The following is a 54,960-nucleotide window of genomic DNA, read 5'->3' on the forward strand; positions in this document are numbered from 1 at the left end:
AAGGCCCGATGCGCGACTACACGGCGAGCGAAGACGAGTACGTCCTCTTCCCCCCGTCATGGATCAACAGCTTCACCCGGCTGCGCGATCTCAAGCGCGAGATTGCCCGCGCCGAGGTGACCATCCAGCCTTCGTGATCACTGGAGGGTCGAGCGATGACTGCGACTGATGCCGCCCTTTTGGCCCCCTCGCGTGAGGCAGTGCTCGCCAGCTTTCCGCTCTCGCGGGTGACCGAAGCCTTCTTCCACGAAATGCTCGGCGTCCTGCCGCCAGCCCACATCACCGGAGTGCCGGGCTTTTTCGTCACTGAGGCGGTGAGCGAAGACATCCACGCCCAGTTCGCCCACGCGGGCGGCCGTTTCTACGGCGGCTACGTCGGGCTGAGGGATCGCGCGGGCCTCATTACCCATGCGCGCATCGCGGCCTTCGATGCCGCCCATCCGGACGCGGTGGAACTCGCCTGGTATCCGGATGGCCCAGAGGAGGCGCGCGATGAGCCGGCACCGCATCCTCGAACTCGGGCTGGTCCGGCCGATGAGCCTGCGCGCAGCTTGGGCAATGCGCGGACTTTGCCGAGGCCAACACGCTCGAACTGCTCGCCTACAAGGCTGCGATCATCGCCCTCAACGGCGAGCCGCCCTGCCGCTCGGCTTCGCCCTTGTCGCCAATGCCCATGATTTCGGGACATACCGGACCTTGTGGCTGGTATCGGCGGACCTGCCCTTGCCCGAAGACGCACTGGCCTGGCTCGACAACCTTGTGGAGCCCGCCACCTGGATCGCGGCGGATTTCCGCAGCCGGTGACCTACGAGGGCTGGCGTGCGGTGATGCGCCCATTCCGCGACGTGGTCGCCGCCGCGCTCCAGATCACCCGGGCGAACGCCGACGGCAGCTTCTTCCCCGCTGAGAACGCGGTGCTCCACCGCAACCTGCTCGCCGCCTACGGTCCTGCCACGGTCGCTGCCGTCGATACCGGGTAAGGGAGGGGCTGGAGCTGGGCGTTCCTTTGAGGAGTTCAAGCCCATGCCTCGCTTCTATGCCGGGATCGGCGCCGCGCGCGACGCCGCCCGAAGTCCTCAGCCTGATGACCGCGCGGCCTTCGCGCTCACCAAGCGCGGTTATGTCCTGCGCTCGGGCGCGATCGGCGCCGACAGTGCGTTCGAACGCGGGGCGGCCGCGATGCGCAGATCTTCCTGCCGGCGGCGGGCTGGCGCGGATCGGCAAGCGAGTTCCATCCCGATACGCTCGGCGACGAGCTGTGGGGCAGGGCGCGTACCATCGCCGCCGCGCATCATCCCACATTTCCCAGGCTCTCGGCTTTCGTCCAGGCGCTCCACATCAGAAACGTGTTCCAGGTGCTGGGCTGCTCGCTCGATAGCCCTGCGGAATTCGTGCTGTGCTGGACCGCCGACGGCGAGGCCTCAGCGGCACCGGCCAGGCGCTGCGCATTGCCGCCAGCCACGGCGTCCCCGTCTTCAACCTCCAGAGGCCGCGCGAGCGCTCGCACGTCGAGCGCCACCTCGTCCTCTGACCCGTTCAATTCCGCGCCTGTCCGCCGTTCTAGCCCTTGCCTTGGCATCGGGACGCGTCGGGCGCGGCAACACGAAAGTCCCAGCCATGTCCTCGATCACGCTCACCCTCGAACTTGCCTGCACCCGCGAGGAAGCCGCGCGCTTTGCCGCGTGGAGCTGTTCCTCGCCGAGACGTCCGACGATGCTGAGGCCGAGCCCCCGGCCGAACTCGACGCGGTCTTCGGCGCTCGCCCACGCGAGACGATCCTCGGCCTTGCCGGGCACCCGCAGCCGCTCGGGATCACCTGCCGTTACGACCGCGAGCGTGGCGTGATGACGCTCGCTGCGTCAGGCGGCAAACCGAACCTCGCCGCGCTGCCGGTGCTGCTGCTCTGGCTCTACCCCGACAAGCTGCCCATCGCCTACTCGGTCCACGTGACCGATCGGCCCGAACTCGCGGTCTGGACCATCGTCGGCCTCAATCGCATCGAGATCACCCAGCACGAGGGCGAGGTCGCGACGCGGCTCGAGGCCTTGCGGGCAGTCGGTGACACGCCCCGGCGTCTCGACCTGCTGCCGACCAAACCGCTGCCCCGATCGGACGGCTGAGCCCGCTCAGGCGGCCTGCGCGCGTCCCAGCTGCGCCGCGGTGGCCGGCTGACGCGGGCCGGGAGCGGCTCGCCTTCCTTCCACAGCAGGTGCGCGACGCCTTGCCCGGCGAGCAGTGCTTCCAGAGGCTCCGCCACCTCGTTGTCGCGGTCGTGGATGTGGATGGCGCTGGCTTCCTCGCCGGTGTCCTCAGCACCAGGCTGGCGATCGGCCGTGTCGGTGTCGAGATTGACGCGCAGGCCCTTCACGAACCGCCGCTTCTCCGCGACCGCCTTGCCGACAAGGTAGCGCTCGTCGCTGGTCTCATAAGGCAGCCATTCTCCCGTTACCGGCATCAGCGCGACCTCGATGAGTCGAATGTGCCTTCGCGGCGCCGCGCGAACGAGCCGGCGAGAACCAGATGGCCGCTTTTGCCTCTCGGCCATCCTGCGCCTGCCATAGCGCGAGTTCGCCGCGAACCGCTTGTGGAACCGCCGCGCCATGTCCTGATCCATCACGAAGGGCATGTCGCCGACATGGCGCAGGACAATTCTTTCCGCGCCGTGCGCGGAATGATCTCCTTGATCTCGCCCACCACGACCATCATTTCATCGCGCGAGGCATAGACCCGGGCAAGCGCCGCGCGGGCGGCGCGCCCGGATCTCCTCTTTTTCCTCGATCTTGAAGCTCTCGGGCACGAACAGCACGTGGGGCAGGGCTTCCTGCTTGGCCCGGCAACTTGCCGCCGCCTCGAGCAGCGCGCGGCGCACCACGAACCATGTCCGCTTGCCGCCATCTTTGGGTGCCAGTGGGTAGCTCCGCCCGGTCCCACAGGACATGCAGCAGCCGCGCATCGAGAGCTTCTGACCCGACGATTTCACCGTCGGCTTGTCGTTCGTCAGCGCCGCAGGCGCGAGCCGGGCGGCGCCGCGCGAGAGCGGGAAACCGAGCTTGAGGCTGGGTCTCACCGCTTGCCTCATCGTCGAGTACGGCGCTCCCGCGGACCTGACCCATGCCGGTGAGGTAATCGGGCGCCTCGTAGTGATCGCAGGCCGTCGCATGGCGCGCGCCGAGCATGGCCAGCGCGCGAGCACGTAGCCATTCTGGCGGTGCGAGATGTAGAGGGGGAGTTTCGGTTCCCTTGCGGCATTCGCCACAGGACCTGGGTCTTTTGCGCGTAGGCTTTGGCAAGCAGCTGCTGAAGTTCATCGCCTTCGGCCACGCTGCGGCCGAGCACACGGTATCGCTGGACCATTGGGATATCTCCATTTCTCGCGATCGACGCTGCCCGTTCGACCTCTCGCGCATCTCCTTCGTCTGACGCGGCCCGGATGGCGCGCTGGACTCAGTCTATGCTGGCCTCGCCGGTGCGGCAAGCCCGCCGAGCGACGAATTGAGCCTGTCGCCGTGCAACCGTGGAGGCCGCCCGCGGTTTACTGGCGTGGCGGCATATGCCGCGCTACCGGTCCTGTGATGGATGACCTCTTCGCTTCGCAGCCCATCGCAGGCGCCACGCTGGTGCGCAGCGACATCGAGCGCCTGATCGGCAAGGTGCCCGCACACTCGTCGACTGCGACCTCGAGGAGGCCGACCTCTCCGGGCTCGACCTCCACCCGCTGGCGCTTCGAACGCTGCAACCTGCGGCGCAGCGATCTTGCAGGAGCAAAGCTGGAAGGTACGGTCTGGCAAGGCTGCCGTGGACCATTTGCCAATTTTTCGGGCGCGAACCTCAGCGAGGCCGAGTTCATCGGCGGCGACTGGAACAATTGCGCGATGCGCCGCGCGAGCCTGACCTCGACCCGGTTCACCGGCTCCAAGCTCACCGGCGCCGATTTCACCGAGGCGCGCGCCATGCACATCCACTTCGAGGAAGTGCTGCTGGTCTCGGCAAAGCTGCCTGGCTTTTCGTTTCGCAAGGAAAGCCTGCGCCGGGTCGATCTATCCGGTGCCGATCTGCGCAAGGGCGATTTCCGCATGACCGTGTTCGAGGACTGCTCGCTGCGCGAGGCGATGGTAGCGGGATCGCGCTTCGAGGGCTCTGACCTGCGCGGCGCTGACCTCGGCGGGCTGCGCCTCGTCGATGCCGGGCTGTTCGCGGGGCGACGATTTCGCGCGAGCAGGCCGGGCAATTGCTCGGCGAACTTGGGCTCAACGTCCGATAGCCGCACGGCGGGACCGTTTGCCTCAGTCCGCGGCGCGCTCGTCCTGGTCCAGGAGTTCGCTTACGCCTTCGGCAAGGCCGAGGCACAGCGCGGCTTCCTCGCGCGTGAGCACGATCTCTTCAGCATCGAACACGGCAAGCTTCGTGCGCAGCACCTGCGCCACCGCGTGCGCCACCTGCAGGGCGCTTGGCATCATCTGGGGGTCAGTCATGGGCCGGGAACCTTTCCCTTCGGCGGCTCTGCCTACGGCAGCGGGGCCGGACAGGTCGCGTTGGAGCGCATTCATACCGGTTTTGCCGGGATGTGGCGAGGTGGAGAGGGGAAAGAGGCACCCCGGCGCCCGCGCCCCGCGCGGGCTGGGGGCAACCCGCTCTACTCGCTAGGGCGCGCGTCGGTGCTGTCGCACCGCCGCCCACCCAAGCTCGCCGGCATGGATGCCGGCCCTTCGGGTCACGATCGGGGCCAGTGGGTAGATGCGGCAAGGCTGGTTGGCGCGGGCGGGCGAGGGCGCTAGGTTCCAGCCCATGCCGATTATTCTTGCTGCCGCCGCCCTTTGCATGTCGCCTTCGGTTCACGACGGCGACACGATCCGCTGCGGCCGCGAGCGGGTCCGCATCGCCAATATCGATGCACCCGAGTTGCCCGATAGTCCAAGTGCCAGGACCGGAGGCGGTCCTACGCCTGGTGTGACTTTGCCGCAGGCGAAGCCTCGCGGGTTGCCCTGACGCGGCTGCTGTCGCACGGACGGGTCATGATCACGCGGCTTGGCACCGACCCCTATGGGCGGACGCTCGCCACGGTCTCGGTGAACGGCGTGGACGCCGGCGACTATCTGGTCGCGCAAGGCCTCGCGAGGCCCTGGCGCTGAGGGTCCATATCGAAAGTGGCGAGCCTTGCCCGCCTGCGGGCGCCAGCTTGCGCATCTGACCAAGGCCTTGCCGTGGCGCATGGCGATGGACGGGGAGGGGCTAGGCGCAGCCTCGTGTGACCCCACGCGCCTCTGACCGGCATGGAGCGGCGGCCGAGGAAGGCAATGCCCGCTGCCGCGGGCGCTGGCGGGTAGGAGCAGGCCCTGTCGAAATGGCCGAGGCTCACGGGTCTGACCTTTGCGGGATCCGCCGGGCCTGACCTGACGAAACCGCCCTTCGTTTGCCGATGAACCCTGCAGGGCCAGTCCCTGGCCGCAACCCAAAAGCAGCGGACCGTGAAGCCCTTCAGGCTTGCCGCACCACTCCTCGCTTTTGGGTTTCCCTCACATGAGTTCGGTGCGGGCCCGGGCCTTTGGCCCTGCCTGTGGTGTTCATCGGCGGGCGGTTCCGCCGAGTTCAAGCCACGGAGATACCCCATGAAGAACCTCGTCATCCTGATCGGTCGCATCGCCGCCGCTCCCGAAACCCGCCACGCCGGTGAAACCGCGATCACTTCGTTCACCCTCGTCACCGATCGCCCCAAGCTGGTCGACGGCAAGACGGTCAAGAACGAGGCCGGCTACACCGAGACCCTCGCCGAATTCCACCGCGTCACCGCTTTCAACGGCCTCGGCACCTCGGTCGCCAAGCACAAGAAGAAGGGCGACCTGGTCGAGGTGCAGGGCCGCCTCCACTACTCGAAGTGGACCGACCGCGAGGGCGTCGAACGCTACGCGGTCGAGATCGTCGCCGAGGAAGTTCTCTTCCTCTGACACCGAGCCCGGGAGGCGGCGCTGCCGCCTCCCACTGGGCCAAGGCCAGCCCCCCATCACTCATGTAGTCGCTGCGACGGGCGAAACACCGGTTGCGAAAAAGGCAACGCGCGGCGTCTATTTCGCACTTGCAGCATGGAGGGTGCCGACCCATATGGGGGGTGCCTTTCAGGCATCCTCTCCCAAAACTTTCCAAGGGGCCGGCTCTCGCTGGCCCCATTTTTTTGCCTGCCGGGTCTGCGCATGTGCCCCTCCGGGCATGGCATGTGTGACACTTTGCCCTCGGGCAGAGTGTCATGTTGCATCGCCCGCATGGGGCCTGCGGAGGGCGGGTTCATCGATCATGCCTGCACGATCTCCAATGCGGTGGCGGATAGAAGGCAGCGCACGTGGCAGCGCAAGCCAGATGGCGCCTCCGGGCGAAGTGTCACGGGCGACAAACGTCAGCGCGGGGCACAAAGGGGATTCACAGGATTCACCTTTTGTGCTCAATACTGATCGATGGAACGAGCCCAAGAAATCACTGGCGTCGGTGGGATCTACGCGGTCCTGGTCGAAGCCTCGAACCGCCCCCGCTACGCGTTTCTTGTCCTCCAGCTGGTCGCTGAGATTGCCGACGGGCGAGGGCAAGCCGGACCTTTCGTGGCGCTAGGCGGTGTGCCGGTGCTTCTGCGCGAATGGCTCTGCTCCCAGCTCTTGCCGATGAGCGAACAGCCCGCACGGCGGGCGGCGCTGCGCGCGCGCGTGGCCGCTGCGCTGAAGGACGAACTGACCGGTGACGCTGCTCGTGATGCGGTGCGCATCGCCGCGGCGGTCGAGGAGCAGGTCCAGGCCGTCGGCCGAGCCAATGTCAGCCGCGCAATCTCCGATCTCGTGCGCGCCGGGCTGATGACCCGGCACTATGCGGGCTACGCCACCAACCACAAGAACCGCGGCGGCGGGCGCCACGCGGTCTATGTGATCAAGCCGGGCGTCCTTGCGCTGCTGCGCAAACCCGCGCCGCTGCGGCGACACGGCCCGGGTCCTGCCAATTTCCAGGGCGAACTATTCGCGGCCTGAACCTTCGCACTTCGAGCATCTGGTCAGGCCTGGCGCACCCCGGCGATGCTCCTATGGCGTGGTGGCGAACTATCGCATAGGAACCCCTGATCCGTGGATTGGAAAGGTCTTGCCCGCATGGAAAACGAAGCATTGCTGGATCATGTTGCCGACATCGTCTCTGCCCATGTCAGCAACAATTCGGTGGCAGCCACAGACCTGCCGGGCCTGATTCAGGCGGTCTACGCTTCGCTTGCCGCGCTTGGACAGGCGCCGGAACCGGCCGCGGAAGAGCTGAAGCCCGCCGTCTCGGTGCGGTCGTCGGTCAAGCACGACGCCGTCACCTGCCTCGAGTGCGGCGAGAAAATGAAGATGCTCAAGCGCCATCTCGGCACCGAGCACAACCTGACGCCCGCCGAGTACCGGACACGCTGGAGCCTGCCCGCCGACTATCCGATGGTCGCGCCCGACTATGCCGCCAAGCGCAAGGAACTCGCGGTCAGGATCGGCCTTGGCCGCAAGCCCGGCCAGAGCCCGAAGGCTGACGCAAATGCAGCGCCCAAGGCTCAGTCCAAGGCCGCTGCGGCCCCGGCAAAACGCAAGAAGCTCGGCGTCGCCTTCGGCTAGGGCCGCGCTGGGGCCCATGGCCGAAAATCACGTCTGTGGCCTCGGTCTTGCCGTGACTCCCAGGCTCAACGTTCTGCTGCTGCCAGGGAAGCAGCAATGGCGCCGATCGACTGGAACAGCACGAGTGGATCGTCGCGCGAAGGCAGGAAGCCCTTGCCTAGCCAGAAGGCCGCTGCCTCGTCGTCGATGGCATTGACGATCACTGCACGACCGCCAACAAGGCGGGCAGCTTCCAGACACCGTCCCAGTGCGTGGCGCAGCAATCCCGAGCCGATGCCCTGTCCCGCCCACGCCAGGTCGGTCGCGAGTTGACCGAGCAGCAGGCAAGGCACTGGATCGGGCGGCTGCCCCGTCCGGATGGAACGCGGCAGAATGCCGGGGATCACCGATGTCGGAGCCAGCCCGTAGTAGCCGACCACCCGCATCGCCTCATGCACGACCAACACCGCGGTAAACCCGCGCTCCTGGTTTGCGAGGGCGCGCGCCTTGAGCCAGTGATTGAGCGATGGCTTGCCGCAGTCGAAGTCATCGACTTCATGAGCTGCGTTCAACAGTTCCGGCGGCGACAGGCCCAATTATCAGTGCCGATCGTCCGAGGGCATGTCCCAAGGCGCCGGTCGCCTGAGCACATCGACGAGCGATGGAACCGCCTCGGCGGGTTGTTCCAGCAGCGCGATGAATTCGGCAAACCCTTCGCCGCTCATCCGCACGAGCCTCTGGTCCATCAGGACATCCTCGGCAGCACGCACAGCTGCTTCTCGCACGAAATCGGTTCGCGAGCGCCCGCGCGCGCTTGCCGCACGATCGATCAGGGCAATGTCGGCATCGGGCAGACGCATCGATACCGGGTGATCCTTGCGTTCAAGGGACTTGGCCATATTCTATCTCCACAAGGCACCATACACGGTGTATTGCAAAATGCAATACAGGCTAAAATGCGGTCGGACAGATCCATGAGCAATTCGGCATTCTTGAGGGAGGTATCCGACCAGCACGGTGTTTCCGCGAGGCGTCTGGCTGCGGCGCTCAGGACCGCAAAATCCGAGCTGGCCATTGCCGCCGGGCTCTCGCCTAATGCGCTTACCAAAGCTGCGCGCATCGGAAGCGTGGCAACGCAGACGCGGTTGCACGAAATGTGCCGGATCATCGACCGGATCATTCCTTGGGCGGGCAGCGCGCCAACGGCCTTTGCTTGGTACCGGTCGCAATCGCTGCCATCCTTCGGTGATGCCACGCCTGAAGAACTCGTGCATCAGGGACGGAGCAACAAGGTTCACGCCTATCTCGATCGGCTGAAAGATGGCGGCTATGCGTGATTCTGGGGTCATGTGCTTCGTGCGATCGCACCCTGCCAGCCACTGACAAAACCCGTAACCATTTGATTTGATTTAACATAATTCACATTATCATCCCGAGCGATCTCTGCAATTTAGAGATGTCACCCGGAGCTACAACGACCCACTTATCCCATAAATCCGGGGCACGGTCAGATTATGGGATAACTTGCGGCGCACCGCCTCATATCGCACCGCTTTGACATTCCCGTTCGGGAATTTGTGCATGAGCTGACGCCAGGCACCACGATGTTATTCCCGAGCGGGAATAGATGCCTTGAAATCGGCCACAATCGAGCATAACTTCCCGTTCGGTAATATGGACAGCAATTCACTTGGCCTCCTTGTGCGCCGCGAACGCAAGGCACAGAACCTGAAGCAGGCAGAGCTTGCGGCAGTGAGCGGCGTTGGCGTGCGGTTTATTGTCGATCTCGAAGCTGGCAAGCCGACGCTGCAACTCGGCAAGGTGCTTCAGGTCATCACGACGCTCGGCTGCGAAGTCCAGATCGCCCCGCCTGCGAGCCGGTCATGAGCAGCAGGCTCACCGTCTGGTGGGACGGCCGTGTGGTCGGCGCCCTCTATCTCGACCCCTTCGGCGAAACCCAGTTTGCCTATGATCCAGGCTGGCTGACAGAGCTTCGCGCTCCTGCGCTTTCATTCTCGCTACCCAAGCAGGTCGAGCCATTCCATCGTCGGGAATGCCAGCCTTTCTTTGGCGGCATTCTGCCCGAGGAAAGCCAGCGTACTGCCATCGCCCGCGCACTTGGTGTCTCCGCCGACAATGAATTCCGGCTGCTCGAGCATCTCGGCGGTGAAGTGGCAGGCGCTTTGACGCTCCTTCCTGAAGGCGAAGCCCCCACTCCCCATAGCGCCGCAGCGCCCAAACCTCTCGATGATGATCGTCTGATCCAGTTGCTCGATCATTTGCCGATGCGTCCAATGCTGGCGGGCGAGGATGGGTTGCGGCTGTCATTGGCCGGGGCACAATCGAAACTTCCGGTGCTTCTGATCGACAGGCAGGTTGCCCTGCCAGCACCCGGGCAGCCGACCAGTCATATCCTCAAACCACCGATCACGCGTTTCCCCTGGACGACCGAGAACGAATACTTCTGCATGTCGCTCGCCCGCGCCATCGGCCTTGACGTTGCACCGGTCGAAATGCGTACGGTTGGCGATCGTTCATTTCTGCTGATCAGTCGCTATGATCGGACCATCGGTCCGTCAGGCGAACTGGTCCGCCTGCATCAGGAAGACTTCGCGCAGGCGCTTGGCGTGCCGTCACACCGCAAATATGCGAGCGAAGGCGGGCCGAATTTTCCTGATTGCTTCGCGCTGCTGCGCCGGGCAGCAACCCGTCCGCCACGCGACATCCTGCGGCTGCTCGATGCGGCAATCTTCAACCTGATCATCGGCAATGCTGATGCCCACGCCAAGAATTTTAGCCTCCTGCACAAGGACGGCGCGATCGAGCTTGCACCGCTCTACGATCTGCTTTCGACCACGCTTTACCCGGAACTCTCGCCGAAGCTCGCGATGAAGATTGGCGGGAAGCACCTCCTCAACGAACTCGAGCCGCGTCATTGGGACAAGTTCGCTGTCGATTGCGGGCTTGGCGCCCCGTTCGTGCGGACCCGGATCAGGCAATTGTGTGAGGCTGTCATTGCCGGCCTGGACAACGAATTTACTGGCCCTACTTGGGCGGCAGATGGATTCGTCCCTGTCATCGCGCTTGTCCGTGAGCGCGCCGGGCTGCTCGGTGGGAAGTTGTGATATTGGCGCGACTCGGAAGCCCGCTCCGAGAAATTGTGCTTTAAGGGGCCGATTTACCGAGAAAACGAGATCTAATAGCCGTTTCATCCGAGTTTTCGCGATTTAACCTGCCCGTCCGCGCTGAAGCTGCCGGACGTTTTCCGGTCCTTCAGGACCGCGCACTCTTGTTAGAAATATCACCCCTTATTCCTAACGGAAACGGTCCTCCGACTGCTTCAAAACCATCACTAGATCGTTCATAGATATAGGTTTTGTAACATAAGAATCTGCGGAAAGGTGGCGAACCTGCTCGTACCGCGCCGCGCCGAATCCAGTGTTCCGTTACCCTGCAAAACGCGAGAACCAATCAACTGCAGGGTAAAGCGGCCTCAATCCTAATCTTTACGGCGTGCGATCATCTGCCTCGCCGGCATTTGCCTGATCGAGCAGGTCCATAAACGTGCGCGCCGCGTCGCCGTCTTGCGGGTCCTTGAACGCCACATCGAGATTCGGCGCCGAACCCAGCATGTAGAGCAGCGACCACATGGCGAACCTGCGTCCCTTGTCGGTCTCAAGCCCAAACTCGACCCGCATGCGCTCGATCCCGCTGGCAAGCCCTTCGGGCGAAACCGCACCGAGATCATCGGTTCCGAAAAAGCGCCGCATCTGGTCGTCGAATTCCATGGCCCTGCTTCGACAAGGTTGAGCGGCCCGGTCAAGTTGGACGCACTCGGTCCCGCGCGACCTGCAGCCGCGCTCCTGCGGGTGCGGTGCTTTTCGCTTTGGGCCGCCGGCACTCTTGCCTCCGGCTCCGTCGCCGTCCCGCGCCCGTGCGATGCACCGGGCCACGCGCCGACTGACTTGCTCCGGCAAGGGGTCCGTCATTTGCAGGTGGGCCGCAACCGAGGCTGCGGCTAGGCAAGGGCTGAGTTTTGCGGTTAACCCCGAACACCCACATGGGGGTTCGGGGGCAAAACCGTAATCTCTCTCTCATTTCGGTGGCTGAGCGAAATCAGCATCGCCATAGCATGACGCCTGGGAGATTGGCGGCCGTCAAGGATCGCGGGTGCCCCCCGATTTTGGCTTGCTGCGGCTAGCGCCTTGCGAGCAAAAATCGGCTCCCCCCACGCCCGCGACACGCGGCAGCAGCGCGTGCGCGCCGCCGTCCCTGACTGCCTGACTCCGGCGTCCTTCCGATGGGCATCTTTCATCAGCGTGATGAGAGAAAATTCCTTTTGGAGGTTATCATGACGGACCGTTTCTCGAACTTCGCCGACCTTGCCGAACACTATGCGCGCGAAATCGCCACGCCCGACTACGCCCGGGCATTCATGGAGCAGACCGAGATGGCCAAGCTCTCGATCGAGCATGAGCCGAGCGCTGTCGAAATGCCCGACCCCGAGGTGGCGCAAGCGGCGATCGAGATGATGTTGGCAACGGTCTTCGACCTGTTCCGTGACACCCGGATGGAAGACTTCGCAAGCGAAGTCGCCTGGGGCGTGGCCAACAGCTTCCATGTCGTCGCCAAGCGCCTCGATGACCGCGAGGATGCGATGGCGAACCGGCTTCAGGAGAAGCTGCGCGAATACGATCCGAGCGAGGTCTATGCGACCGACCTTGAGGACCTGACCATGCAGGCCCGCAGCCTTGCCGAATGCCGCGATGCGATGGAGTGCATGCGTGACCATGCCGCACGGATTTACCTAGTCGAAACCGGTCGGCCCTTCTCGCCGGTGCGGGGCTCGCGGGTCTCGTCCAAGACCAATGCCTCGATGATCGAAGCGCGCGACTATCTCGCGGCACAGAAGGCGCAGCGGCGCGAACAGTTTGCACCCACCGGCCCCGTCGTGGTGTTTTCGGGCGGACAGCAGTTCACCGACATTGCCCTCGTTGAAGACTATCTCGATGCGATCCATGCCCGGGTCCCGTCAATGGCGCTGGCAACGACCGCCCAGAACAAGGGCGCGGACGTGATCGCGGCAGCCTGGGCATCGCGCCACAATGTGCCGGTTATCCTGTGCAGGCCCGATACCTCGCGGGGACCTTCGGCGCCCTATCAGCGCAACGCCCGCATGCTCGCCTTCAAGCCTGTCGAGGCGGTGGTGTGCAGCGGCGGCGGCATCCAGGCGAACCTTGCCGACCGGCTGCGTGAAGCCCGCGTTCCCTTGCACATCGTGCGCGATTCTTCGGTCCAGAACGAGGCTCCGGCGGCGCGGGCCAAAGCGGCAACGCAAGCTGAGCGGCCTGCAATGAAGCGCACGGCATGTGGCACCGTCAATGGCGATGAACTCCCGCCGTTCTGAGCGGGGCCTGCTCCGATTGCATCAACCAGAAGGGTGTCCAGCCTCACCGCTGGATGCCCTTCTTTTTTGTCGATCGGGACGCACACCTTGATGGCCCGGCTCGCTCGCTTCTTGCCCCGACAGTAACGGCCTGACGGCCTGCTGGCGCCGAAGCATCGTTACTGGCGATGCGGCAACCAGGAACGCCGCGAAGGCTTCGCATCGACCGGGCAGGCGCTGCCCGCGCGTGGACCACCGGGGTGCTGCCTAACAGGGTTAAACACTCTCGCAGACTTCCAAGCATGATGGCCGCCATTGGCCCGCGTCAAGAAGGGCGGTTCCCCCAATTTTTGCGCCTGAAGAAGGCGAAAAAATCGGCTCCCCCACCCCCGCTCGCGCGGCGGGCCGCGGGCGGCCCGTTCCTGACCCGGGCCAAGCTCGGCCATCCCGAAGGAGACCTCTTCAATTCCTTTGACAGGAGGCTCACATGAACGCACTTACCAAGTCCCTCGACATCCCGGCTTTTGACCCCATCAGCTATGACGCCGCGGTCCGCGCCGCGACTATCCGCGCCCAGCACAGCTTCTTCGACAGCCACGTGATCGAGAACGACGACGGTTCCTTCAGCGCCATCGACGAAGGCGACTACAACGCCCTGCCCCAGGACCTGATCGACCGGATCGTCCATTCCGTCCCGGGCATGATGGCCGACGACTTCGACGAAGCGAACATCGCCCGCGCCGCAAGCTTCATGAGCGTGGTGATGGATCCAGACTGGGACGCGGATTGCCCGTTCTGAAATGATCATCCGCCGCAGCGCCGGAGGGCACCGACAAGGGGCTCTCCGGCCCCCTTTTTTGCGTGTCCAGATAAAGCGCAGCCGAGGCATCGAGCCCCGGCTGCGCTGGTCTCTGCCGAGACCGGTTTCAGCTTGCCCGCAGGCGCTTCTCCGCTTCGTCCAGGCCGAGCTTTCCAAGAGCGGCGAAGAATGCTTCAACCCTCTCAAACGGAGCCTTGCCGAGTGCTGACTTCCTCAACAGTTCGGCCATGGCAACCTGCTCGCTTTCCCGCAGCTTCGCTTCGCGCGCTTCCAGTGCACTCCGCTCCTTTGCGATCGCCTGTCGTTCCGCTTCAAGACTTCCTTTCCTGGCCATGATGATACCTCGTGGGTTGGCGCTGAAACCTCCCGTGCGCGAGGATTCCAAGCAGCGCTGTTAGTGGCAAGCCCTGTGCCATCGGCCCTGCAAATAAATTGTGCTGCCCGTCCTGTAATCAGCGGCGTTTCTTGGCTCCAGGACAAGCGGTCAAGGCTCGACTCTATGCGCATCAAAGACCAGAAACCACCCACCAGACACATGGCATCGGATTGAGGGGAAGAGTTGCAGACCGTACACTGCGGTGCAGTTTTAAGAATGGCCAAAAGCAGTATGTTTACGCGCAATGCTTCTTGTATTCGGGTATATTACATGCTGGCCAGGAGCTTCTGAAGCGGCAGAACTACGCCATTTCGGGCGTAATACGATGTGATACGCCCCGCTGCCTGCGACCTTTCGCTTGCCACCCTCTTTGCGATAGCCTAAATTCTCCCTCGCGCAATTCCCGCCAGGCCCTTTTCGAAGGGGTTGGCGATGACAGATACGGTTCTGATTTCGGTGCGGTTGCCGCAGCCGATTGCCGAAGCGGCCAAGGCCGCTGCCGAAGCGCAAAAGACCTCCCGCTCCAATCTCGTGCGAATCGCGCTTGAACATTTTCTCGATGGCGTCGCGGGCGCTTCCGAACTCGACCGGCGGCGGCAATTCTCGCTCGAGTATCTCTTCCTCGCGCTCGACCTCATTATCCAGCGCCAATATACCGATGTGCACGGCGAACTTCTCGCCGAAGCCGAGGCCCGGATGGAGGCGCTTTGTGGCGCGGCCTGACACCTGGTCCGACCGCCGCCGCCCGGGCAAGCTGCAGCATCATTCGGCGCGCGGCAACATGCCGCGCAATGCCGGCGACTTCACCCGCGGCTCGCAGCTCATCACCCATGAATTCCTGATGTGGTTCGCGTCGGCACGGCTTCCGTTTCTGGTCTGGTTCTTCACCTTCCTCGGCGTGCTTTCGGTGGTCCTGGCGCTGCGGCTTGAGAGCCAAGAAGTGCAGATGATCGGCATGCGCATCTATGCCGCCGGATGGCAGTTCATGGAGTTCTCCGATGCCAAGGTGATCAACCTCACCCTGCCATCGGGAGAGGTCGTTCCCGCCCCCATCGGCATGGTTGCTTCGCACCCCGATGTCGCTGTTGCCTGGGAGCGGATGATGCGCGCGATACGGGGTTCGTTGTTCATCTCGCTTTTCGTCGCCGTGCCGCTTTCGATCTGGTTCGTCGACTTCTCCCGGCGGCGCGGAAAGTCGATCCTCGAAGAGCGTCACCAGCGCGGCGCCATGCTTGTCGATGCTGCCGATCTTGCATCCGTCATCACCGATCACAACCGCGCCGCACTCGCCTAGGAAGTCGCCGAACGCTTGCCGGGAAGGACCATGGACGAGGTGCTGGCGATGCCGTTGGCGACGCGCAAGGCAGCAGGCATCCATCATGCCTATTCGCTCGCCGGTGTGCCCTTCCCCTGGCGCACCGAACAGGCGCACACGATGATGATCGGATCGACCGGAACCGGCAAGACGACGCAGATGCGCGCGCTGATCGCGCAGATGCGCAAACGCCGCGACCGGGCCGTCGTCTTCGATCTCACCGGCGCCTATGTCGAGGCCTTCTACAACCCCGAGACGGACACGATTCTCAATCCCATGGACGAGCGCTGCCCGTCCTGGTCGGTGTTTGCCGAAGCGAAGAACCATGCAGACTTTACCGGCATTGCCGCGGCCCTCCTGCCCGCCGATGGCGGCGGGGCCGAACCCTTCTGGATGCTGGCGGCGCGCACGCTCTTTGTCGAGACCTGCATGCGCCTGATCAAGCTCGGCAAGGCGACCAACCAGGCACTGGCAAGCCGGCTGATGATGGCCGACCTCAAGGAGGTCCACAAGCTGCTCGAGAATACCGTCGCCGACCCGCTGACCGCGCCCGAAGCAGCCAAGATGGCCGAATCGATCCGGGCGGTATTCAACACCAATGCGCAGGCGCTGCGCTTCCTTCCCGAGGGGAAGGAGCCCTTCTCGATTTGCGACTGGATCCGCGCCTCAGATCAGCCCGGATCGATCCTGTTCATCACCTCATCGCACAATGAACTGGTGCTCAATCGCGCGCTGCTCTCGCTCTGGATGAACCTTGCGGTACACACGCTGATGCGCCTGCCGCGCACGCGCGACTTGCGCACCTGGTTCTTCTTCGACGAGGTTCACGCGCTCCACCGCCTGCCAGCCATCGAGGACGGGCTGCAGACCGCGCGCGGGTTCGGCGGAGCCTTCGTGCTGGGCATCCACAGCTTCGCCAAGCTTGCCGAAACCTATGGCAAGGAAGGCGCGCAGAACCTGGCTTCGCTCGCGCGCACCAAGCTCATCCTTGCCGCCGCCGATCGCGATACCGCCGAGCATTGTTCGGATTTCATCGGCCACCGCGAAGTGCGCATGATGGATGAGGCATACAGCTACGGCTATTCGAACATTCGCGATGCCGCGACGATCACCCCGCGAAGCGAAGTCCAGCCCCTGGTGCTGCCCGACGACATCATGAAGCTTCCGTCGTTGCGCGGCTTTCTGGTCTTTCCCGAAGGCTTCGATGCCGCGCGGATCAGGCTTTCCTGGAAGGACTACCCGAGTGTCGCCGAAGGCTATGTCCTGCGCGAGAATGTCGAGCCGATCGAATTTGCTGAAGAGGCTGACGAGGAGGATCAGGGCGATCCGGATACAGGCGGGCGCGAGACCCGCGATGCGCCCGCGCCCGAGCCGGAGATGGAGCCGGACGACGACCGGGAGTCTGCTCTTGAGGCATCCGCGGACGAAGACGAACCGGCCCAGCTAGGGAGCCAGGACAGTGGCGACAATCCACCTGTCGCCAGCAGCCTGTCGCGCGCGATGAGCTATCGTCCGGGTATGCCCGAAGCCGAACCGTCTGCCATGCAGCGCGCCGATGAAACTGCCTCTCGCCCTCACGTGAACGCGAAGGCAGTTGGCAAGGGCAAGCAAGTCTCGCAAACGACGCGCGAGCTCTCCGAAGCGCTCGAACCCGAACGCGGAATCGAGCGCACCGCAGCCGGTCCAGGCGAAGCCCAATTGCCCGGACTCGATGCCGATGACGGCATCGGGATGTAACGGCGATGCATTCGATCGCACCGGTTCGGTCCGCAGGCGGCGCAGCCGACTATTTCGCGAACGACAATTACTACACGGCTGAAGAGAACGCGGAAGCCGGGGTCTGGGGCGGCGAAGGTGCGCGGCTGCTTGGGCTGGAAGGCGACGTGGGTCGGGATGCGTTCGAAGCGGTGCTCGGCGGCAAGCTGCCCAGTGGCGAGATGGTGGGGCAGGTCGAGGGGCGCAGGCTGGGTCTCGATCTCACCTTTTCGATGCCCAAGTCCGCATCGATCCTGGCGCTGGTAACTGGCGACAAGCGCATCCTCGATGCACATCTTGTCGCAGTCAAATCGACCATGAGCCAGCTTGTCGAAAAGCGCCTTGCCGAAGCGCGCAACTACGAGCGCAACCGCAATGGCGAACCCGAAAAGACCGGCAATCTCGTCTATGCCCTGTTCGCTCACGACACGAGCCGCGCGCTCGATCCGCAAGGCCATGTCCACGCCGTCGTCGCCAACCTGACGCGCGATCTGAAGGGCAACTGGAAGGCGCTGTGGAACGGCGAGATCTGGAAGAACAACACCACCATCGGGCAGTTCTACCACGCCGCGTTTCGCGCCCGGTTGCAGAGGCTGGGATACGAGACCGAGGCGTCTGGCAAGCATGGGGCCTTCGAGATCAAGGGGGTGCCCAAAGAGGTCATCAAGGCCTTCTCCACGCGCACTGCCGAGATCGAGGCGAAGATCGCGGAGACCGGCGCCACGAGGCTCGCCACCAAGAAACAGATCACGCTTTACACCCGCGATCCCAAGCTCGATGTCGCCGACCGACAAGCGCTGGTCGAAGGCTGGCAGGCGCGTGCGGCGGAACTGGGGTTCGATGGCAAGGCGCTGGTTGCCGAAGCGCAGGAACGCGCTGCAACGCAGGCTCGCCCCACCATGCGCGAGACTGCAAGCCAGGCCTTTGCCGAAGTCACGACACGCATATCGGCTGCTCTAAGACTGCCTAGCGATCTCGCCGCATCCGGACCCGCGGCGCTGTTCCTTTCGGCAGAGACGATCAAGGCGCAGCATGCGACCGCTTCGGCGATCCGGCATCTCTCCGAACGCGAGGCGGCGTTCAGTCCGCATGCGATCCTTTCCGCTGCGCTGGGCTTCCAGATCAGGGGGCTAGAAGGCGAGGCGGTGATCGAGCGTATCGGGCAGCTGATCGAGAGCGGTCAGCTCATTCCCGGAAAGTCCGACCGTCTCGACGGGCATTTTGATCTCGTGACAACACCCGAGGCGCTGGCGCGCGAGCAGCAGATTCTCGACCGCATCGATGCCGGTGCCGGAAATGGCCGCGCGTTCATGGCGCCCGACGTGGCGGTCGAACGCTTGCAGCAGGCCGCGCGCGAACTGGGACGCGAACGCGCAGGGGCCGAGGACTGGCAACTCAATGCCGGGCAGCTGTCGGCAGGCGTCGCGGTCCTGTCGGGCGAGGACCGGTTTCTCAACATCCAGGGCGTGGCTGGCGCGGGCAAGTCGACCCTGCTTGGCGCGGTAGCGAAGGTGCTGGCCGAAGACGGCGTGCGCCTCGTTGGCCTTGCCTTCCAGAACAAGATGGTTGCTGACCTGCGCGGCGGCGGCAGTCAGGCGATGTCGGTCGACGAGATGCAGGCGGCCGGGATCGAGGCCTATACCATCGCGCGGTTCGTCAGCACTTATGGCTCGGCCGCAGCGCGCGGGGAAGGCGAGCGGTTCGAGGCGGCGAAGGCTGAGCTCAGGGACACCGTCGTTGTCACCGACGAGTCCTCGATGGTCTCCTCGCGCGACATGCTTTCGGTCATCGCGATCGCCGAGCGGCTCGATCTCGCCAAGGCGCCGTTCATGGGCGACCGTCAGCAATTGTCGGCGATCGAACAGGGCAAAATGTTCGCGGTCTCGCAAAGCGCGGGCCACGCAACCGTGCGGATGGACGAAAATATCCGCCAGAAGAACTCGCCGCTGCTGCTCGCGGTCGCGGGATTGTCGAACGAAGGTCATGCCAGCCTTGCGCTCGACCTCCTGGCTTCGCACGGCAAGGTCACCGAAGCGGGCAAGGACCATGTCGCGGCGGCAGCCGATCTCTGGCTCTCCCTGCCGCCCGATCGGCGCGGGCAGACCGCGATCTTTACCGCCGGGCGCGACGATCGCGCGCAGATCAATGCGCTGGTCCAGGCCGGCTTGCTGCGTGAGGGCACGCTCAAAGGCGAAGGCGTGGCGCTCAAGGTGCTGCAAAGCGCCAACACCACCCGCGAAGAAATGCGCTTTGCGTCGACCTATCGCGCTGGTCAGGTGCTCGAAGCGCGCATGGAGGTGCGCGAACTGGGGCTGGGCAAGGGCGAATACACTGTCCGCGATGTGCGCCGCGACGGCAAGGTCATGCTCGAGCGCGAAGGCCGCACAAAACTCATCGATCCCGACCGGCTCGATCCGCAGCACCGTTTCGACCGGCTCGGGCTCTACGAACAGAAGGATCTGCGCCTGCACGACGGCGATACCGTGTTCTGGCGCGACAAGGACGCTAGCCGCGATATTGCCAAGTCGACCTATGCCACGGTGCTGGCAACATCGAAGGATGCGGTCACGCTGGAGCTTTCCGACAGGCGGCAGGTCACCCTGCCCGCCGGCGACCCGATGCTGCGTCGGCTTGACCTGGGCTATGCTCTCAATGCCCATATGGCGCAGGGCGTGACTATTGCGCGGGCGATCGAGGTCATATCCTCAAGCCAGCGCAACCTTGCCACCCAGCGCACGCAGAACGTGCTCAACACGCGTGCCACTGACGACATGCATGTGGTCACCAACGACCTTGCCGCGCTCAAGTTTCAGCTCGACCGCACGCCGGGTAACAAGACCTCGGCGCTCGAAGCGACCGGCCGGATCGAGGTGGACAAGCCGCCCGCGAACCCGACCGATGCGCGCCAAGTGCCAGACCTGAAGATGAGTCCGGAGCTCAGGGCCAAGCTCGATGCGGTGCTTGGTCCCCGGCCCGAAGCGCAAGTGCGCCAGCTTCCCGTTCCGGAAAAGTCGCTGGGGCTCGACCTGTGAGTGGCGCCCCTGCCCCAAATCTATCCACCTGCCAAGGAGACCCAACTCATGTCCTATGACCACCAGGAAATCGGTGATTTTGCCAGCGAAGCCGATGCGCGCGACTGGGCCGAGCGCAACGGCCTCGAACTGCGCGACCTGCACCTGCGCGCCCGCGGTGAGGGCAGTGTGACGCTCAGTGTACGCCGTTCTGCGCTTGGCGATACGGCGCCAAGCGACCTCTCCTATGGGCGGCGCACCGGGTTTTTCTGATGCGCGCCTATTCCCGCTTCCCTTTCCGCCGGGCTGGCCTTGCGCCGTGCCTGACCGGAACGGCGCGGTCCGGGCCGCCTCCCACCGGGCCGCGCCGAACAGGCGATGGAGAAAACCGTGCAATGTTCGTTTTAGATCGCATGGGGTGTGCCTCGCTCGTTTCGTTCAAAGGGTGGTGTCGATGGTGCTTCAGCCCTAGAAGAGCCGTGACTCGCCGTATCCGGGCGCCCGTCATTCTCCATTCGCTATGAACAAGACCATGCACCAACCGAACTCGCGCGCCGCCAATGTCCATGTGGGAATGATCGAAGCTTCACCGCGCGGCCCGCTCTTGCGCGATGATGAGGGTGTCATCTGGCGCCTCGGGTTCGTTGACGATCAGGTGCCCGAAGACCTCGAAGGCAGAGTGAGCATTCGCGGAAAGGTTGTCGATCTCGACCGTATTGAGGTTGAGTACTGGGAACGAATTGCCGGGGCCTGCTGAACCTAGCGTGCCATCTTCAGCGCATGCGCGCTGCGGGAGGAGGATGGAGCGTCAAGGGCGTGGGGCGCAGAATTGCCCTGCCATGCGATTGAAAATCGAGCCCGTTTGGGCTATCCAAGCAGGGATAAGGAAGACCCTGCCATGGACCATGATCGCTACGGACTTGATGGACACCCAATCTATCCCCGCCCGGGTCATTTCGACCATGTGACCGGGCAACCGCTCCCGACATTTGGCGGCTCGAACGGTCGCACAGCTGGCCCTCTCTCGATCGCCCTCGCTGTACTCATGTGCATCGTGGCGGTCTTCTTGGCATATATGTCGAACCTGATTGGCTGACCTGCCTTAGTTTTTCCGCCTGGCCACATGCAGGTGGTCGCGCGCCGGATTGTCGGGGAACCGCTCGAAGTCGACGGCATAGGATGGGCCAAGACGCTCTCGCACGCGGGCAGCCCATTGCGCACCCTGTTGGTCGGAGATGTTGTTTCCCCTGAAGTCGAGCGCGCGATTGGCATAATGCGCAGACCCGGAGACATGCTGGCTGCTGTCGTTCCCTGAGGTCACCACTGGCTTTGGCAGGCCAAGCGCCCTCGCCTCTTCAGCGACCGCGCCCATCGCCGGGACCAGCGATCCATCCATCCGGTCGAGCCGCACACCACGCTTGATGCCAAGTCCGAGCTCGCGTGCCATGGCGGCTCCATCGACCGGCCCAGCAAAGTCCTGCGTGATCAGCCTGCTCTCGCTCAGACTTCCTGATGGCAGCGGCACGCCAGAGGGCGTACCAAGATCTGCAGCCGAACCCAGAGTGCCCTGCCCCGCAATCTTCGCGACATCGGCCAGTTCGTCGATCCGGCGGCTGCGCAAGTCGCTCATCAGGTCGTCCATGATGAAGCTGATCGCCTGGTCGCGCCGGGCGATATCGCGGTAGTCGAGGCGCGGATTGGAGATGTCGGGCAAGTGCCATTCGGGATGTTCGCGCTGCAGCGTCTCGTAGCGCTCCTGGATGAGGTTCGACATATCGCTTGAGACCTGAAATCCGTGGCTCTCCGCATAGCTGGCTTCCGACATCATGCGGCCCCCGATCTCGCGGTAGCGCGCAGCGGCAGCGCGACGTTCCTCGGCTTCGGCAACCCGCCAGTCGGTTCCGCCACTGCTGGTGTGCGACTGGCTCGCATCGGAGTATTCCGAGTCCTGGCTGTAGGTCCCGCTCGATTGCACATCGCCCGCATTGCCGCTGATCACGACCCGGCTACCAACATCCTCGGACTTGTCGGTGCCACGGGTGACCTGATTGGTGGCCGAGCGTTCAGTTCCGGCGCTCGCGCTATCGCCAGTCTCCTTGCGACCAGACAGGGCTGCAGACAATGAACCTGCAAGTCCACTTCCGGCGGCGTCCTGCATAGGCGTTCCGATCGTACCGGTTCCGGTCAGGGAGACACTCGAACCGAACACCCGGTTGGCAAAATCGCTATTTGAACGACTATTCCCCTGCCGCAGGATCAGGTCATCGTTGGTGACCTCGCGGGTCGACTTGCCCGACGAGCCTTCGATGAGGACATTGCCGCCGACATTGTGGGTGTCGGAGGCGCGCGAGCCGCTTTCACTGCGGCTGCCCCTGACCTGGCTCGATGCGGCAACCTCGCTGCCGAACCGCCCGCGCGAGCTCGACCAGGTCGTCGATGTGCCGTTCTCGATGCGGTCTGCCTCATTGAGATACCACTGGCCCTGATTGCGCAAGTCGCTGGCGTAGCCGCGCGTCATCGTCGCCTTGAACGGCAGCTGTGAAATCGCGCCGCTCGCATCGATCACCGAATGCGCATCGCCATAGGTGCGGTACATGCGCCCGTCATCGCCGCGCAGGCTCGCCTGCGGTGCGCCTGCCATGAGATTGGGGGCAAGGTTCCACTGCGCCATTTGCCGGTTTTCGGCATTGAGGTTGCCGTAGCTGACATCGCCGAACGCATAATTGCCGGTGGTGCGCTCAACTGCGGCGGCATCGGCCGCGCCCTGCGCCGGTGACAGCAGCGCTCCCATGTTGTGCGCGACCGACAATGTGCCGCGCATGACCATCAGCGCGAGGACCGGCACCGACATCATCAGGAACCCGGCCATCGTCGCCACGTCCTGGTTTACCGCATCGATACCGGCCCAAGTGACAAGGCTGACTCCGCCCGCAGTGCTGGCGGCGGTCTGGCTGGCAAGCCGGTCCATGATGAACATGTGGATGAGGACGTAGATCGGTCCCCAGGCGGCGAGGTAGAAGAAGCCGGCGAAGTAGCCCTTGAGCGTCGCGATGCCGCTTTTCGGGAACAGCAGGAGCGGGAAGACGATCGGGAAGAGCGCGTAGAACACGACCGTCAGCACGACGTTCAGCACCGGAATCCAGATCAGCCCCTGCTCGGCCGTGGTGGTCATGGCGTTGCGGGTCTGGGCATCGGCGCGCTGGAGTGCGAAGGAATCGCTGTCGGCATTGCCGAAGTCGAGCTGGGCGGCCTCGAAGGCATCGACCACGCTCTTCTGCTTGAGGAACTGGTTCCGGCCCATGGCGGTGCCGGTGAGCAGCTGCGAAATCACCGGCACGTCGGCGGCGAGCTTCGCCCCGGCGGCGACCTGGCTGAGCTTGGGGTACATGGTGTGCGCAAAGGGCAGTGCATAGGCATTGATCTCGGCGTCCCACTGCGCGTCGATCAGCGCCCAGGCCTCGGCACAGGTCTTGCCCTCGATATCGACCGAACCGGTGCCGGTATCGGTCAGGTACTTCATGCCGCGGTTGGTCGCGGCACCCGCCCCAAGGTCGGCCCAGAGATCGGTGGATTCGCTGAGCAGCTTCAGACTCTTGGTGCCCAAGAGGATGTCGTAATAGGCGCATTGCTTGAGGTACCCGTCGAGGTTCGCCTTGAAGACGGGATTGCGGATCTCGAAGCCGCGCACCTTGTCCCACATCCGCGCGCCGTAGACGAAGCCGCCGTTCGAGTAGTTGAGCGCGGCGGGCATGACGAAGACCGTCTCGGCGGTGCGGGTGAAATAGTCGCTCACCTGGCTGGTGAACGAGGCCATCACACCGAGCCCGATCGGCACGTTGGCGACCGTGGCGGGGGCAAGGCCGGGATTGACGCGGTCGGTGACCTTGACGGTGACCGTCGGCACCATGAGCACGAGGTAGATCAGCGTCGACTGGATGAACCAGCGAAGCCACGCGCGCCAGTCGAGATCCATCGCGGTGACGAGCAGCGCGTAAATCAGCCCCATCACCATGACGACGCGGATCAGCGACTTGAATCCGCCCGAGCCGGTCCAGGCGGCGATGGCGTTGAAGGTGTTGACGAGATATTCGCCGCCGCCGACCGTGAAGACCTCGAGCATCGTGCGGTTCCCGCCCCTACTGGACTTGGCTGTTGAGCGTGCGCGAGAAGCGCAGCGCCGCCGACATCTGCGGGCTCAATTGCGTGCGCAACGTCTTTTCGAGCATCTGCGTGCGCTGAATGAGCGCAAAGGTCTGGTCGAAGCGCTGCGAGGTGCGCGCGGCAAGCCCCAGGAAGTTGCGCCGGGTCTCGTAAAGCCCCTCGCGCCATTCGCGTAAGGAATCCGCGTCCGCCCCGTTGAAGTCCGAGCGCGCGTTCACTGCCATGTCGATGAAGCGCATGGTCATGGTGGTGACGAGGTCGACCGCGACGATTTCGGAAAGGTCGTTGATCTCCTGCGCGGAGATGCCGAACTCGGCCGCCGCGCTCACCGTGATGATCTTGTAGACCGGTACGCTCGCCATGCCGAGGAGCTGGACCTCGGCCGGGGTGAGCGATGCACCGGGATCGCGGACCTTGAGGGCCATGCTTTCGATCAGCGCGCGGACCTTGGCCTTCAGCGCCACATTGGGGCCGATCACCAGCGAGGTTTCGACTGGTGCCATGCATTTGGCCGTGTCCGATCCGCAGGACCAGACCTTGTGCGGCGCGGCCGAGGTGCCATCGAGCATGGCGCTGATCAGCGCCGAATCGGCCGGGCCGATGAACTGCACGCGCGGTTTGCCGCCGGTGCCATTCGGATCATAGATCACTGTTCCCACCAGCGTCATCAGGAACTCGCGGAACTGGGTGTCGAAGCCGCCATACTTCTTGCCGAGCGCTTCCCAGGTGTAATTGTTGGGCATCCCGGCCTGTTCCTTCATGTCGGGGTCGGAATTCGCGCCTTTCAGGGCCTCGCGCTGCCCGCCATTGTTGCACTGCTGGCGCGCCTTGGCCCAGTCGGCGACCGCGCCCTGGCTGTTGGCGATCGCCTCGCAGATGACCGAGGAGGCTGTGTCGGATGTCGGCCACAAGCCGCCGACCAGCGCCTGTGCGGTCTCGCAGGACGAGATGTTCATCTGGTTCATCTGCTGCACCTTCTGGGCAAGCTCATCCATGACCTTGCCGATCTCGGGCGAGATCGTGTCGATCGCGAGCTTGAAGGCGAAGCCGAGCGCATTGTTCGCCGTGGCTTTGAGCATCGCCACCAGCTCGGCGGTGTTGATGAACGAGAACGAGCCGGCGAAGAGGTCGATGCCGCCGCAGCCGGCGCGCGCGTGCGGCAGCTGGATGTTGAAGGGCTGGATGTTCTTCTGCGGGAAACGCGACCACATGGCGCCGCCCGAGTAGTAGCCCGCCGACTGTCCCTGGTAGGCCGAAGGGCCGGTGACATTGGCCTGCGCGCCCATGTCAGACATGAAGTTCTGCATCTCGCCCTCGACGCCCGCGAGGGCGGGCGTGGGGGCAGCGAGCACGACCGCAGCAGCGAGCACGGCGGTCAAGGCCTTGCGCGAGGCGCCGGCGAGGCGGCGGGTGAGCGGGCCGCCCATCAGAAGTCGCTCCCGGGCTGAACCTGGGTCAGCTGGAACACGCGGTCCATGATCTCGTCCTGGCTGAGGATGCCGTAACCGATCGGCATCGGTTGCTTGGTGACAGAGTCGAACAGGACCAGCGCGGGCACCTGGCGATCGGTGCCGAGCCCGAGCCGTTCGTATTGCCCGGCATCGACGACATAGTTCGGGAAAGTCGCGGTCGGGCCGCCGTCCATCGACACCGCGAGGACGGCGAGCCCGTACCTGTCGCTGACGGCTTTGAGGATCGGGGCGAAGATATCGCAGGCACCGCAGCTCGAGGCGTAGAAATAGAACACCCCGTAGCGCCCGGAAAGCTTCGCCATGGCAAGGTCGCGGTCGGTCTTGCGCTGGTCGATCCAGGCACGCTTGCCGAGCGTCGAGACCGGGCGCTGCAGCGTATAGTCGAGCCCCGGATCCTGCCACAGGGCGCGCTGCCAGACATCGGCGAACAGCGAGGAACGGTCGAGCTGCTCACGCTGGAAGCGGACATAGGCGGTGACGTTCTCGGCGCTCGGATCTAGGATGGCGCGCGCCTTCAGCTCCTCGAGATTGGCCGAGATCGCCGCGAGCTGGCTGCGCGCCGAGGCAGCAGGACCTGCTGCCGCTCGCGGCGCTTCTTTGGGCCGCTCGCAGTAGAACCAGGTCCCGAGCCTGCGCTCCTTGCAGTAGAGCACGTCTTCCTGCTGCTCGACTTCGACACCGTCGCCGTGCGGGTCAGCCGCAAGCGCCAAAGTGCTGGGTGCGGCCAGAAGTGCGGCCAGCGCCGTGAGCGAAGTTCGGGGACGCAGGATCATGATCAGGACCTTTCAAACTCTGCTGCGCAGCTTCGGGCAGCTGCGTCATCGAGGTGAATGACGCCGCTTCCCAACATGCGCGTGTAGGCAATGTGGCAGCTGCGTATGATCCTGGTCCCATCGCTGCTGATCGTGTAAATTCCCTCATCCAGGCGCGCCCAGCCCAGTCCGGCCACCGTGTGCAGAGCGCGGTCGAGGCCACCGGGCGGCAGCGGCGTGTCGAGCCAGGTCGATGCCTCGCGCGCGACCTCGGAAGAGGTCGCAGGGCTGCGGCGGCTCAAGGCCATGACGACGAAAAACTCGGACAGGCTCGTGTGGGCCCAGAGCCGGTGGCCGTCGACTTCGAACGCCAGCACGTCGCCGGGAGGCCGTTTCTGGAATTTCCTTGTCATGACGTGCTCCTCATGGCTTGTGCGCCGCATAGTAGTCGGCGATCTTCTGCTGGATCTGGACCAGGGCGGCGGCCTCGTCGGGGAGCTTCGCGGCTTCCATGAAGTCCGCGTAGACTTCGGAAAAATCCATCACCGACAGGTCGAGCTGCTGGAACTCGAAGATCGAAAATCCCTCGCAGGTCTCGGTCTTGGGCTTGCCCCAGGGCTTGCCGATCTGCGGGCGGCCCTGCTCCTGAAGGATGCGGCTGATCTTGGACTGGAAGCAGCAGTAGACGTCCTTCTTGGTGACACAGATGCCAAGGAAGCTCGACGAGCAGTAGGTCCCGGCCTTGTGGCACAGGCCCGCATCGTCCTTCTCGTCGAGGAGCTTCTCGGCCGAGGAGCAGAGCCAAGGGGTGAGCAGCGGCACGCCCTTGCCCGAGCAGCAGTTCGAAAGGCCGAAGATTTTGTGCGAGCAGCTTTCGCGCGTCCCCCTGAACAGCGTGAGCGCGGCCTCGTCGAACTCGGCATTGGCCTGGCCGAGTGCATTGAGCGCAACCACGGCATCCTTGAACTCGTCGGAGGCCTCGCGCTCCACCGCTTCGCACTCGCCGTTCACGCAGTAGACGTCGCCGCCGCAGATGTACTGCGCGGGCTCCTCGCTGGTGCCCGGGATCGGACAGGAATAGACCCGCTCGCTGACCGCGCAGGAGCCATCGGCTGAGGGCGGATCGTCCAGGCAGACCTCGCGCGCAAGCGAGCAGCCCGCCTGGGCCTCGAGCGCGCCGCAGTCGTTGCCGCCGCCGACCACGTTTTGGCACAGGTACGTCCGCGTCGTCTCCCAGCATGGGCGGGTCACCGCCACGCCGCCGATGACCCTGGTTTCATTGGGCGCGGTGCAGATTTCCGAGGACAGCGTGCAGCTGGCCGGATCGCTGCTGCAGGCGCTGTCGGTCCACACCTGCGTGAACCATTTCGAAACCGCGCTCTCCGCCGTCATTCCGGCGACATTCGACGAGCAGAGATAGACCTCCTCGGGCGCGGCGGGCTCGATGCAGGTCAGGTATCCGCCGCCGCCGAAGGGATCGCCGATGAAATCCCAGGTCTTGCACAGGACGCGCTCCGCAAGCCCGGCCGCCGCCGCGCTCGTGCGCGTGCAGGTCGTGTCCGAGGCAATCGATCCGCATTGCTGAAGCCCCGTCACGTATTGCAGCGGCATGCCGGTAACGGGATCGAAGGTCAGGGCATCGATCATGCCTTGGGCATTGCAGCGATAGGCGTTGCTCACGACCGCGAAGGCATCGGCGGGCGGCGGCTTGGGCAGCGCGGCGATCAAATAGGCGTTGGGATCGCTGACGGCGGTATCGCAGTCGTAATAGTCGACCGTGAGGTTGTAGTCCGGCACCGGATAGGTCGCGGTCCTGCGGCACTGGCCGCTTCCAGCAAGCGCGGTGCAGCCGTCGAACCCCGGCGCGATCACGCAGACATACTGGTAGAGCATGTCATTCCACTCCGCGACCGAGAGGCTGCTGGTGCAGGTCCGGGGTTGCTCGACAACCTGCGAGCCAACATGGCAGGTCCATTCCGCGGTGTTGGCTGCGCCCGAACCGGGCGGGAGCGGCACGCAGTCGCCGGTCGAACCATCGGCGCTCATGCCATCGAGATAGGCATCGGGATCGGCTTCGATCGCAGTGGCGCGGGCAAGGTCGCTGCGCGTTACATCGACCGTCGGCCGGGTGGTAGAGTTGGCAGTCTGGTAAGCTTCGCTGTTCCAGCCCGCCACCGCGCCGTCGGTCTGCAGCGCTTCCGGATTGGTGTAATAGCTCGTCTGGCCCGGATAGCTCTCCTGATAGCCCGGGACCTGGCCTGCGGCGCCCGCCTCCTGGGTCAGCCCCTGGTAGGCTCCCCGCAGCGCGGCGCCGGTGCTCCTCGCCTCGGCCTTGGCTTCCTCCGCGCTCATGGCGTTTGACGCGGAAGGTGGCGGGGGTGTGGGTGCTGGCAGGACGGGATCGACGTCGGGCGGCAGGACCGGCAGCTCTTCGACCAGATCATCGGGCGGCGGGATATAGACCTGCGCGTGGGCCGGGTGCGAGGCGAGCGCGAGTAGCAGGCAGGGGAGAGCAAGGCGCGCGAACCGGCCCGCCCTGCCCCTTGCCATCCGTGATCCCGCTCCCGTCATGTCAGCTGCCCTTGCGCAGCTCGGCGAGCGCCACCCGGGCGACGCCGGCACCGGGTCCGCGGCTTGTCGCAAAGCGCTCGAGCGCATATTCGACCGTGACATTGCCGGTCATGCGGTCGTGGTCGGGAACCATGCTGGTGCAGTCGAACCCGTCGCAGAGCTCGTAGGCGCGTCCCGTCACCACGAAGGTCGGCGCGGCGGTGACGGCAAAGGCGCGAAACAGCCGCGGGTCGATCGCGATATGGGCTTCCTGGCGCTCGTCGGTGACGACGCGCTTGAGGCCTTCGGCAAAGGCCTTCGTGCTGTTTTGCGGGAAACCGCGGAAGACGACCACGCCCCCGGCCTGGGTGGTGTCGCGGATCAGGCGGGAGAGCGAAGCCTGCGGCATCGAGAGGCTGGCGAACACCGTGAACAGCGGCCCCTCGCCCATCGGCGCCTGACTGTTGGCGGCCGCACCGGCCAGGATCTCGTCGAAATCGACCGGGCCTTTCGGACCCTGCGGCAGGCTCGCGGGATCGAGCGAGCCTGCCGCCGCGAGCCCGGCATCGCGCAGCTCTTCGGCCTCGGCCTGGTGTGCCTCGCCGCGATGGGCCACGGCGTCGACCAGGGCCTGCGCTTCCCTCACCTGTTCGCTCCCCCGCGCCTTGATCGCGGCCAGATCGAGGTCCTCGACCGACTGCGCGGCACTCTGGGCGAGCGCTGCCGAGACAGCCGCCAGTGCTACAAGGCTGGCGGCAGCACGCGCGCGGGCGCGGGTAAGATGGCGGCGCATGGCGGCTAACCTCTTCACAGTAGAGTCAGACGTGGGCGCTGTGGGGTGTCTCCACCGCCAGTTTCCCACGCCTGCTCTCCGAACCGGACTTGCACCTTTCGTTGTGCATCCGGCTCTCCAGAAGCCTTGGCGAACTCGGGTTTCCTCATCCATTTGAGATCGAACCTTCGAACGGGCACGTAGCTCATCAAGAATTGCTCCGTGCCGCCTTCGGCCCAGACCGAGTTGCCCGGATGGGCGACGCTCGGCCTGCGCCATGATGCGATTTTCCTTCCCGGAACACGTTTGTGTTTGGCCCGCAGCCACAGCCAGAGGCGCTGACGCACATGCCAGTCGAGACTGGTAAGGATGCGCTTGGCCCCCACGCAGTAGCGGTAGTAGGCGGACCATCCGCGAAGGTATGGGTTGAGTTCCTGAAGCATGGCCGTGAGCGAACGCCTAAGCGTCTGCCGTCGGGCCATTTGATTTATCCGTATGCGGAAGCCGTTTATCGGCTCACGCGGGATTTCGATTCGGGCATGAAGCCCGAACCGCTTGTCCCATTTGAGCCGCACGCGGCATCCCAAGAACCGACAGCCCTTGGTCAGCGCAGTGATGCGCGTCTTTTCGGGCGAGAGCGTCAGACCCATCGTCTCGTGCAAGTAGGTCGCCAGCGCCTGCTTTTCGGCAAGAGCGTCAGCTTCCGTCCCCGACACGAAGATCAGGAAGTCGTCAGCATAGCGGACAGGGTAGAAGACCGTTCGACCGGCCTTCCGGTCCTTGTCACGCCTGATCGCCGCGAGCCTGATCCCATCGGATTTCAGCTCCGGGCTTTCGGGGCGGCACACCCAGTCCCGATACCGTTCCTCGATTACGCTCAGCGCAATGTTGGCCAGTAGTGGGGAGAGCACGCCTCCCTGCGGCGTGCCGGTGTCGGTGGGGCTGTACGTGACATGCTCCAAGACCCCGGCCTTGAGGAACTGCACGATCAACCGGTTCACCTTGAGGTCCGCGACGCCGTGGCGCACGCGTTCCATCAGGGGGTGATGACCGATGTTGTCGAAGCAGGCCTCAATGTCGCCTTCGATTACCCATTGGTACGGCGCATTGTGTCGGTAGCCATCAGCCGCAGGCTTGCCCCGCGACTGGATAGTCACACGGATATGTTCGAGGCAGGCCTGACTGCCGCGTCCGGGCCGGAACCCGTATGAGACTGGCCAGAACCGAGCCTCGAAGATCGGCTCCAGTATTTGTTTGACCGCGCACTGCACCACGCGATCCTTGACCGTAGGGATACCGAGGGGTCGGAACTTCGCCGGTTTGCCCGGCTTTGGAATCCACTTCCTTCGTGCAGGAGACGGACGATACTCGCCCGCCCGGAGTTCCTCGCGGAGCTCTTGAAGGAATTTGCCGATCCCGATGCCGGTCGCAATTTTCTCTACGGTCGCCCCATCGATCCCCGGAGTGCGCTTGCCGCGATTACCGGCAACCGTCTTCCAGGCCATGTACAAATTGCGGGGATCGGTCACCCAATTCCACAAGTCGCAATATGGTTCTTCGGGGTTTTCCCGACTCCACTGGTAGAGCTTTCTCTGAACGCCGAGGAGCCAAGCCTGTGGGGCTTGATTACCAGAGTCCACTGGTAGTTCCTCCGTCATGATAGCCCACCGACTTCCTGCCCGCCTTCGCCATGTGGACGGCATTCCCGTCCTCGGACTACTACGCAGGCTCCGCCCCACCAGCGCCCATCCCCGGTCTCCGCGGATAGCCTGCTCCGAAGCAGGCGGACGATGATGGTTCCCGTGTTCCGACGATCAACCTTGGACCCGTAGGTGCGACGCTTAACCCCTTGCGGCTCGGGCGTGCGGACAAGAAAGGACGACCCGCACACGAATGCTTTGCAAGCATTCACCAGAAGGCAGCACGCCAAGCCAACCGGTTCACACCGCGATCTCCCCACCCCGTCAGGTGATCGGGAGTTCAACTGTAAATAAAGAGGCTTCAGACACGTCATTCGCTTGTATCTCACCTTAGGTCCTGTGGTAGCCCGACCTGCGGCTGACGGGCCGCATCCGGTACATTTCAGGTCTCCTGCTTTGAGGCCGTCCGCCGGAACGCGGCAAACCTTGGAGACCCCCTTCCGCCCCGACTCCTTCCGTCGGGTGGGGTGGCATCGCAGCCACCGGTCGATCGCCAGCAAGACGATCGAAAGGAATATGATGCTGAATTACATACATATTTCCTTTCCGCGCCGTCACGGCGCTCGCGCACAGCAATTGCGTTTCCTCCAGACGAGGTAGCCAAAGTCCTCGCCTTTGACGGGAAACGACTTGCCGGTGTGGGGGATGATCGTCGTCGCGCCGATGGGGGCGCAGGCGTAGCGGCCCTTCACGGTGGAGACCGGATTGGTCATCTGCAGCCGGTACTGCTGCTTCCTCATCACCGGCATCAGGTACTTGTGGCACAGCGCCTTCGAACCCATCGTCCCCCAGGCGAGCGCCTGGCGGTGAACCTTGTAGAGCATGCGCTCCGCGACAAGCCGCGAGGCCTGGACCGGGCTGACATGCGCCGAGACATGGCCGTTCAGGGGATACATCGAGCCGTTGCAGCCTGCGCACCAGAACATCTGGTCGATTGGGAGCTTCGCGGTGGAAGCCACGCAGTCCGCCGCGCAGGCGGCCGTGGCGAGCGGATTGGCGAAGAGCGCGACCTCGGGATTGAGGATCGAGGTCAGCGCGGAATCCTGCCAGAGCGGATCGAGCTCGGTTACATAGGCAACATCGAAGGTGGTCTGCTCGAAGCAGAGGAAGTCGGTGAGGATCTCCATCCAGTAGAGCAGCGGGTAGATGTAGTAGTGGGCCTGCCACTGCGACGAGTTCTGCGTCTTGCCGCCGACCTGGCTGCGCCCCTGGACATGGCCGTTGCCGATATCGAAGCCGGGGTTGAGCCCGATCCCGCCGAGGTTGGGGAAACACCAGGCCTTGTTGGTGACATCGACGAGCCGGACCGGCTCCCAGAAGCCCACCGAGATGCCGATGCGCGGGATCGGCGAGCCGCAGGCGCACAAGGGAAATGTCGGGTTCTTGGGATCGGGGCGCGAGCCCTTCCAGATCGAGAGCCCGCCGATCGAGAGCGGAAACAGGCACGACCAGCACACGTCGGTGATCGGATTGACGAACTTGCCGTGGCAGGTGACGGAAGCCCGCGCGGGCACCGCGCCCAGCATGGCAAGCGCCAGCACGGCGAGAGTGCCAAGCACCAGGCGGCGCAGCCGCTTCATGGCTCTTCTCCCCGGTTATGGCTCTCGTCGGCGCGGGCCTTGGCGCGGAAATAGACGACTCCAGTTATCGCGGCCGCCGCCAAGAGCAGCAGCGCCGGGAGCGCACCGACAGGTCCGAACAGCGCGACGCTGGCCGTGTTGAGATGAGCTGCAATGGCGAGGCCCATGCACAGCAGAACCAAGGCCCAGCGCAGCCGCCTGAGGCGCGGTGTCTCGGGCGCGGCCATTGGGGTCAGCAGGAATGCGAGCAGCGGATGCCTCATGACGCGCGGCCTTTGGGGGCGAGCGGCACTTCGCTGACCTTGAGCGCCTTGACGCCGCGCGAAACTGCGGTGCCGGTGACCACGGCGGGGGTATGGCGGATGCCGAATTTTGCGGTCAGCTGCCCGCCCTGGTCGAACCAGAACCGGCGCTGGTAGGGCTTCATCGCATCGAAGGGCGAACCGGCGACGAAAATCACCTTGGCGCGCGGGGCGCTGTAGGTCTTCACCGCCCAGTCGATCTGGGCTGGATCGCTGCCGTCGACAAAGACCAGGTCCTGGCTGAGCGCCACATGATCAAGCGGGTTCACCCGGGTGCCGCGCGGTGCGATCAGGTTGCCCTTGGCGTCGAAAATGTCGTCCTCGAGCACCATCGAGGGGTCGTAGAGCCATTCGCGCCGCGCCGTCGCGGGCGTGAGCCCCTCGACCGGTTTGGGGCGGCGCACGCTGGCGACGGCCTGCTCACGCATCTGGTTCTGCAGCCGCTCGATCCCGCCATTGGCTTCTAGGTCCCGAAGCCGCGTCTCGATCGTCGCCAGCAGATCGGTCTCGATGATCGGGAAAGTCTCGCCCATCTGTCCGTGGTCGGCGGCGCTAACCGCCGAGACGACTGGCCATCCGGCAAGCGCGGCAAGGCCGAGCGCGAGGACAAGGCGGGTCCGCCGCCTCACAGCAGCGCATCCCCGGTGCCGACGATCCGGTCGGCGCAGACGAAGCCGATTGCGGCATATCGGCTGTCGAACCCGTCGGGATGCGCCGTGCCGAGGTAGTAGCAGCGCTCGGGGATCGGCCCCGTTGGCCCTGGAATGAGCTGCTCGCCGCGTTTGGTCAGGGGTTTGAGCGTGGCGACCGTCTCGCCATTGACCTTCACTGCATTCCCGTCGCGCGTCACCACATCGCCTGGCACGCCGAGCGCGCGCTTGGCGAAGGGCGCGGGGCTTTTCCCGAAATGCGCGGTGATGAGCGCGCTCTTCGGCGGGTTGAACACGACAAAATCGCCGCGCTGGGGCAGCCGGCCCTTGTCGATGAAGAAAGCCCAGTTGGGGAGCGACTCGGTGGTGTTGATGAGCACCGCGTGCTCGTCGCGCCATTGGGAAAGCGCCGAGCTGGCGGCAAGACCGGCACCGAGCACGCCGATCGCGAGCCACCGTGCGCGCGGACCGAGCTTCGCGGGCGCGGCCGGGGCGCAGCGCTCAGTTGCCGGGGGCATGGAGCGGGTTTCCGGTGGGCACATTGGCGGCGGCCGGGGGCGTCGCCATCGCCGCGCGCATCGCGCCCATGACATCGCCGGCATTGGCCGCGGCCGCCTGCGGCATCTTGACCCGCGCATAGACTTCGCGGCGAAGCTCGGCGGTGATGTCGGGGACTTCGCCCGCGAGCACCGCCTCGCCCACCAGCACGATCTGTCCGGCCTGCCCGCGCGCGGCAAGGTTGCGCTGGATCTCGGCCATGAAGGCCCTGGTTTCCGAGGTGACCTGCTCGGGCGGCGTTGCCGAACGTGCCTGGGCCTGGACATATTCGCCGACCAGCCCCGCGAGCTGAACCTTGGCCATGGGCGGCAGGTCGCCAGCAGCGAGCACGTTCTTGGTCAGCCAGGCGCCCCAGAGCCCCGCAGCAACGAGGCCGCCGACAAGCGCGACCGGCATCCAGCCCAGTTTGCGGGCGTTCGCGGGGTGCGGGGCGACTAGCGGATTCTTGCCTGGCCGCTCGCCCGCCTCCTCGAACAGCGGGCCATCGCCGCTCGGCGCCTTAGACCTGGCCATCGGCAGTCTCCTTGCTCTGGGGGATGAGATCGCGAAGCGCGTGGCGGCGCAGCACGCCGACCACGAGGAAAAGCACGGCGCTGGCGATCCAGAATTGCGCTTCGAACGCCGCTCGGCGCTCTGGGTCCGCCGCGACATAGCGCGCCGCGAAATTGTCGAGGTGGAGGACGGCGCCGGCAAAGGTGAACTCGCCCAGCATCACGAAGAACAGCACCCAGAGCGCGGAGACGATGGCCATTGAGGTCGCAAGCCAGCCTGCAAGCCGCAGCGCGGCATAGCAGGCGTCTGCCCAGCGCGAGGCTGGGGCCGGTCTGGCCGAAGGGACCACAGCGCTCATTCGGCTGCCTCCCCGAATTCATCGGCGTGGAAGTCGGGCGCGCCGGGCTCTACCGGTACGAAATCCGGAAAAGCGACGCGCTCGATGGCATCGGGAAGCGCCAGGCCTTCGCGCACCCGCTCCTCGATCTCGGAGAAGACCCTGGGGCTCGAGGAATAGAGCGTCGCCGAATAGGGATCGAGCACGAGGCGGCCGACGCAGAGCGTTTCTGGGCCCTTGATCAGGACATCGGAATATTCGGTGCCGTTGCGCTTCAGTGAGCGCAGCAGCGTTTCGGTATAGCGGTCCATCTCGAAGCGCTGGTGCTTCGCGAGATCATTGATCGTCTCCTCTTTCTGCTGGAGCACGACCGACCAGTCCGAGTTCTCGAGCGCAGCCAATGACCCTTCGGACTTGTAAAAGTCATTCAGGGACTGCGTCGCGGTGATGAGCGAGCCGCCATACTTGCGGCAGGTGCGGGCATAGGTCTCGATCGCCTGGCCCATCTGCCCGCCGCCAAGCAATTGCCAGGCCTCGTCGATCATCGTGAGCTTGGGCACAGAGCGGTCGAGATCGCGCATGACCCTCAGCGTCAGGAACATGAGCGCGGTCAGCGCGACCGAGCGCAATTCGGGCTTCGAGGAAAGGTCTGAGAGCTCGAACACGGTGAGCCCTGCGGAGAGGTTGATCGAGCAGGCGCCCGCAAAGAAGCGGCCATAGGTGCCGCCGGTGAGGAACGGCGCCATGGCGTCAGCGAGATCGCCGGCGAAGGGCGATGGCGCCGCGCGCAGCGCCGCCGCGACATCGTCGATCGTGCCGGCGCGCTGTTTCTCGCGCCAGACGCTACTCACCGCCGAATCGATGAGGCCGCGCTCGGTGTCGGAGAGCCGGTCCTGCTGGCGAGCCATCTGGCCGATGATCGCTTTAAGCATGGCGAGGCATTCGACCTCGTAGTCCTCGCCGTCCTCGTCGCTGGTCAATGCGGCGGCATCGATCATGTCGAAGGGATTGAGCGAGAACCCCGAGGAGAGCTTGAACTCGACGAAAGCCCCGCCGAAGGCCTTGGCCATGTGCTCGAACGAGCGGCCATCGTCGATGACGATGACCTTGGCGCCAGCGCCGGACATCGCGGCGCAGACGTCCTGCAGGAAGACCGATTTGCCGGAACCCGACTTGCCGAAGACCGCGACATTGTGATTGCCCGCCTGGTTCTGGAACGGCGACCAGAAGAAAGGCTGCCCGCGCCGGCCGATCAGCAGCACGTGCGGGATCGGTCCGCCCATGTGTTCGCCCTGCAAGGGGGCAATCGAGGCGGCGGTTGTCGTCAGCATGGTCTTGAAGCGCTTCATGCGCCTCAGGTCCGCCGTCAGACCGTTCGGCAGCGACAGCGGCATGGCCGCCAAGAGCCCCATGACCTGCAAATAGCGTTCGTCGATGAGGTCCCAGCCTGCCGCCTTGTAGACCGATTTGACGAGCCGCTCGTTGACGTCGCCCTTGCCCAATGGCGAGAGTGCGCCGACCCCGTAATAGACCTGGGCGAGCTTGCGGCCCTGGCGGATCTGCCCCTGGACGTACTGCCACTCGTCGCGCTGCTCGGAGAGCTGGGGGAGGAAGCGGGCCGAGCGGCTGTCGGCAAGGCTGGTGGTTCGCATGACCTTGAGGCCGGTGCGCGAGGCGACTGCCTCGTCGTCCTGGAACACGAGGCCCATGACGGTCATGACGTTGCAGCCGAAGCGCAGCTTGTCGTTGACCATGTCGCCGATGATCTTCTGGACGTCCCAGGGTGCCCATTGCTTGGGCAGGTGCCGCACCGCGAAGAAGCGCCAGTCGAAGGCGTCGGGGACGACCTCGCCGATCACCGGCGCGCCGTCGACCTGCTCGGCCCCCTCTGCTGTACGGACGGGACGGAAGCGCTCGGTCCTCAGCACGATCCGGTCGGGCGTGACCTGGGTCTCGAGATCGCGCCGGATGCACTGGACGTTGATCGGGTCGAGTTCGGAATAGTGCTCGGGCCGGTCTGCGTTGTCGACCGAGGGGCAGAGGAAGTCGTCGAGGAAGGCGATGAGCTCGACCGGCCCCATCTCGCGCGCCGGGATCGAGAGCGCCTGGCAGGTGCCCTTGAGGCTTTCGCGCACGGTCGACAGCACGTCGGCGCCGATGGACCCGCTGAGCCTGGCGCCGACCGAGAGGATGAGGCGGGTGCTGCGCACGAAGAACGGCGCATCGCGCGAGATCGACATCCAGGCCCCGCGCCTCAGCCAGCGCGCCCGGTGTGCGGCGGCGCGGCCATAGACCCCCTTTGCGACGACGCGCGGCATGACCCAGTCGGCGATGCGGGTTCCGACCGAAGGGCTCTGCCAGTGGATCAGCTGGATCTCGCAGCCGGCCGGAACCGCATCCGAAAGGAATTGCGTGAGAATCTCGCCGCTGCGCTCGTCCGCTCCCATCATCGGGGCGAGCTCGAGGATGAAGCCAATCGATTCGGTGTTGATGAACAGCCCCGACTTCGCGTCATAGCTGCGGTAGGGCAGCCAGTTCGCCAGCATCGGCGCGCCCAAGAGCGGCCGGTCCGCCTCGGGCCGCGCGCTCTCGCCGAAGAGGAGATCGAGGAAGCTGTCCCAGAAGCCGCGCCGCGCCATGAGCCTATTCCTCGACCTTGCCGGAGAAGGACGCGGGAGGATTGGCGGCGGTGGGTGCCGGGGCAGGAGCTTGTGCCGCGCCCTGTGTCGCGCCCTGTGCCGCAGCAGGTGCCGCGTCTCCCGCTTTGGTGGCGGTGCCGCCTTGGGCGGGCGATGGCGCGGATGGCTGGCCGCCCTTGGTCGCGCGCCCAAGCCGTGCTTCGACCTCGGCCCTGATCGCATCGATTGGCGAGCCTGCCGAGCTTGCGGCCCCTTTGGCCCGCGCTTCAGCCACCACCCTGGGATCGGGCAAGGCTCCGGATGGCGGGGCGATCTGGCCGGGCAGTCCGGCCTGCCCGCCGGGTTCGCGGCTCGCGGCAGTCGGAGGATCACTCACCGGATGAGCCTGCTGCGATGCGGAGGGCGTAGCGGCGTCAGGGGTAGCCTGGCCTTGCCCCGTCCCCTGCTCGCCCGAGCCACCGCCAGACAACTGCATCCAGCCTCCCGCATCGGCGACGGTATGGACTACCCGCGGCTCGTGGAAATTGCCGGAGCCATCGACATAGGAGGGAAACACGACCTTGAGCACGCGGCGCTCGCGGTGGGCGACGCCGGTCACGGTTGCGGCGATCCTGCCGCTGCCGGTCGGCATCAACCGGGCGCTCTGCGCCGAGCCCCGAGACTGCGGCTGAAAATAGGGCCCTGAGGCCGGCACCATCGGACGCGCATTCTGGATAACGGCAAGCGCCTGGTCGTCGATCACGGTCGAGGGCGCGCAGGTGCCGCCGGGCGCGCTGCAGGCAAAGTTGCCCTTGATGTTGCCACCAAAGAGGCTCGTGCAGGCCGCCATCTGCGTCGCGGCCAATCCGAGTGCGGCGACGCCCGCCGCGCGCGCAAGACCCGGACGCGCCACATGTCCGCGCGACTGCCGCGCGAGAAGCGCTTCGAACTTGCCCGCCAGAGTCCAGAGCGCAAGGCCGGCCTCGAGCGTCAGGCTATCCTGCGACAGCGCGATATACCCCGCCGAGCGCTGCCAGGCACGCTGGCGCAGCAGCATGAGTTCGCGGGGGGTCAGCGCCCTGCCCCTGCCTTTACCACTGTCATTTGCGAAAGCCGCGACAAGATCGTGCCACAGCCCGATCGCATCCGAGCAGCCAATATCCATGGCCGGGAGCCGCACCTGTCCCCGCGAACGGCGCTGCACTGCGCGCTGGAATACTATCCGTTGCTGTCGCGTGAGCAGGATCATGAGCGCACGGCCTTGAGCCAGGTCTCGAGGACGGCGCGCGGGCGGTAGCCTTCGATCACAGCGCCGTCCGAACGCACGATCACCGGGGTGCCGGCAATGCCTGCCTCGCGGGCGAAGCGCTCGTTGGCATCGAGCGCGGAGGTGTCGCAGGGCTTGCTGTCGGTGATGGGTGCGCCGGCATAGGCGGCCTTGACTGCCCGGGGGCGGTTGCGCGCGCAAAACACCTGGTTGGCCAGATCGCGGCTGCCGAGCACCGAGATCGGCCGCTCGATCACCCGCACATTCATCGCCTCGAGCTCGGCCGAGAGCGCCCGGCAATAGCCGCAGCGAAAATCGCTGAACACCGTGACCGTCTTGCCGGCGGGGTTGCCCCAGACGATGCCGCCAGCCCCGGGCAGTTGGGCGAGCGACATCGTCCGGGGGGCCCCCTGCGCGCTTGCCTCGCGCGCAGCGGAAGTATTGAGCCCGCGCGCCGAAGCCTGCGTGGTCTCGGCTTCACGGCGGCTGCCTGCCGCGCCGCCAACCAGCAAGTCGGGGTTGACCTCGAGCAGGCGCACCGCGGTCAGGTCCTGGCGGGTCTGCATGTCGTAGACCCGCCCGATCATCAGGTAGCGCGCGGTCCTGTCGACGTAGAACAGCTGCGATCCGGCGGTCACTTCGCAGACCCCGTCCACCACCTGGCAATTGACGCGGGAGACGGCGGTGCGCGGCAGGCGCTCCTTGAGCAGGCTCGCCACCGCTACATCGGCTTCGGATGGGCGACGCTCGCCGCCCTCGCTATTGGCCCAGACCAGCGAAGCGCCGCTGCCGAGCGCCATGGCCGCCAGCGGCCAGGCCAGACGCTTGACGGCGCGCTTCGTGGGCTTGAGCCGCTTCAGGTCAGCAAAGTGGAACGTCATCGCCTTCACTCCTCATCCGTTGATGAACACGCCCTCGAGGAAGACGATCTCGACATCGATCCCGGTCGGCATCTCGATCACGGGCTGGTACTGTTCGGCCCGCTCGATCAGGTATTTGGAGACCATGTCGGCCGAGGTCGCGACGCCTTCGCCCAGCCCGCCTTCGAGAATTTCGCCGGTGCCGAGTTTCTGGCGCTGGCCGTTCACGTTGACGTTGGCGCCCTGGAGGACCGAACTGGTGTTGGCCGAGAACCCGCGCCCGAACCCGCCGGCAAGCCCGGCAAGGAAAGCCTGGCCGACGAGTGCGCCTTCGCGGCTGACCACCCGGCCCCTCACCCCGGTCTTGCCGCCAAAGGCGATGAACCCCTTGACGTCAGAGACCGCGTAGCGCCCGTTCGGCTGCGGGCAGGTCATGCGCTGCAGCTTCACATAGACCTTCTCAGAGGAGAGGTCGGCGCGCGCCGCGCCGTTGACGAGGCAGCCGGCGATATTGGTCGTGAGCAGCCGCCCCTTGTCGTAGACCGAGCGCGCCGGACCCGTGATGCGCAGCACGACCGGGAGCGGATCGGTCTGGCTCTGGACACCGGCATTGGCATCGACGCCGACGATCACCTTGGCGACCGCGATCGAATTGGGCGGCAGGTAGTTGGCGCTGTCGGTATAGACCGTGTTGCCCCTCGGCACCGGGGTTCCGGTGCCGCTCGTCGCTCCCTCGCCGAAGGAGACGAGACTGACCTCGCTGCCGCGGAGAGTCGGAAGTCCGGCCGCTGCTGCCGCGGCCTGTCCCGCCGGCGTTGGGGGCATCCCGGCGAGGCGCGGGGCGCCTGCCACCTGGTAACTCGGCGGGCTGGTGCGCCCGTAAAGTGCATTGGGCCCGGAGTTGACCCCCGCGCCGGGCCCCACCGGCGACTGGCGCGCGGCGGCGAGCGCGGCGCGCAGCTGCTCGTTCTCGCTCTGGTAGGCGGAGAGCACGCGTTCGGTCTCGGGCGCCATGCCGGCGCCCGACTGCTGGGCGAGCTGGGCTTCGAGCTGGTCGGCACGTTCGGCGCGCGCCGCGAGCGCGCGCATGTTGGTGTCCATCGCCGATATCTGCGCTTCGGACTGGGCGCGCCATTCCTTCTCGGCCATGTTCTTGTTGACCATCTCGTCGACCGAGACGCCCTCGACTTCCTCCTCGAGCGCCTTGCCGCTTTTGCCCGGCTTGTCGTCGAAGATGTAGAACGAGCCGGCGACGAGCGCGGCCGCGCCTGCAGAGCCAAGCAACAGCATCTGCTTGCGCTTCACCGCCTCGTTGGTTGCCATGGCATCGCCGAGCGGCGAGCCGTTCGCGCCCTCGCCCGTATCGAGCGCCTTGGGCTTCTTCTGGAATAACTTGGCCAAATCCATCACCGCGCCCCTGTCAAAGTGTTGGCATTCGACTGGATGAGGTAGACGGCGGCTTCCTGACCGGCGGCGAGTTCGCTTACCGGCGCCATGAAGGCGAGCGCGCCGCGCGCGGCGAGCATGTTCTCATCGAGACTTCGCGTCTGCCGCCCCGTGTTGCGCACGCGCAGGACCAGGCCCTTCATCTCCGCGCCGCGATATTCGCCGACCTGCTGGACCTGGAGGCGGCCGACCAAGACCGGTTCGAGCACGGTGGAACGCATGTCGAAGCCGTCGATCGCCTCGCCGCGGTACATCGCCTGGGCAAGCCGCACGGCGGCATCCTCGGGTGGGCTCTGCACCTCCCAGTCGCGGGCGCGCTCGCTGGTAATCGCGGCATTGGCGATGAACACCTGCTCGGCCTCGGTGCCGCGCACCTGGCAGACGAACTTGTAGACGAAGCCCTTGCGCGTGGTGCCGAAGAACGAGAGCGCCGCCCTCGGGAAGCCGTCGGGCACCGAGATATAGATGTCGCCGCGCACTGGCTCGTTGACGATCTTGAAATCTTCGGCCGGGTTGCCGGTGGTGATTTTCGAGACCGAGGCGAACTGGTCGCCCGCAAGGCTGATTCGAGTGAGGTCCTTGGCCGAGGCGACGCACTGGACGGTGCCGTTGTCGGCCGCCATGACGTTCTGGTCGGCCAGCGCTGGCGTTGCGAGGCCGAGCGCTCCAAGGGCGATCAGCACGGCGCCGATGGGTCTGCCAAGGGTGGCGCAGGGCCGTCCGGCGAGCATGGCGCCCGCGCCAATCGCGCAGGCTGGCAAGCTGAGGGCGAGAGGTATCGTCATGCGTCTTCCCTCCCGGCGGTACTATTGCGATCCGCGTCCTTGCCGTTCGCGCCTTTGTCAGTGACCTGGCCAAACCCGGCGAGCTTGAGGCTCACGCCCGAATAGGACCAGACGAAGCGGAAGGTGCGCGCCTCGGCGGTCACTTCCTTCGACCCGACGACGGTATGCAGGATCCCGTTGACCTCGCTGGTCAGCCCTTCCGGATCGACGCTCAGCTTTTCGATGGTAAAATACTGCGAGACGTTCGAGCCGTTCTGCTCGCTGAAGACCTTCATCAGCTCGGCCTTCATCCGGCCGTGGGTCCTGGGGTCGGTGATCTCGAGGATCGAATCCATCCAGTACTGGAGGTTCGACGGCGAGCGGTTGAGCGTGAGCAGCGCCGCATCGCGGGTGACAAGCTCGAGATAGTCCTTGTCGATGTGCGAGGAGGAGAGCGTCAGCGGCCTTGCCAGCACCGGCTGCAGCACCACTTCGCGCTCGCGGCTTGCCGCGGTCAGCGTCAGGAGCACCGAGACCCCGAACAGCGCCGCGCAGCCGATCGCCAGCAGGTTGCGCTGCTTCAAGAGCCGCTGCGCCTGGGCATGCGAAATCGAGAGGTCCATATCAGCCCGCCATCACGCGAAGGTGGGAGGGCGGCGTTGCCTTGAGGCCCATGAACGAGCTCGGCAGGTACCAGTAGGCCGTATGGATGATCCACGAGACCGCCCGTCCCGCCTTCAACTTGCGCAATCCCCACCAGGCCAGCACGCTTGTTAAGAGCCCAATCAGAATATGTTGAGACAGGACGCCCCAGGCGAAGGGCACGATCATCGCGATGAACTCATCGAGCGTCCAAAAGCCGATCAGTTCGGGATCATCGAGATGCGCCGGGACCGTGTATCGCTGCATGGCAGACACCACCCTCCAAGGATCCGGTCAGGCGATGAGTCCTGCGCCGGACAAACGAATGGTCAGATGGTTGCGGTGACCGCGGCGGTGACGATGGGAACGCCGGTGCCAGCCCCCACCCCGACCCCGACGGGGATCGCGACCTGGGCCAGGCTGAAGCGGCCCGAGGCGAGACCGACGATACCGCCCGCGAGGCTGAGCACCGTGATGATCTTGCCGCCCGAGCCTTCGAGAAAGCCGGTGAACGCGGTGAGCGCCGTGTTGAACGTGGTGTCGGCGCCGGCCATCGCCACCTCGCTGCCGAAGGCCAGACCCAGCGCCGCCACCGCCGCGCCCTGGGCGATACCCGCGCCCTTCCCTTTGATCCAATGTTTCATCGCAATGCTTCCTTCCTTGAAACCGCCCACGTCATCCCCGGGCAGGTTCAAAGAACAGGGGCGGGCATCCGGCGGCAATTAAGGAAGGGTTTCTTCGAGCGCGCGAATCGTCATCATTCCCGCAGAAGTATTCCGGACGGCTATTGTTTTGCTATTCGGGAACTTTGGAATGTCCATTTGGGTGCTTCGAATCTCCGCATGCGCGATCACCTACGACCAAAGAAGCAAGGCAGATTGCCCAAAGCGTGATTTGCGGCCGCGAATCGGCCCCGCCATCACCCGACTCGCAAAATTAACGATTCTGGGTCATGATCGGCCCGACCATGGAACACCCGGCGCACACTCGATGGCTAGCGGCACGCGCAATATCCGGATGCTCATAAGCCAGGACTGCTTCGCATTCCTGGCCGACGCCATGTGCGAATTTTCAAAGAAAACTGCCAGATTCCAGAGCCTGCGCGCCACGGTCCAGCATGCCTGCTCGCGTGCGAATTCAATGGATATCGCGCGGCAAGACCTCGACCAGTTCCTCGCCGGGCGCCCTGTCGATGGCTCGATCAAGGTCTGGCTCGAAGTCAGTCCCGAGTGGCTTGACGACTACAACGCCGTGCGCCGTAGAATCACCGAAATCAGCGGTAAACCGGTGCAAGACAAGGCGGTGATCCCTTTCGTCGTCCACTTGGCCCAGGTTCGCGGCGTCTTCTGATCCATCACGGATTATTCAAGCGTTACAGCGCCTTCCCTTATTGACAGTCTATGGCATCCCATAGAGCAATCGCTCCAGGGAGGGACGAGCCATGCCGCATAGCACCGTGACACCCGAGACCGTATTCCGCACGAGGCCAGCCTCGCCAGAGGACTCGGTCTTCAGCTTTGGCGAGCCTGCGCCGCGCCTTTCCGAGCAGGAGCAGTACAAGCGCCTGATCGATGCCGAAGCCGCAAAGCAGGGTCTGGCGCTCGCTCATCTCGCCGATCGCATCGGGGTTGCCCGGCCGCGCCTTCACAAGGTGATCCGCAAGAAGGTCATGCTCCGCGACGACCTGCGTGATCAGTTGTTCGAGGCGCTCGAGATCGATTGCGTGCGCGCCAAGTTCTGCGTCGCGTTCCTGCACGACCACACCGCTTACGGCGACCCCGAGGTTTTCCTGATCTGCGAGGCGATGAAGGGGTTCTATTGCGAAATCCTGACGCGCCGGCGCGGCGAAATCCAGGTCACCTTGCGCCCGCCGATCATCCACGAGGCACTGGGCCGCGCCTATGACATGCTCCTCTCCCACCAGGAGCGCGTCATGGAGCACGACCGGACATTGCAGGCGTGATGTGAGGTCAAGCGCAGCACATTGCCATGCGCCCTGAAGCGCTCGCGGCCTGGACCCAGATCTATGCGGCCGTTGGCCTGCTCGCCGGAATCTGCGCTGCTTGCGCGCTCCTGCGCACCATCATCGAGCTTAAATCGGGAGCAATCGACCTGCCGACCGGCACGTGGAAGCAGAAGGCGATCTGGGTTCCGCGGCTCTGGCTGCGGTTCCAGCTGAATTACATGAGCGGATTTCCGTGCATCATGGGGATCGCCTTGCTCTACGCACATTACATCGGGTTCGAGGCGTTCAACCCGTCGTAGCGCATGAGTTCGATGTCGCGGTAGCCAGCGGCACGGACGGCGATCATCGCGAGCTCGCCGCGGTCCGGCTCGCGCTTGTTGGCCTGATCCAGCTCGATCAGGCGGCCCCAATTGGTGAGGATTGCGCGCACATAGTGCTGGGTTTCCGGGATGGCGGGGATACGTCCCTGTCGTAGCGAGCGGCGTTCGGGACCGGCGTTGTAGGCGCCTAGCGCCAGATCCACACGACCAAAGCGGTCGAGTTGCTCACGCAGGTACTGCGCGCCGGCACGCATGTTGGCGATAGGGTCGAAGGGGTTGCTGAGCCCCAAATATTTGGCAGTCCCTGGCATGATCTGCATCATGCCCATAGCCCCCGCTCTCGAAATGCTTCCCGAGGCAAAGCCGGATTCCTGGGCGATTACCGCGTCGAGTAACCGGGCAGGTAGCCCGTGCTGGCAGGCAATTTCAGCGACTATCCGGTGATAGGAAGCGCGGCGGGTCTCGGCGGAAAGCGGCAGCCACCAGGTTGGTCGGTAGCCATACGCCTCGCATCCGTGGTTGCTTGTAAGCGAGCCACTCGCAAGGTCCGATTTGTATGCATGGTTGACTGTCGGAAACTCGAACTGTCCCAACAATGATTGCAGGACCAGATTTGTACGGTCGATTTCTGCTCGCCCGGCAAGTGCGTCGTCAGCCAACTCGACGGAATCGTCGAAAAGAGTTTGGTCAACTTCCCGGGCCACTGATCGGTAACCCGTCCCAAGGAATAGAATTACGATTATCAATTGCTTGGCAAAATGCATCGGACGCACCATAGGTCGCGTGCCGGAGGTTGGTCTTGCGCATATCGAATGAAGCAGGGCGGTTCGTATGCGTCAACGATTTTCCCCGACCTTTGATGGCTTCGAATGAACGTTTCATTCGACGATCAAAACCATTCGCTCGACGCCGCCAGAACAAGTTCGACCACGCCCTTCGTGAGTTCGGCCGCATTGAACGGACGTTGTTCACGTTGAACTGGCTGGAACAGTCGATATTGCGCCGCGCCTGCCAAGCCAGATTGAACAAGGGAGAGACCCGTCATGCTTTGGCTGACGCGATTTTTATCAACCGCTAGGGCCGATTTCTGGATCGCACTCTCGAAAACCAACAATTTCGCACATCCGGTCTCAACCTGCTCATCGTCGCCATTGCAAATTGGAACATTCCTTACCTCGGTCGCGCTGCTGATTACCTGCGGCATACCGGGGTGTAAGTCGGCGGGGCACTGCTCGCGCATGTTTTCCTCTTTACCAGGTCGCATTTCGGTCTGACGGGCGACTATCTTTGGGAACGTGCGTCGTTCAATGGCGGCGGGCGCCGAACATTTAACGACTCAACCCGCAGGTTGCTCCTTGTAGCATAGATTGTTCTCATTCTGTCCTGCATCGCGTTGGCTGGCGAACAAATTTTGAGGTGGAGCTCACCATCATCACTTCGCGCCTTCAAGCACCGAGCGCATCTTTGACAGCAGCTCGCGCGCCTGATCGAGTGCTGTTGCGCCTTCCCCAGCGCGCCTGAGACTGGGGCATTCAGCGCCGATCGTGACGCCTGCCGGCGCGGCGCGCAGGAATTCGGCCAGCGGAAAGTCCCCGTCGCCCGGATAGAGCCGCTCGCACAACGCCTAGGTCCTGGCGATCCCAGGCGGCTGCGGAAGCTGCCCGTCGCAGATCTGGACGTAGCGGATGAGGTTGGTCGGCAGCGCGGCAATGTCGGCCACCGACCCTCCCGCGCGCAGCAGGTGATGCGGATCGAGGCAGATGCCGACGTCAGCACCCGAGGCGCAGATCAGGTCCGCTGCCTAGGCCAGAGTCATCGTGTAATTGCGGCTGCTTCCCTCGGACCTTGGTTGAGGCGCACACTTCTGGTTGTCGAATCCTGAAGGAAGGAAGCAGCCATGAAGCACTATGCCGGATTGGACTTGTCGATGGAATCCACGCAGGTCTGCATCGTTGATGACAATGGTCGGAAGGTCGTGTCGGAGAAAGTGGAAAGCTCTCCGGAGGCGATCGCCATGATGCTGGAGCGATATGGTCCAATCGAGCGGGCGGTGATCGAAACGGGCCGCATGTCGCCGGCGATTTGCCTTGGTCTGCGTGAACTGGGTGTCCCGGTGGTGTGCATCGATGCCCGCCAGGCGCACCAGAGCCTCAAAGCAATGAAGGCGAACCAGACCGACCCTCACGATGCCGCCGGCCTAGCACAGTTGGCGCGCACCGGCTTCTACAAGGAGGTGCATGTGAAATCTCCGGCAGCGCATGGCGTTCGCAGCGTGATCACCGCACGCAGCCATCTGGTGGAAGCGCGTGTCCGGCTCGACAACACGATCCGCGGTCTCTGCGCCACGTTCGGCTATCGGCCCGGCGCAGGTCAAGGGAAGGCCTTCCTCGAACGGATCATGCAAGCGGCACACATCCCGGGCCTTGGCGACGCCATCGCATCCTTGCTGTCCGTGCGCGCAGAACTGGTCGAGCAAATCAAGGAAATGGACCGCCGCCTGCGTGTCATCGCCAGCCAGTCACAGGCTTGCGAGATCCTGATGACCATCCCAGGCGTCGGCGTGCAGACATCGGCCGCCTTCGCCGCTGCAGTCGATGAAGCCGGACGCTTCCGACAATCACGCAATGCCGGCGCCTACTTCGGCCTTGTGCCCCGCCGCCATCAGTCGGGCGAACTAGACTGGACAGGCAGGATCACCAAACAGGGCGATGGGACCGTGCGCAAGCTGCTCTACGAAGCTGCCAACTCGATCCTCACCCGGAGCCGTGAGACCTTCGCCCTGAAAACATGGGCCATGAAGATCGCCAAGCGTCGCGGCTTGAAGAAAGCCCGTGTCGCACTCGCCCGTCGGCTCGCGGTCATCATGCATGCCATGCTGCGCGATGGCACTTTGTTCCAAGCGTGAGGTAGGGTAGAACCTGTTTGCCAGCGGTGAAGCGTCAAAGCGATCCGAGGGCGGTGTCCCGCGAGGGAACGCAGGGACGAACGATCTGCGAAGGTAGTCAGATGGGCTGCAAAGCCCGCTTCGAGTCAATGCAACGTTCGCCTCTGTGAGACCCGATATAGCACGACCAGGCTTCGGCCGGGCCAGTGCGGACAGATCCATGAAACCCTCAAGGGATCGGCACCGCCAAGCTCTGCAATTACAGATCTGACTCTGGCCGCCGGCCACCGGCTCAAGGTTGGTGGCAAGGCCGGAACCCGCCGCCGCCTCGGCAAATCGCGCAAGGATATCCGCCGTCTCGCCGCGATCGGCATTGCTGTAGTTGATCGTCAGCGCCGCCTTGCCGCCCAGCCGCGCGCCCATTTCGAGCAGCGGCTTCGCGGTGTCCACGCCCGCCATGGAATGCAGGTCGAACACTTCCAGCGCAATCACCTCGATTCCCGTATCAGCGATGATCGCGGCACATTCACGTTCCAGTTCCGGCGTTAGCAGCGGCGAGGGAAACAGCGGCGGCGGGATGATCCACAGGCTGCAGGCATCGAAGCCAGCTTCGGCCGCGGCGCGGATCGCCACCGGCGGCGGCGTGTCGGTCAACGTCAGGCTGTCGAGCGAGAACTTCGACATCACATCTTTACCTTGTAGGGCGCATATTGCGGCGGCGAGGCCCCGGTCCCGACACGCACCGAGGGCGGCAACCGGCCGGCGATGTCGGTGATGCCGTAGTCCTTGCCGACTTCCGCGCCGACCACCGTCCTGCCGTTGAACTTCGCGAACATCTGAGGATCGTTGAACATCGCCCAGGCAACGTGGCCGGTGTAGCCGGCGGATTCGAGCGATCCTTCCAGCTGCTCGCGCAGCGCCGGCATCGCCTCCATCATGCCCTGAAGGCGCTCGGTGGTGAGCGAGCCCATCCACACCGAGACGGCGGCAACATTGGCGCCCGCGTCGGCAAAATCCACCCCCATGTCGAAGGCCATTTTGTCGACCGCCGCCTTGTGCGCGCCATAACTCGGCCCCATGCAATAATGCATCGAGCCGGGCGAGGAGGTGAACAGCACCAACCCCTTGCCCTGCCCGACCATGTGCGGGGCGGCATACCAGCTGGCGACAAACCCGCTGCGCGCACCGACATTGAGCATCTGGGCGCAATCAAGCGACTTTTCCCAAAATTGCCCGGAAACCGAGGTCAGCGCGTCGCCCTGCCAACAGGCATTGTTGACAAGCATGTCGACGCGGCCCTGCTCGGCGATGACTTGGTCGAACAGCGCCTTTACCTGCGCGTCGTCGGCATGGTCGCAGCGCACCGCGATGCCCTGCCCGCCGGCGTCGGTTACCTCGCGGGCGGTTGCGTAAATCGTGCCGGGCACCTCGCCGTCGACTTCCTTCTCAGAGCGACCAGTTACATAGACAAATGCAACCATGCGATCCGAGCGTGACCGCAATTCCCTTGCCCGCGCCGCGACTCGAGCCGGTGACGATCGAAACTACTGGTTTCTCAGCCATCTTTCTCTCTCCGTGTCTCAGTTCGTCGAGGGGTAGCCAGCGGAACCGCTGCTTCTCGCAGGCTGGAGAGGTTGACGCCAGTCTCACTCATCGTCGCCGTCTTCCGGTCGCCCCGCCAATAGTCAGTTGAGGTAGCGGCCGCCGTTCACGCTCAGGGTGTGACCGGTGATGTAATCCGCGTCCTCGGTGACGAGGAAAGCGACGGCAGCAGCGATGTTCTCAGGCCGTCCGGGACGCTTCATCGGGGTGCGCTGGGCGAACCCGTCTACGTCGACCGGCGCCTCCCGCAGCCCCTCGGTATCGACGAAGCCCGTTGGCAAGTTGTTCACGGTGATCCCGGTCCCGGCGAATTCCATGGCAAGCGACTTGGTGAAGCCGATGACTCCGGCCTTTGATGCCGCGTAGTGCGTCTGGTGCGAGGATCCGGTCTGGGCCGACGAAGAAGAGATGTTGACGATCCGTCCCCACCCTACCCCGATCATGTCGGGGATCACCGCAAGGCAGCACAGGAACGGGCCCTTGAGGTTGATGGCCATCAGGCCATCCCAGATTTCCTCGGTGATTTCCTCGAACTTCCGGAACGGCGACAGCGCGGCATTGTTGACGAGGATCGTCACCGCACCGAGGCGATCGCGGGTTTCGGCAAGGGCCGCCGCGATTTCGGCGGCGATCGCGGAATTGCAGCCGAGCCCGATTGCGGTTCCACCCTGCTCCTCGATTAGTTCGGCGGTTTCGCGCGCGTCTTGCACATTGAGGTCCCACGCCGCCACGGCGATCCCGTCGCGCGCGAGGCGAAGGTCTATGGCCCTGCCAAGGCCGCGTGCAGCCCCGGTCACGATGGCGTTACGTTGCGTCATGCCTGTTCCATCCCCTGTCTGAAGATCGCCGTCAGCCGGCGAAACGCGGCTCGGCGCGGCCGCGCGCTCCAAGGTCTGAATAGCCCCTAGTTTTTCTAGCACTACTTTGGCAGAAATGTGATTTTTGGGATTCCCAAGGTGGGAAATCACTGATTCATAGGGAGCCAGCTTTTCTGGAGGCTGGCGATGGAAGCAGATTGGCGGAGCGAGCTGGAGGTATGGCTTGCGCCGTTTGCCACAGCGTTACGGAACAAGACGCGCCGTCGGATGTGTCCGGCTTACATTGCGGGGCTGATCGGCCCTGGGGATCGCAAGAGTGTTCAGCCCATAGCGGCACGAGACGACGAGGTCAGCTACGACCGGCTTCACCACTTCGTTAGCCGCGGCGTCTGGGACGAAGCTCCGCTGGAGGCGGCTCTGCTTGCTGAGGCCGACCGGCAGGTTGGGGGCGATAATGCCTGGCTGATCATCGACGATACGGCTTTGCCCAAGAAGGGTCGGCACTCGGTTGGCGTGGCGCCGCAGTATGCCTCGGCGCTCGGCAAGAACGCCAACTGCCAGACGCTGGTGTCGGTGACGCTGGCATCGCGTGAGGTACCTGTGATGGTGGGCTTGCGTCTGTTCCTGCCGGAGAGCTGGACGAGTGATGCGGCCCGCCTGGATCGCGCCGGGGTGCCTGCAGAACTGCGACGCTACCGGACCAAGCCGGAAATCGCGCTCGCTGAGATCGATAGGGTCCATGCCGCCGGTGTTCGCTTCGGCTGTGTCCTTGCCGATGCCGGATACGGTCTCTCTGCTCCCTTCCGGCAGGGCCTGAGCGAGCGGGGCCTCACGTGGGCTGTTGGCATCCCGTTCAAACAGAAGGTCTACCCCGCCGATGTCAGCATGGTCTTTCCCGTCGCCACTCAGGGGCGCCCGAGAAAGAACGCGATACCCGACATAACTTCGATCTCGGCGCAGACGATGCTTGAGACGGTACCGTGGCGCAAGGTCAGTTGGCGGCGCGGCACCAAAGGAAAACTCTCGGCCCGCTTCGCCGCTGTTCGGGTGCGTGTCGCAGACGGGCCACCGCAGCGTATCCACGATATGGGCGCCCAGCATCTGCCAGGCGAGGAAGTCTGGCTCGTGGGCGAACATCGCTCTACCGGCGAGCGCAAGTACTACCTCTCAAACTTGCCCGCCAACACGCCGATCAAGCAACTGGCCGGCGCGATCAAGGCGCGCTGGGTCTGCGAACAGGCACATCAGCAACTCAAGGAAGAACTCGGCCTGGACCACTTCGAGGGGCGTTCATGGAAAGGCCTGCATCGACACGCACTGATGTCCATGATCGCTCTCGCCTTCCTTCAGTCACTGCGGCTCAAGTTGGCCAAAGGGGGGAAAAAGAATCTCGGGCCCACCGCCGAAACCGAGCCTGCCGGCAATCAGGCAAGCCATCATTGACCGTCTCACCAGACCGCCGGACAAACCATGCCCGCACTGCGGCTGTCGACCCAGCGACCCTCCAAACCAAAATGTGCCAAAGTAGTGCTAGTCATCTGAATCTAAAGTTCGCCGCATAATGTACGTTCTGCGGTTTGGCAGAAGCGCTTGACGGAGGCGAGGATCTCGTCGGCCGACTTGGTCCACCGGTATGGCTTCGGGTTCTCATTGTGGCGTTCAATGAAGGTGCGGATGTCCTGCTCCAGCTCGCTGGTGGAGGTATGGACACCGCGCTTCAACTGCTTGCGGGTGAGCTCTGCAAACCAACGTTCGACCTGGTTGATCCAGGATGCCGAGGTCGGCGTGAAATGGACGTGGTAATGCGGCCGACGAGCGAGCCATGTCCGAACCAGCGCGGTTTTGTGGGTGGCGTAATTGTCCATGATGATGTGGACATCGAGGTCGGGCGGCACCTGCGCGTCGATCTGCTTGAGAAAGTCGAGAAACTCGGCGGCGCGGTGCCGCTTGTAGCATTTCCCGATGACAAAGCCCGAGGCGATATCAAGCGCGGCGAAGAGTGAGGTCGTGCCATGGCGGACGTAGCTGTGCGTGCGACGCTCGGGCATGCCGGGCATCATCGGCAGGACCGGCTGCTCGCGATCGAGTGCTTGGATCTGGCTCTTCTCGTCCACGCTGAGCACCAATGCGCGGTTGGGCGGCGACAGATATAGGCCAACGATATCACGGACCTTGTCGACGAACAGCGGATCGCTGGACAGCTTGAACGTCTCCGAGCGATGCGGCTGCAATCCAAAGGCCGCCCAGATTCGGCGGATCGTGGTATGTGAAAAGCCGGTCGCGCCTGCCATCGAACGGATTGACCAGTGGGTCGCGTCATCTGGCTTCGAGCGCAGTGTCCGCTCGATCACGGCTGCCACCTGATCATCCGCGATCGTCCGGGGTCTGCCTGGTCGAGCTTCGTCCAGCAGCCCCTCGATACGATCCTTGAGAAAGCGCCTGCGCCACTTGCCGACTGTGTGCTCGTGCACGCCCAACTCAGCCGCCACGACCTTGCTCTGGATGCCGTCTGCACATCGTAAGATGATCCGGCATCGTTCCGACATCGAACGGGACACTCGCCGTCGGCGCACCTGCCGCTCCAGATATTCCCGTTCCTCCGCTTCCAGAACCACTGGTTTCGTCGGTCTGCCGATAGCGTTGGCCATACTGCGCTCCTCTCGCGCAGGCAGCATACAATGAAGCTTATTTCAGTTCCAGATGACTAGAAACCGGCCTGATACGTCAAGGCCGTGTGCGGGGAGCCAGAGGTCGGCTGCTAAGGCGGCAACCCTGGGGCGGACAGACCTGCGGAGAGGGGTTGCCAGTGGCTACGAGCGTTTTTCCGACGAGCAAAGACGAATATTTCGAGCAATTGCGGCAGCCGCCGTTGCTCGCATGGCCAACGGCGATCCTGTTTGTCGTGTCGATGCTGGGGATCGGCACCGTCTGGTACCTGGCGTTGACAGAGCAAATTGCGCTTGGGCAAGGCGCAATCGCCAACGGACTGCTTACTTACCTGCTGTTCAGCGTCATTCACGATGCGTCGCATTGTTCGCTGTCGCGCGTCGGCTGGCTGAACGAATCGATTGGGGCGATCGGCCTGTTCTTTCTCTTTCCCTATGCGCCGATGGTGCTGTTGCGGTGGGTTCACAACAAGCATCACAGTTTTGCCAATGGCCCGATTGACCCGGATCTGTTCGAACACGAATCGCCGTGGTGGCAGGTGCCATTCCGCTGGACGTTCTTCGATGGCGCCTACATCTATTACTTCGTCAAATACGGGCAGTCCGTGCGCAAGCGGCACGGAATGCAGCTGGTCGTCTTTTACTCCTTCCTGGTGACGCTGTTCGCCGGAGCGCTCTATCTCGGCTACGGGCTGGAGCTGTTCATGCTGTGGTTTATCCCATCGCGGATCTCTCTGTTTATGATCGCGATCGTGTTCGTCATTCTGCCGCATTATCCCGCCGTGGTGGCCCAAGACGAAGATCCTTATATGGCGACGACCATGCGGTTCGGGTTCGAATGGCTGCTGACCCCGCTGCTGGTCTATCAGAACTATCACCTGATCCATCACCTCTATCCGGAGATACCCTTCTACCGGATGCACAAGGCCTATCACCTGCGCTACGATGAGATCAACGCGCAGGACATTCCGCGGCAGACTGCTTTTGGGCTGGCACCGGAAAATATCGAATCGCACCGGGCTTTCCGGCGGATGAAGGATGCGATGGCGGTTCCTGCCGAATAAAGCATCAGCTGGCCATTTACATTTCTGCGAAACAGCGGACGCCAACCTTCCTGTTGGGGGGCACGGGTGCAGTCTACGGTTTGGCCTCAGTGCCCAATCGAAACGCCGCCGTGGCGCTTTGGACGGGGCGCTAGCCAGATCAATGCCGCAGCGAAGGACAGGATTGTCGAGGTCGTCCAGAAGACATGGAGCACGGACAGTGTCGTCGCTTCAAGCTCGGCCATGTTGTTGAGCATCTGCAAGGCTGCTTCAGGCGAGAAACCGAGACCAGCGATCGAACTGCCAGCGGCTCCCGGTTCTAGTGCGCTGACGATATCGTTGCGCGCCGCGCGCTGGGTGTCGCCCCAATAGGTCAGTGAAACCGAAGTGGCGAATGCCGTCGCAATGGTGCGCATGAAACTCTGCAAGCCGGCGGCGGATGCGACTTCGTGCTCTTCGACGGTATTCAACGTCAGGTTGATGATCGGC

At 64.3% G+C, this 54,960-nt stretch carries 57 protein-coding genes and 6 pseudogenes (1 of these 63 only partly in view); 27 read left to right on the forward strand and 36 right to left on the reverse strand.

The genetic code is table 11. From position 1 onward, the window contains the following. Positions 1–137 precede the first annotated feature (137 nt). Positions 138–440: a hypothetical protein gene (locus tag AB433_RS20895; RefSeq protein WP_169749389.1), complete on the reverse strand. Its 303-nt coding sequence runs from the start codon at positions 438–440 to the stop codon at positions 138–140. 52 nt (positions 441–492) lie between these two features. Here AB433_RS20895 and AB433_RS21400 point away from each other — a divergent pair, with 52 nt between their 5' ends. Next, positions 493–804 (forward strand): hypothetical protein, encoded by a 312-nt coding sequence (locus AB433_RS21400; protein ID WP_245626744.1) that lies wholly within the window; start codon positions 493–495, stop codon positions 802–804. Positions 805–824: 20 nt separating this feature from the next. After that, positions 825–980: a hypothetical protein gene (locus AB433_RS21405; protein WP_245626745.1), complete on the forward strand. Its 156-nt coding sequence runs from the start codon at positions 825–827 to the stop codon at positions 978–980. A gap of 311 nt (positions 981–1,291) precedes the next feature. Here the strand turns inward: AB433_RS21405 and AB433_RS20715 are convergent, their stop codons facing one another. Further along, positions 1,292–1,540, reverse strand: a complete 249-nt coding sequence (locus AB433_RS20715) for a hypothetical protein (RefSeq protein ID WP_156170927.1) — start codon at positions 1,538–1,540, stop codon at positions 1,292–1,294. Positions 1,541–1,682: 142 nt separating this feature from the next. Here AB433_RS20715 and AB433_RS17595 point away from each other — a divergent pair, with 142 nt between their 5' ends. Continuing rightward, complete coding sequence (locus AB433_RS17595) at positions 1,683–2,120, forward strand: hypothetical protein (protein ID WP_245626761.1); 438 nt, start codon at positions 1,683–1,685, stop codon at positions 2,118–2,120. 134 nt (positions 2,121–2,254) lie between these two features. Here AB433_RS17595 and AB433_RS21410 read toward each other — a convergent pair. Both AB433_RS21410 and AB433_RS21850 read right to left on the reverse strand, forming a co-directional pair. Continuing rightward, positions 2,255–2,953 (reverse strand): annotated as a pseudogene (locus AB433_RS21410) (DUF1173 family protein); the annotation flags it as partial. Next, positions 2,949–3,308, reverse strand: a pseudogene (locus AB433_RS21850) (DUF1173 family protein); the annotation flags it as partial. The pseudogenes AB433_RS21410 and AB433_RS21850, both read right to left, overlap by 5 nt. On the opposite strand from AB433_RS21850, the gene AB433_RS20720 reads away from it, so the two are divergent. Further along, positions 3,271–3,420, forward strand: coding sequence for a hypothetical protein (locus AB433_RS20720; RefSeq protein WP_156170928.1), 150 nt, complete (start codon positions 3,271–3,273; stop codon positions 3,418–3,420). The pseudogene AB433_RS21850 and the gene AB433_RS20720 overlap by 38 nt on opposite strands. A gap of 152 nt (positions 3,421–3,572) precedes the next feature. Continuing rightward, positions 3,573–4,261: pseudogene (locus AB433_RS17605) on the forward strand (pentapeptide repeat-containing protein). A gap of 22 nt (positions 4,262–4,283) precedes the next feature. Here the strand turns inward: AB433_RS17605 and AB433_RS17610 are convergent. Next, positions 4,284–4,472 carry a hypothetical protein gene (locus AB433_RS17610; protein WP_150113442.1) on the reverse strand — a complete coding sequence of 63 codons (189 nt, stop codon included), beginning with the start codon at positions 4,470–4,472 and terminating at the stop codon, positions 4,284–4,286. A gap of 313 nt (positions 4,473–4,785) precedes the next feature. On the opposite strand from AB433_RS17610, the pseudogene AB433_RS17615 reads away from it, so the two are divergent. From AB433_RS17615 to AB433_RS17630, 4 genes and pseudogenes are all read left to right on the forward strand, one after another. Continuing rightward, a pseudogene (locus tag AB433_RS17615) lies at positions 4,786–5,129 on the forward strand (thermonuclease family protein). 477 nt (positions 5,130–5,606) lie between these two features. Then, entirely contained in the window at positions 5,607–5,942 is a 336-nt protein-coding gene (locus tag AB433_RS17620) for a single-stranded DNA-binding protein (RefSeq protein ID WP_006949404.1), read from the forward strand. 501 nt (positions 5,943–6,443) lie between these two features. Further along, entirely contained in the window at positions 6,444–7,001 is a 558-nt protein-coding gene (locus tag AB433_RS17625; RefSeq protein ID WP_037486448.1) for a hypothetical protein, read from the forward strand. 117 nt (positions 7,002–7,118) lie between these two features. Continuing rightward, complete coding sequence (locus AB433_RS17630; RefSeq protein WP_037486447.1) at positions 7,119–7,607, forward strand: Ros/MucR family transcriptional regulator; 489 nt, start codon at positions 7,119–7,121, stop codon at positions 7,605–7,607. Positions 7,608–7,672: 65 nt separating this feature from the next. Here the strand turns inward: AB433_RS17630 and AB433_RS17635 are convergent, their stop codons facing one another. Both AB433_RS17635 and AB433_RS17640 read right to left on the reverse strand, forming a co-directional pair. Continuing rightward, positions 7,673–8,182, reverse strand: a complete 510-nt coding sequence (locus AB433_RS17635) for a GNAT family N-acetyltransferase (protein WP_037486446.1) — start codon at positions 8,180–8,182, stop codon at positions 7,673–7,675. Between the two features lie 3 nt (positions 8,183–8,185). Next, positions 8,186–8,485, reverse strand: coding sequence for a type II toxin-antitoxin system TacA family antitoxin (locus AB433_RS17640; RefSeq protein ID WP_037486444.1), 300 nt, complete (start codon positions 8,483–8,485; stop codon positions 8,186–8,188). Between the two features lie 75 nt (positions 8,486–8,560). On the opposite strand from AB433_RS17640, the gene AB433_RS17645 reads away from it, so the two are divergent. The 3 genes from AB433_RS17645 to AB433_RS17655 all read left to right on the forward strand — a co-directional run bounded on the left by AB433_RS17645 (position 8,561) and on the right by AB433_RS17655 (position 10,711). Further along, the gene (locus tag AB433_RS17645; protein WP_037486442.1) at positions 8,561–8,923 is read left to right on the forward strand and encodes a hypothetical protein; all 363 of its coding nucleotides are present in this window, start codon (positions 8,561–8,563) and stop codon (positions 8,921–8,923) included. A gap of 337 nt (positions 8,924–9,260) precedes the next feature. Next, positions 9,261–9,473, forward strand: a complete 213-nt coding sequence (locus AB433_RS17650; RefSeq protein ID WP_007015874.1) for a type II toxin-antitoxin system Y4mF family antitoxin — start codon at positions 9,261–9,263, stop codon at positions 9,471–9,473. Next, the gene (locus AB433_RS17655; RefSeq protein ID WP_007015873.1) at positions 9,470–10,711 is read left to right on the forward strand and encodes a type II toxin-antitoxin system HipA family toxin; all 1,242 of its coding nucleotides are present in this window, start codon (positions 9,470–9,472) and stop codon (positions 10,709–10,711) included. The genes AB433_RS17650 and AB433_RS17655 overlap by 4 nt, the downstream gene beginning before the upstream one ends. A gap of 381 nt (positions 10,712–11,092) precedes the next feature. Here AB433_RS17655 and AB433_RS17660 read toward each other — a convergent pair whose 3' ends face one another. Further along, positions 11,093–11,374, reverse strand: coding sequence for a hypothetical protein (locus AB433_RS17660; RefSeq protein WP_007015872.1), 282 nt, complete (start codon positions 11,372–11,374; stop codon positions 11,093–11,095). 563 nt (positions 11,375–11,937) lie between these two features. On the opposite strand from AB433_RS17660, the gene AB433_RS17665 reads away from it, so the two are divergent. The 3 genes from AB433_RS17665 (at position 11,938) to AB433_RS17670 (ending at position 13,771) form a co-directional block, all read left to right on the forward strand. Further along, on the forward strand, positions 11,938–12,993 hold the full coding sequence (locus AB433_RS17665) for a DUF2493 domain-containing protein (protein ID WP_037486491.1): 1,056 nt from the start codon (positions 11,938–11,940) through the stop codon (positions 12,991–12,993). Positions 12,994–13,274: 281 nt separating this feature from the next. Further along, complete coding sequence (locus tag AB433_RS21095) at positions 13,275–13,463, forward strand: hypothetical protein (protein WP_007015870.1); 189 nt, start codon at positions 13,275–13,277, stop codon at positions 13,461–13,463. Next, on the forward strand, positions 13,460–13,771 hold the full coding sequence (locus AB433_RS17670; RefSeq protein WP_007015869.1) for a hypothetical protein: 312 nt from the start codon (positions 13,460–13,462) through the stop codon (positions 13,769–13,771). The genes AB433_RS21095 and AB433_RS17670 overlap by 4 nt, the downstream gene beginning before the upstream one ends. Before the next feature lie 127 nt (positions 13,772–13,898). Here AB433_RS17670 and AB433_RS17675 read toward each other — a convergent pair whose 3' ends face one another. Continuing rightward, positions 13,899–14,126 (reverse strand): hypothetical protein, encoded by a 228-nt coding sequence (locus tag AB433_RS17675; RefSeq protein ID WP_007015868.1) that lies wholly within the window; start codon positions 14,124–14,126, stop codon positions 13,899–13,901. A gap of 474 nt (positions 14,127–14,600) precedes the next feature. On the opposite strand from AB433_RS17675, the gene AB433_RS17680 reads away from it, so the two are divergent. The 5 genes and pseudogenes from AB433_RS17680 (at position 14,601) to AB433_RS17700 (ending at position 21,006) form a co-directional block, all read left to right on the forward strand. Beyond that, entirely contained in the window at positions 14,601–14,891 is a 291-nt protein-coding gene (locus AB433_RS17680) for a ribbon-helix-helix protein, CopG family (protein WP_007015867.1), read from the forward strand. Continuing rightward, positions 14,878–17,220: pseudogene (locus tag AB433_RS17685) on the forward strand (type IV secretion system DNA-binding domain-containing protein). Before AB433_RS17680 ends, AB433_RS17685 begins: the two are co-directional and overlap by 14 nt. A gap of 5 nt (positions 17,221–17,225) precedes the next feature. Next, on the forward strand, positions 17,226–20,270 hold the full coding sequence (gene mobF, locus AB433_RS17690) for a MobF family relaxase (RefSeq protein ID WP_007015865.1): 3,045 nt from the start codon (positions 17,226–17,228) through the stop codon (positions 20,268–20,270). A 48-nt stretch (positions 20,271–20,318) separates the two neighbouring features. Beyond that, positions 20,319–20,522, forward strand: a complete 204-nt coding sequence (locus AB433_RS17695) for a hypothetical protein (protein ID WP_007015864.1) — start codon at positions 20,319–20,321, stop codon at positions 20,520–20,522. Positions 20,523–20,769: 247 nt separating this feature from the next. Continuing rightward, positions 20,770–21,006 carry a DUF5818 domain-containing protein gene (locus AB433_RS17700; protein ID WP_007015863.1) on the forward strand — a complete coding sequence of 79 codons (237 nt, stop codon included), beginning with the start codon at positions 20,770–20,772 and terminating at the stop codon, positions 21,004–21,006. A 345-nt stretch (positions 21,007–21,351) separates the two neighbouring features. Here the strand turns inward: AB433_RS17700 and AB433_RS17705 are convergent, their stop codons facing one another. From AB433_RS17705 to AB433_RS17805, 21 genes are all read right to left on the reverse strand, one after another. Beyond that, positions 21,352–24,369, reverse strand: coding sequence for a conjugal transfer protein TraG N-terminal domain-containing protein (locus tag AB433_RS17705; RefSeq protein WP_047824435.1), 3,018 nt, complete (start codon positions 24,367–24,369; stop codon positions 21,352–21,354). A gap of 16 nt (positions 24,370–24,385) precedes the next feature. Then, positions 24,386–25,837 carry a conjugal transfer protein TraH gene (locus tag AB433_RS17710; protein ID WP_037486414.1) on the reverse strand — a complete coding sequence of 484 codons (1,452 nt, stop codon included), beginning with the start codon at positions 25,835–25,837 and terminating at the stop codon, positions 24,386–24,388. Beyond that, positions 25,837–26,655, reverse strand: a complete 819-nt coding sequence (traF, locus tag AB433_RS17715) for a conjugal transfer protein TraF (RefSeq protein ID WP_037486412.1) — start codon at positions 26,653–26,655, stop codon at positions 25,837–25,839. The genes AB433_RS17710 and traF overlap by 1 nt, the downstream gene beginning before the upstream one ends. A gap of 2 nt (positions 26,656–26,657) precedes the next feature. Then, positions 26,658–27,047, reverse strand: a complete 390-nt coding sequence (locus AB433_RS17720; RefSeq protein ID WP_081796435.1) for a hypothetical protein — start codon at positions 27,045–27,047, stop codon at positions 26,658–26,660. Positions 27,048–27,057: 10 nt separating this feature from the next. After that, the gene (locus tag AB433_RS17725) at positions 27,058–29,184 is read right to left on the reverse strand and encodes a conjugal transfer protein TraN (protein ID WP_156170929.1); all 2,127 of its coding nucleotides are present in this window, start codon (positions 29,182–29,184) and stop codon (positions 27,058–27,060) included. Between the two features lie 22 nt (positions 29,185–29,206). After that, a complete protein-coding gene (gene trbC / locus AB433_RS17730) occupies positions 29,207–29,977 on the reverse strand; it encodes a type-F conjugative transfer system pilin assembly protein TrbC (protein ID WP_037486406.1) in 771 nt (256 codons plus the stop codon). Positions 29,978–29,991: 14 nt separating this feature from the next. Beyond that, positions 29,992–31,614 (reverse strand): group II intron reverse transcriptase/maturase, encoded by a 1,623-nt coding sequence (gene ltrA / locus AB433_RS17735; RefSeq protein WP_047824443.1) that lies wholly within the window; start codon positions 31,612–31,614, stop codon positions 29,992–29,994. A 596-nt stretch (positions 31,615–32,210) separates the two neighbouring features. Next, a complete protein-coding gene (traU, locus tag AB433_RS17740; protein WP_037486403.1) occupies positions 32,211–33,236 on the reverse strand; it encodes a conjugal transfer pilus assembly protein TraU in 1,026 nt (341 codons plus the stop codon). After that, on the reverse strand, positions 33,233–33,499 hold the full coding sequence (locus AB433_RS17745; RefSeq protein WP_037486402.1) for a hypothetical protein: 267 nt from the start codon (positions 33,497–33,499) through the stop codon (positions 33,233–33,235). Before AB433_RS17745 ends, traU begins: the two co-directional genes overlap by 4 nt. Further along, the gene (traW, locus tag AB433_RS17750) at positions 33,496–34,167 is read right to left on the reverse strand and encodes a type-F conjugative transfer system protein TraW (protein WP_037486400.1); all 672 of its coding nucleotides are present in this window, start codon (positions 34,165–34,167) and stop codon (positions 33,496–33,498) included. The genes AB433_RS17745 and traW overlap by 4 nt, the downstream gene beginning before the upstream one ends. Next, positions 34,164–34,706: a S26 family signal peptidase gene (locus tag AB433_RS17755; RefSeq protein WP_081796434.1), complete on the reverse strand. Its 543-nt coding sequence runs from the start codon at positions 34,704–34,706 to the stop codon at positions 34,164–34,166. The genes traW and AB433_RS17755 overlap by 4 nt, the downstream gene beginning before the upstream one ends. Then, complete coding sequence (locus AB433_RS17760; protein ID WP_047824446.1) at positions 34,690–35,259, reverse strand: type-F conjugative transfer system protein TrbI; 570 nt, start codon at positions 35,257–35,259, stop codon at positions 34,690–34,692. The genes AB433_RS17755 and AB433_RS17760 overlap by 17 nt, the downstream gene beginning before the upstream one ends. Next, positions 35,246–35,596, reverse strand: a complete 351-nt coding sequence (locus AB433_RS17765; RefSeq protein ID WP_037486398.1) for a hypothetical protein — start codon at positions 35,594–35,596, stop codon at positions 35,246–35,248. The genes AB433_RS17760 and AB433_RS17765 overlap by 14 nt, the downstream gene beginning before the upstream one ends. Further along, a complete protein-coding gene (gene traC, locus AB433_RS17770; RefSeq protein WP_047824448.1) occupies positions 35,593–38,214 on the reverse strand; it encodes a type IV secretion system protein TraC in 2,622 nt (873 codons plus the stop codon). The genes AB433_RS17765 and traC overlap by 4 nt, the downstream gene beginning before the upstream one ends. A gap of 4 nt (positions 38,215–38,218) precedes the next feature. Then, a complete protein-coding gene (locus tag AB433_RS17775; protein ID WP_245626746.1) occupies positions 38,219–39,358 on the reverse strand; it encodes a hypothetical protein in 1,140 nt (379 codons plus the stop codon). Between the two features lie 80 nt (positions 39,359–39,438). Beyond that, positions 39,439–40,341 carry a DsbC family protein gene (locus tag AB433_RS17780; RefSeq protein WP_037486392.1) on the reverse strand — a complete coding sequence of 301 codons (903 nt, stop codon included), beginning with the start codon at positions 40,339–40,341 and terminating at the stop codon, positions 39,439–39,441. Between the two features lie 12 nt (positions 40,342–40,353). Then, positions 40,354–41,727, reverse strand: coding sequence for a TraB/TrbI/VirB10 family type IV secretion system protein (locus AB433_RS17785; protein ID WP_047824450.1), 1,374 nt, complete (start codon positions 41,725–41,727; stop codon positions 40,354–40,356). Beyond that, positions 41,727–42,551: a type-F conjugative transfer system secretin TraK gene (locus AB433_RS17790; RefSeq protein ID WP_047824452.1), complete on the reverse strand. Its 825-nt coding sequence runs from the start codon at positions 42,549–42,551 to the stop codon at positions 41,727–41,729. Before AB433_RS17790 ends, AB433_RS17785 begins: the two co-directional genes overlap by 1 nt. Further along, positions 42,548–43,153 (reverse strand): type IV conjugative transfer system protein TraE, encoded by a 606-nt coding sequence (locus tag AB433_RS17795; RefSeq protein WP_047824454.1) that lies wholly within the window; start codon positions 43,151–43,153, stop codon positions 42,548–42,550. Before AB433_RS17795 ends, AB433_RS17790 begins: the two co-directional genes overlap by 4 nt. A gap of 1 nt (position 43,154) precedes the next feature. Then, a complete protein-coding gene (gene traL, locus AB433_RS17800; RefSeq protein ID WP_047824456.1) occupies positions 43,155–43,439 on the reverse strand; it encodes a type IV conjugative transfer system protein TraL in 285 nt (94 codons plus the stop codon). A gap of 62 nt (positions 43,440–43,501) precedes the next feature. Next, positions 43,502–43,816 (reverse strand): hypothetical protein, encoded by a 315-nt coding sequence (locus AB433_RS17805; RefSeq protein WP_047824555.1) that lies wholly within the window; start codon positions 43,814–43,816, stop codon positions 43,502–43,504. A gap of 169 nt (positions 43,817–43,985) precedes the next feature. On the opposite strand from AB433_RS17805, the gene AB433_RS17810 reads away from it, so the two are divergent. From AB433_RS17810 to AB433_RS17820, 3 genes are all read left to right on the forward strand, one after another. Beyond that, on the forward strand, positions 43,986–44,522 hold the full coding sequence (locus AB433_RS17810) for a hypothetical protein (RefSeq protein WP_245626747.1): 537 nt from the start codon (positions 43,986–43,988) through the stop codon (positions 44,520–44,522). A 91-nt stretch (positions 44,523–44,613) separates the two neighbouring features. After that, positions 44,614–45,135, forward strand: a complete 522-nt coding sequence (locus AB433_RS17815) for a helix-turn-helix domain-containing protein (protein WP_047824460.1) — start codon at positions 44,614–44,616, stop codon at positions 45,133–45,135. Between the two features lie 26 nt (positions 45,136–45,161). After that, positions 45,162–45,437: a hypothetical protein gene (locus AB433_RS17820; RefSeq protein WP_047824462.1), complete on the forward strand. Its 276-nt coding sequence runs from the start codon at positions 45,162–45,164 to the stop codon at positions 45,435–45,437. Here the strand turns inward: AB433_RS17820 and AB433_RS20210 are convergent. After that, the gene (locus AB433_RS20210) at positions 45,404–46,222 is read right to left on the reverse strand and encodes a lytic transglycosylase domain-containing protein (protein WP_245626748.1); all 819 of its coding nucleotides are present in this window, start codon (positions 46,220–46,222) and stop codon (positions 45,404–45,406) included. The genes AB433_RS17820 and AB433_RS20210 overlap by 34 nt on opposite strands. A 95-nt stretch (positions 46,223–46,317) precedes the next feature. Here AB433_RS20210 and AB433_RS21855 point away from each other — a divergent pair, with 95 nt between their 5' ends. Further along, positions 46,318–46,536 carry a Tn3 family transposase gene (locus AB433_RS21855; protein WP_375782415.1) on the forward strand — a complete coding sequence of 73 codons (219 nt, stop codon included), beginning with the start codon at positions 46,318–46,320 and terminating at the stop codon, positions 46,534–46,536. A gap of 354 nt (positions 46,537–46,890) precedes the next feature. Here AB433_RS21855 and AB433_RS17835 read toward each other — a convergent pair whose 3' ends face one another. Further along, complete coding sequence (locus AB433_RS17835) at positions 46,891–47,079, reverse strand: hypothetical protein (protein ID WP_047824466.1); 189 nt, start codon at positions 47,077–47,079, stop codon at positions 46,891–46,893. A gap of 276 nt (positions 47,080–47,355) precedes the next feature. Between AB433_RS17835 and AB433_RS17840 the strand changes: the two genes are divergently transcribed. Next, a complete protein-coding gene (locus tag AB433_RS17840) occupies positions 47,356–48,363 on the forward strand; it encodes an IS110 family RNA-guided transposase (protein WP_047824468.1) in 1,008 nt (335 codons plus the stop codon). 662 nt (positions 48,364–49,025) lie between these two features. Here AB433_RS17840 and AB433_RS17845 read toward each other — a convergent pair. Beyond that, positions 49,026–49,905: pseudogene (locus tag AB433_RS17845) on the reverse strand (SDR family NAD(P)-dependent oxidoreductase). A 122-nt stretch (positions 49,906–50,027) separates the two neighbouring features. Further along, on the reverse strand, positions 50,028–50,762 hold the full coding sequence (locus AB433_RS17850; RefSeq protein WP_047824559.1) for an SDR family NAD(P)-dependent oxidoreductase: 735 nt from the start codon (positions 50,760–50,762) through the stop codon (positions 50,028–50,030). Between the two features lie 186 nt (positions 50,763–50,948). Here AB433_RS17850 and AB433_RS17855 point away from each other — a divergent pair, with 186 nt between their 5' ends. After that, positions 50,949–52,205 (forward strand): IS701 family transposase, encoded by a 1,257-nt coding sequence (locus tag AB433_RS17855; protein ID WP_037487431.1) that lies wholly within the window; start codon positions 50,949–50,951, stop codon positions 52,203–52,205. A gap of 101 nt (positions 52,206–52,306) precedes the next feature. On the opposite strand, the gene AB433_RS17860 is transcribed toward AB433_RS17855, so the two are convergent. After that, positions 52,307–53,410: an IS630 family transposase gene (locus tag AB433_RS17860; RefSeq protein ID WP_007016001.1), complete on the reverse strand. Its 1,104-nt coding sequence runs from the start codon at positions 53,408–53,410 to the stop codon at positions 52,307–52,309. A 158-nt stretch (positions 53,411–53,568) separates the two neighbouring features. Between AB433_RS17860 and AB433_RS17865 the strand changes: the two genes are divergently transcribed. Continuing rightward, positions 53,569–54,492: a fatty acid desaturase gene (locus tag AB433_RS17865; RefSeq protein WP_047824470.1), complete on the forward strand. Its 924-nt coding sequence runs from the start codon at positions 53,569–53,571 to the stop codon at positions 54,490–54,492. A gap of 86 nt (positions 54,493–54,578) precedes the next feature. On the opposite strand, the gene AB433_RS17870 is transcribed toward AB433_RS17865, so the two are convergent. Continuing rightward, a protein-coding gene (locus tag AB433_RS17870) for a DHA2 family efflux MFS transporter permease subunit (protein WP_047824472.1) crosses the window boundary here: on the reverse strand, positions 54,579–54,960 show its 3' end. It continues 1,151 nt past the right edge of the window; only the last 382 of its 1,533 coding nucleotides appear in the window; the start codon falls outside the window, past its right edge; it ends in the stop codon at positions 54,579–54,581.

It is taken from the genome of Croceicoccus naphthovorans, from assembly GCF_001028705.1.
Classification (GTDB): domain Bacteria; phylum Pseudomonadota; class Alphaproteobacteria; order Sphingomonadales; family Sphingomonadaceae; genus Croceicoccus; species Croceicoccus naphthovorans.

Bases quoted from the DNA above. Each gene is read 5' to 3' on its own strand.
- traL (WP_047824456.1), bottom strand. From the start codon at position 43,439: ATGCAGCGATACACGGTCCCGGCGCATCTCGATGATCCCGAACTGATC.
- AB433_RS17705 (WP_047824435.1), bottom strand. From the start codon at position 24,369: ATGCTCGAGGTCTTCACGGTCGGCGGCGGCGAATATCTCGTCAACACC.
- ltrA (WP_047824443.1), bottom strand. From the start codon at position 31,614: ATGACGGAGGAACTACCAGTGGACTCTGGTAATCAAGCCCCACAGGCT.
- AB433_RS17610 (WP_150113442.1), bottom strand. From the start codon at position 4,472: ATGACTGACCCCCAGATGATGCCAAGCGCCCTGCAGGTGGCGCACGCG.
- AB433_RS17670 (WP_007015869.1), top strand. From the start codon at position 13,460: ATGAACGCACTTACCAAGTCCCTCGACATCCCGGCTTTTGACCCCATC.
- AB433_RS21400 (WP_245626744.1), top strand. From the start codon at position 493: ATGAGCCGGCACCGCATCCTCGAACTCGGGCTGGTCCGGCCGATGAGC.
- AB433_RS21855 (WP_375782415.1), top strand. From the start codon at position 46,318: ATGGCTTCGAATGAACGTTTCATTCGACGATCAAAACCATTCGCTCGA.
- AB433_RS17850 (WP_047824559.1), bottom strand. From the start codon at position 50,762: ATGACGCAACGTAACGCCATCGTGACCGGGGCTGCACGCGGCCTTGGC.
- traF (WP_037486412.1), bottom strand. From the start codon at position 26,655: ATGATCCTGCGTCCCCGAACTTCGCTCACGGCGCTGGCCGCACTTCTG.
- AB433_RS17620 (WP_006949404.1), top strand. From the start codon at position 5,607: ATGAAGAACCTCGTCATCCTGATCGGTCGCATCGCCGCCGCTCCCGAA.
- AB433_RS17760 (WP_047824446.1), bottom strand. From the start codon at position 35,259: ATGGCCAGGTCTAAGGCGCCGAGCGGCGATGGCCCGCTGTTCGAGGAG.
- trbC (WP_037486406.1), bottom strand. From the start codon at position 29,977: ATGCGCCGCCATCTTACCCGCGCCCGCGCGCGTGCTGCCGCCAGCCTT.
- AB433_RS17640 (WP_037486444.1), bottom strand. From the start codon at position 8,485: ATGGCCAAGTCCCTTGAACGCAAGGATCACCCGGTATCGATGCGTCTG.
- AB433_RS17645 (WP_037486442.1), top strand. From the start codon at position 8,561: ATGAGCAATTCGGCATTCTTGAGGGAGGTATCCGACCAGCACGGTGTT.
- traU (WP_037486403.1), bottom strand. From the start codon at position 33,236: ATGAAGCGGCTGCGCCGCCTGGTGCTTGGCACTCTCGCCGTGCTGGCG.
- AB433_RS17655 (WP_007015873.1), top strand. From the start codon at position 9,470: ATGAGCAGCAGGCTCACCGTCTGGTGGGACGGCCGTGTGGTCGGCGCC.
- AB433_RS17855 (WP_037487431.1), top strand. From the start codon at position 50,949: ATGGAAGCAGATTGGCGGAGCGAGCTGGAGGTATGGCTTGCGCCGTTT.
- AB433_RS17660 (WP_007015872.1), bottom strand. From the start codon at position 11,374: ATGGAATTCGACGACCAGATGCGGCGCTTTTTCGGAACCGATGATCTC.
- AB433_RS17725 (WP_156170929.1), bottom strand. From the start codon at position 29,184: ATGGCAAGGGGCAGGGCGGGCCGGTTCGCGCGCCTTGCTCTCCCCTGC.
- AB433_RS17820 (WP_047824462.1), top strand. From the start codon at position 45,162: ATGCGCCCTGAAGCGCTCGCGGCCTGGACCCAGATCTATGCGGCCGTT.
- AB433_RS17815 (WP_047824460.1), top strand. From the start codon at position 44,614: ATGCCGCATAGCACCGTGACACCCGAGACCGTATTCCGCACGAGGCCA.
- AB433_RS17680 (WP_007015867.1), top strand. From the start codon at position 14,601: ATGACAGATACGGTTCTGATTTCGGTGCGGTTGCCGCAGCCGATTGCC.
- AB433_RS17675 (WP_007015868.1), bottom strand. From the start codon at position 14,126: ATGGCCAGGAAAGGAAGTCTTGAAGCGGAACGACAGGCGATCGCAAAG.
- AB433_RS17625 (WP_037486448.1), top strand. From the start codon at position 6,444: ATGGAACGAGCCCAAGAAATCACTGGCGTCGGTGGGATCTACGCGGTC.
- AB433_RS21095 (WP_007015870.1), top strand. From the start codon at position 13,275: ATGATGGCCGCCATTGGCCCGCGTCAAGAAGGGCGGTTCCCCCAATTT.
- AB433_RS17755 (WP_081796434.1), bottom strand. From the start codon at position 34,706: ATGCCCCCGGCAACTGAGCGCTGCGCCCCGGCCGCGCCCGCGAAGCTC.
- AB433_RS17745 (WP_037486402.1), bottom strand. From the start codon at position 33,499: ATGAGGCATCCGCTGCTCGCATTCCTGCTGACCCCAATGGCCGCGCCC.
- AB433_RS17695 (WP_007015864.1), top strand. From the start codon at position 20,319: ATGTCCTATGACCACCAGGAAATCGGTGATTTTGCCAGCGAAGCCGAT.
- AB433_RS17665 (WP_037486491.1), top strand. From the start codon at position 11,938: ATGACGGACCGTTTCTCGAACTTCGCCGACCTTGCCGAACACTATGCG.
- AB433_RS17630 (WP_037486447.1), top strand. From the start codon at position 7,119: ATGGAAAACGAAGCATTGCTGGATCATGTTGCCGACATCGTCTCTGCC.
- AB433_RS17780 (WP_037486392.1), bottom strand. From the start codon at position 40,341: ATGACGTTCCACTTTGCTGACCTGAAGCGGCTCAAGCCCACGAAGCGC.
- AB433_RS17700 (WP_007015863.1), top strand. From the start codon at position 20,770: ATGAACAAGACCATGCACCAACCGAACTCGCGCGCCGCCAATGTCCAT.
- AB433_RS17795 (WP_047824454.1), bottom strand. From the start codon at position 43,153: ATGGACCTCTCGATTTCGCATGCCCAGGCGCAGCGGCTCTTGAAGCAG.
- AB433_RS17650 (WP_007015874.1), top strand. From the start codon at position 9,261: ATGGACAGCAATTCACTTGGCCTCCTTGTGCGCCGCGAACGCAAGGCA.
- AB433_RS17805 (WP_047824555.1), bottom strand. From the start codon at position 43,816: ATGAAACATTGGATCAAAGGGAAGGGCGCGGGTATCGCCCAGGGCGCG.
- AB433_RS17765 (WP_037486398.1), bottom strand. From the start codon at position 35,596: ATGAGCGCTGTGGTCCCTTCGGCCAGACCGGCCCCAGCCTCGCGCTGG.
- AB433_RS17720 (WP_081796435.1), bottom strand. From the start codon at position 27,047: ATGACAAGGAAATTCCAGAAACGGCCTCCCGGCGACGTGCTGGCGTTC.
- AB433_RS17710 (WP_037486414.1), bottom strand. From the start codon at position 25,837: ATGGGCGGCCCGCTCACCCGCCGCCTCGCCGGCGCCTCGCGCAAGGCC.
- AB433_RS17775 (WP_245626746.1), bottom strand. From the start codon at position 39,358: ATGGATATTGGCTGCTCGGATGCGATCGGGCTGTGGCACGATCTTGTC.
- traC (WP_047824448.1), bottom strand. From the start codon at position 38,214: ATGGCGCGGCGCGGCTTCTGGGACAGCTTCCTCGATCTCCTCTTCGGC.
- AB433_RS17840 (WP_047824468.1), top strand. From the start codon at position 47,356: ATGAAGCACTATGCCGGATTGGACTTGTCGATGGAATCCACGCAGGTC.
- AB433_RS20210 (WP_245626748.1), bottom strand. From the start codon at position 46,222: ATGCATTTTGCCAAGCAATTGATAATCGTAATTCTATTCCTTGGGACG.
- AB433_RS17860 (WP_007016001.1), bottom strand. From the start codon at position 53,410: ATGGCCAACGCTATCGGCAGACCGACGAAACCAGTGGTTCTGGAAGCG.
- AB433_RS20895 (WP_169749389.1), bottom strand. From the start codon at position 440: ATGGGCGGCATCGAAGGCCGCGATGCGCGCATGGGTAATGAGGCCCGC.
- AB433_RS17790 (WP_047824452.1), bottom strand. From the start codon at position 42,551: ATGACGATACCTCTCGCCCTCAGCTTGCCAGCCTGCGCGATTGGCGCG.
- mobF (WP_007015865.1), top strand. From the start codon at position 17,226: ATGCATTCGATCGCACCGGTTCGGTCCGCAGGCGGCGCAGCCGACTAT.
- AB433_RS17810 (WP_245626747.1), top strand. From the start codon at position 43,986: ATGTCCATTTGGGTGCTTCGAATCTCCGCATGCGCGATCACCTACGAC.
- AB433_RS17785 (WP_047824450.1), bottom strand. From the start codon at position 41,727: ATGGATTTGGCCAAGTTATTCCAGAAGAAGCCCAAGGCGCTCGATACG.